Below are 57,671 nucleotides of genomic sequence, written 5' to 3'. Positions count from 1 at the left end.
TTTGTGTGCTGATGCCAATTTCAGCACCTAAACCAAATTGAGCACCGTCTGTAAACGAGGTAGCGGCGTTAACATATACCGCAGCTGCATCAACACGATTAAGGAACCCGGCTATGACAGCAGGTTCCTCGGCTACAATGGCCTCGCTATGTTTAGAGCTATGAATAGCGATGTGTTCAAGCGCCTGCTCAAAATCATCAACGGTCTTAATAGCCATCTTCATAGATAAAAACTCGGTGCCAAAGTGCTGCTTTCCGGCTTGATGCAGCAAATGGGCAGGGTAGTTATTTTGAAGCACCTGGTAGGATCGCTCATCTGCAAATATTTCAACCCCCGAACTTGCCAAAGGCCCGGTTAATTCAGGTAAATCAGGCAATCGGGCAGAATGAATGATAAAGCAATCTAACGCATTACAAACGCTTACCCTGCGGGTCTTTGAATTAAAAACGATATCCCGGCCAATCTTCAAATCGCCCGATTGGTCGAAATAGACATGTACAATTCCGGCACCGGTTTCAATCACCGGTACTTTACTATTTTGCCGTACGCTGTTGATCAGTCCCTGACTGCCGCGCGGAATAATTACATCAACATACCCAACCGCCTGCATCAGGGCTTCGGCAGCTTCACGCTCTTTGGGCAGGAGGGTGGCCACATTGACATTAATGCTATGGCGATTCAAAACCTTGTGAATTACATTAATAGCTGCCTGATTAGAAAACGCTGCATCGCTGCCACCTTTTAAAATGCATACGTTGCCTGTTTTGAAACAAAGGGTAAATACATCAAACGTTACATTTGGGCGAGCCTCATAAATTACCCCCACAACCCCTAACGGAACACTGACTTTAGAAATATGTAACCCATTGGGCATTGTTTTTTCTGACAAAATATTTCCCAATGGATTTTCTAACCCGGCCACATTCACAATGTCATTGGCGATATCCCGTATTCTTGCTGCGGTAAGCTGCAAACGGTCATAATTCGGATTATTCGGATCCATTCTATCCAGATCCTTTTGATTTTCGGTCAGTAAATAATCGGTTTGTGCCAGCGCTTCTGCCGCCAGATCATTCAAAATCTGATTAATGATATCTCCGGATACGACAAAATTTCTTGAGGCCAGTTGCGCATTTTCAAAATAGGTAGTATAACTCATTGCAATTAGCTTAAAAGATAAAGGTAATCATAATGCACAAGCGGCTTTTGATTTTTTTGGCCGATGCTTTCTTTGGCTTTGTCGGCCCCGTACTCGGCAATGCCCAGGGCTATTACATTCTCTTGTTCGTCGATCAATTTGATAATTTCACCTTTTTTAAAATCGGCCAGCACATCTACCATACCCACGGGCAGTAAACTTGTTGCCTTATTAGAGGCCAGGGCTACTTTTGCTCCATTGTTGATCTGTACAATTCCGGTAGCCGATTTCTCTGAATGCGCCAACCATTTCTTCTTACCAGACGCCGTTTTATCCGGGATAAAACGCGTGTGGGCAGCTTTGTTATTCAATACATCAATCAGGATATTCTCCCTGGTTCCGTTGGCTATATGTACAGCAATGCCCAGTTTAGCGGTCTTTTGCGCCATATGCGATTTAGTGATCATACCGCCACGGCCAAACTGCGATTTACCCGATGTTACGAATGACGCAAAGTTAACACCTGCACCGCCGACTTCTTCAATCAATTCTGAATCCTTATCATTAGGATTGCCGGTATAAATACCATCTACATTAGTCAGGATAATCATAGCTTGAGCGTTTAGCATTGAGGCTATTAGGCCAGCAAGTTCATCATTATCCGTAAACATCAACTCCGTAACCGATACCACGTCATTTTCGTTAACAATAGGGACGACCTGGTGCTGTAGTAATATCTCCAAACAGTTTTTCATATTCAGATAATGCTGGCGGCCTTTAAAATCCTCGGTAGTTACCAATACCTGCGAGCACAGAATGTTGTGTTTTTCAAACAACTGTGCATAGTTGTTTATTAGTTTAACCTGACCGATGGAAGCAAGAAGCTGGCGCGCGGCAATAGCATCATATTTATCTGATACAGTGATCAAACTGCGGCCTGCGGCAACGGCGCCTGAGGAAACTAAAATCACTTCAATGCCTTGCTTTTTTATATCAACAATTTGCTCGACTAATTGGGCAATACGGTGCTGATCGGGCAGGCCGTTAGGCTGCGTTAAAACATTCGACCCAATTTTTACGACTATGCGTCTGTATTTAAAAGACATTATTATTTGATGAATTTAAGTGCAAATATTGTGTTTTTACTTCGTTTTCGATTGATTTAGATAGAAAATAAAGAAAAATGACAAATGTGGTACTGTTATCGCCTGATTAAAATAGAATTCATTTGTCTTTCATCAACAAATAGGTGAAATTCTAATCAAAATGTGGAGAAATAGGCCTAAATCGAGTTTTTTTCTATTGTTAGAATACCTGACGCCTGTTCAGGGGCGCCCTCAAAAAAACTTTTTAAAAAAATATTTGACACCTAATTTATTTTAATACATTTGTCTACTTAATCTATAGATTTTATGTTATTTATAAATTCAACTCATCGAAACTCTTTACTGTATGCTATTAACCGCTGCTATTGTTACTGTTGAAGGCATAGCAACATATCTCTTTTTATGCGAACAAATATTAATATACAGTAAGTAAACATCTATCATTTAACAGCAGTAAACTTATATCATTCATGAAAAAAATTCTATTCTTAATTCTTTTAATTTATTCGTCAACGGCGTTTGCTCAAAATACGATAAACGGCCTCGTTAAAGACAGTAAAGGTGCACCGGTACCACATGCATCTGTAACAATCAGAGGCACTAATACAGGCGTAAATGCCGATGAAAACGGACAGTTTACACTTAAGGCTACAATTGATGCCCCATTTTATATCAGGATCAGTTCGGTTGGTTTCAAACCGCAAGACTTTCAGATCATTAGTATTCAAAATGCACCTGCCGAGTTTGTATTGGTAGGTAGCGATCAGTTACAAGAGATTGTCGTGGTATCAAGAAGACGTCACGAGCTTTTACAGGATGTGCCTATTCCTATTTCGGTGATTGGTGGAGTCCAGATTGACAAGACTGGCGCATTTAATGTTAACAGGGTTAAAGAGCTGGTGCCTTCTTTACAGCTTTATACTTCAAACCCCCGCAATACCGGTATTAACATTCGCGGTATAGGTTCGCCATTTGGATTAACCAATGACGGGCTTGATCCGGGAGTGGGTTTTTATGTAGACGGTATTTATTATGCACGGCCGGCTGCTGCGACGCTTGATTTCATTGATATTGATAATATTGAGGTATTACGCGGCCCTCAAGGTACACTATTTGGTAAAAACACCGCTGCCGGGGCTATCAACATTACAACCCGTAAAGCAAGCTTCACACCAGGAGTATCATTAGAAAGCAGTTTTGGTAACTACGGATACATTCAAACCAAAGCTTCAGTTACCGGTCCCCTTAGCAAACAATTAGCCGCTCGTCTGTCATTTTCAGGAACACAACGTAATGGTGTGATCCAAAACGTAGCCAGGCAAGAAGCTGTCAATGATATTAATAATATTGGCGCACGTGGTCAATTACTTTACAAACCTTCAAACAACACTACTATTACATTATCAGGCGATGTGTCTGATCAAAAACCAAATGGTTATGTTCAGGTAATTGCAGGTGTTGCACCTACATTGCGTGCCCCATATCGCCAGTTTAATAATATCATTGCCGACTTAGGTTATAAATTGCCGTCCACCAATCCATTTGCACGTATTATTGATCAGGATACACCGGCTAAATCGGGCAACCAACTAGGTGGAGTTTCACTAAACGCCGATTTCAAAATAGGCCCGGGTACGCTGACATCTACCACTGCGTGGCGTTATTGGAACTGGGATCCGTCAACCGACCGAGATTTCACAGGTTTACCGGTATTGACAAAATCGCAAAATCCTTCTAAACAACATCAGGAATCAGAAGAAATACGTTATGCAGGCGATTTCTCTGAGAAAGTAAGCGGGGTGGTTGGTTTATTTTTTTTAGATCAGAAAGTAACAACGACCGGTAGGGAGGAGGCCGGCTCGGCTGAGTGGCGCTTCGCACAAAACACAACTAATACTGCTCTGTGGAAAACACCGGGTTTATTTGAAGGATACGGCATATCTACCAATTCATCCATCAAATCGCAAACTGCCGCGGCATTTGCTAACGTTGATTGGAAATTAGGAGATGCATTTCATCTTAGCCCGGGTGTACGTTTCAACTACGATAAAAAAGATGTCTATTACAATAGAGCAGCAAATGGCGGCATACAAATGACAGACCCCGCGTTAATTGCACTCAGAAACGGTGTATACAGCAGTCAATTTTACACCACCAATTTTGATGAAAAAAACTTCACATATCAAATCACTGCATCATACAGACCAAATAAACGCCTTAACGCATTTGCTACATATTCAACAAGCTACAAACCATCGGGGGTAAATGTTGCGGGCTTGCCAACTATTAACAATGCCCCGGCACTTGACCTGGCTGTCATTAAACCAGAAAAAACGCAGCATATTGAGTTTGGTGCTAAAACAAACCCCACAGATAACCTTACTTTAAATGTGATGTTTCACAACTCAGATATTAAAGATTATCAAACTAACGTTCAATCGCCCGAACCTGGTGTAAACCGTGGTTATCTGGCTACTGCTCAAAAAGTGAATGTAAAGGGTGTTGAGTTAGACGCAAACTTTCAGGCTACTAAAAACTTTTCGTTTTATGCCTCAGGCGTTTATACCGACGCTAAATATGTTAAATTCACCAATGCTCCGCTTCCGCTTGAGCAAACTGGCTTAACGGCAAATGGTCAAAGTGTTTATTTTGAAGATATCTCAGGCTCGCAACTTCCGGGTGTTTCAAAATGGACCACGTCGGCCGGCGGAGAGTTTTCTACTGACGCAAAATTCGTGAGCGAAAATACCAGATTCTTTGTTGGAATAGATGATTACTTCCGTTCACGCTTTTCATCAAGTCCAACCCCTTCAAAATACTTAAACATAGCTGGTTATTCACTGGTTAACGCCAGATTAGGTTACAGAGCCACGCGTGGTTTCTCCGCTTACATATGGAGCCGTAATTTATTTAATCAAAATTACTTTGAACAGTTATTACCCGCTTCGGGCAACGCCGGCCAATATGCAGGCGTACTTGGCGATCAAAGAACTTTCGGTATAACCTTACGTTACGTTTTATAGCAGAACTTTTCTTTTCAAATAGGTTTATAATGAAAGCGGGTACGGATTAATTCCGGCTCGCTTTTCTTGTTGGTTAAGAGAAGTGTTGGTTATCCTTTATTATCAGTTCTCGCTATTGCTCGACAATACTTGTTTTCTTGTTGCAATCGCCCTATAATATAACACGTCTACCAATTTAGCTAAGCCTAATATGCAAATTATTTCGGCAGTAAAAAAGCTTATCTTATAAGATATCTTTATTGTTGGGAAAAACCAACTTTTAGCATCCATAAGTATCCAAGAATACTTTAAAGCTGATGATATGATAAAAGCAATAGCGGATGCAAGAAATAACTCTCCACTATTCTGCACATCAGTATGAAGCTTTTTATATTTAGTAGAATCTAAAAGTTTATAATATGAAAAGCAAATAGATGCCAACGCAATGAGCATGCCAAATCCAATGTTACTAAGATCAATGCTCTTTTTATCAGTCCCGCTAAAATATTTAAATAACTCCCAGCCTGGGCGGACCGTAAAAAGCAAGAACGTGAAAAACATCAGGTACCAAGCGATAGTTTGAAATGCGTTTCTATTCGGATTTGCGTCGGGGTGAGTATACTTATTTAAATCTCTCATTTCAATATTAAAAGTTTCAAGGTAAAAAATATCGAGTAACTAAAACAAATATAAATGCAATTATAATTTAGGGAGAGTTGACTCATAAATCTGAACGCTTGACTTAGCAGTAAAAATTTATATCATATATAGCTATATTTAGATATGCAAATCAATAGTTTCATTCCATTTGACGCAACTGTTTGGAGAACGGTATCTGATTGGGCAATGGTTATTGTCATCTTGGAACCTCTGCATTACTGCTATTAACTCTTCGGTCGCAAAGAAAAGTTCAAAGAATGCAGCAATCAATAACTGATATAGCAGAAGCAGAGTATAGGATTGAAAATTTTCCAGTTTTTGAAATAACTCCAATAAAAGTTGACAATACGCGAATAGAAAAAGGAATATCAACTTTACATTTTAAATTAAAGCTAGATAAAAAGGAGGCTAGGATGTTGGCGTAAAGGGAGCAGGAATTGGAGTTATTGACCATATTTCTATCAGTAAAAATCATATTGGATTCAAATTTGCCAATTCCTGTTGTTCACCCTGGCGATGAATTGGATTTGTACTTTAGCGTATCGCCCTTAATGTTTTGTTTCAAAATGAAGGTTGCTATTTTTTCTTTTCTCTAAACTTTAAAGACTCAATGGGCGTTAATGAATATACCAAAGAATTTTCCGTGATTTTTAAAGATACTTTAAGTTTGACTTCAAATAATGTCCAGCTTGTGGCTATATAAAAAAAGCCCGGAAAAATTGCCGGGCTTGAATAGAAATATATATTTGGTTGGTTAGTCTGCTACATTTCGCAGCATTACAGCGCCTACAGTAACGTTTGTGCGGCTGTCGATGATGATTGCACCGCCGTTAGCTTTATTTTGCTCATAGGCATCGAAAGCCAAAGGATCGGCGGTTTTGATGATAACACGACCGATATCATTCAGTTTAAACTCTTCGCCTTGCTCTTGCTCCAAAGTATTAATATTTACCTTGTACAATGTTTCCTGAATTTTGCAGCGTGTAACCTTGCTGTTATGCTGAATAAAATAAGTGTGGCTGATATCCAAAGCGCGGGTATCCATCCAGCAGAGATCAGCTTCTATCAATTGTGATACCTGTGGCTGGTAATTGGTATTAACCAGTATATCGCCTCTACTAATATCAATATCATCCTTTAAATGCATAGTGACTGACATACCTGCAGTAGCTTCTTCCGGTTCTTTATCAAATACTTCGATTTTGCTGACAGTAGAGGTAAAGCCTGAGGGAAGCACAGTGATCTTATCATTCACCTTAAATGAGCCGCTTGAAACACGACCGGCGTATCCGCGGTAGTCATGCAGTTCGTCGGTTTGAGGCCGGATAACCCACTGAACAGGTAAGCGTGCGTGTTCTGTGCTGTTATCGACATTCAGCTCTACTGTTTCCAGGAAATCCAGTAAGCTTCCGCCATTGAACCATTGCATGTTAGTTGAGCTGTTTACGATGTTATCGCCTTTAAGCGCGCTTACAGGGATATAGTGAACGTTTTTTAAGCCCACTTTTTCGGCAAGTGCTTTATAGTCGGACACAATGTTGTTGTAAACCTCCTCGCTATAGTCAACCATATCCATTTTATTGATGGCTAGAACCACTTGTTGAATACCCAGCAATGATACCAGGAAGGAGTGACGTATAGTTTGCTCAATAACCCCTTTGCGAGAGTCGACCAGGATAATAGCCAAATTTGCGTTGGATGCACCGGTAACCATGTTGCGGGTATATTGAATATGGCCCGGCGTATCAGCAATAATAAATTTACGTTTATCTGTCTGGAAGTATTTATATGCCACGTCAATAGTAATACCTTGCTCGCGCTCGGCTTTAAGGCCATCAGTTAAAATGGCCAGGTCAATGCTGCCATCGTCGTTTTTACGATTTGACGCCTGCAATGCCTCCAGTTGATCAAGCAAAATAGAATCGCTATCATACAGTAAACGACCGATCAGCGTACTTTTGCCATCGTCAACACTACCTGCAGTTAAAAATTTTAGTATATCCATGAACTCTGTATCTCCTTAAACCAGGAGACTTTATTTATTATAATCAATTATTGTCTTAAAGCAATTTGCCATGTCCATCTTCCTCGTACCTCGGTCGAAGGATATGTCTTTTTATACTTCTACAGGCTTAAAAATATCCGCCTTTTTTTCTATCTTCCATTGCAGCTTCCGATACTTTGTCGTCCATTCGGGCGCCACGTTCACTTATTTTTGAAGTGCTTATTTCATTAATAATGTCGTCAATTAAAAATGCGTCAGACGCTACGGCTGCGGTGCAGGTCATGTCGCCTACAGTACGGAAACGTACAGTGCGGCGCTCAATCACATCATCCTCATCCATATTTAACACAGGGTTGGCTGCCATTAGCTGGCCGTTGCGAATGATGGTGTCACGCTCATGTGCAAAGTATATTGATGGTAATTCTATATTTTCTCTGCGGATGTAGTTCCAAACGTCCAGTTCGGTCCAGTTACTGATAGGGAATACACGAACGTTTTCGCCTTTGTGGATTTTACCATTGTAAATGTTCCAAAGTTCAGGTCGCTGACGTTTAGGGTCCCATTGGCCAAATTCGTCACGTACCGAGAAGATACGTTCTTTGGCACGTGCTTTTTCCTCGTCACGACGAGCACCGCCTATGCAAGCGTCAAACTTGTTTTCGGCAATAGTATCCAGCAATGTTACAGTTTGAAGCGGGTTGCGGCTAGCATTTTTGCCCTTTTGTTCAACTACTTTTCCCTGGTCAATTGAGTCCTGTACACTGCCTACAATCAATCTTTCGCCTAAGCGTTTGATCATAGCATCGCGGTACTCAATGGTTTCAACAAAATTGTGGCCGGTATCAATATGTACCAGAGGAAATGGAAACTTACCCGGGCGGAAGGCTTTCTCAGCCAAACGTACCAGTGTAATAGAATCTTTTCCTCCTGAAAATAAAAGCGCAGGGCGCTCAAACTGGCCGGCTACTTCGCGCAGAATATGGATAGCTTCTGCTTCAAGCTCATCTAAATAATCCAGTTGGTTGTGTTTACTCATGTGTTTTAGTTCTGAATTATTTGAATTGTCGAATTATTGATTTCTTTTCAATTCAATAATTCAGTAACTCAATAATTCAATAATTATTTATTGTCAATTATTAATTCATGCAGGCCGCATTCTTTTTTTGATTGGTCTTCCCACCACCAGCGTCCTGCTCTAAAATCTTCGCCTTCTCTTATCGCTCTTGTACATGGCTGGCACCCAATGCTCGGAAAACCACGATCATGTAAAGTATTATAAGGTATATTGTATTGTTTGATGTATGCTTTTACAGCGTCTAAAGTCCAGTCAAAAATAGGATGGAACTTCACCAGGTTATGCTGATCATCCCATTCCACATTGTGCATATCCTGACGGTTAACTGATTGCTCGGCACGGATACCGGTTATCCAGCATTTATTGCCGGCCAAAGCACGGTTTAAAGGCTCAACTTTACGAATGCCGCAGCATTCTTTACGATTCTCAACAGATTCATAAAAACTACTTGGGCCTTTTGCATTCACCATCCGCTCAAGTGCTTCATGCTGCGGGTAATAAGCAAATATAGTTTTACCATATATTTCCATGGTGCGGTTCCATACATAGTATGTTTCAGGGAATATGCGGCCTGTCTCTAAGGTAAAAACTTTAATAGGCAAATCATTGGCAAATATCATGTGCGTAATAACCTGATCCTCCCAGCCAAAACTACTTGAAAAGACAATTTGGTTAGGGAAATATTCGGCCAATTTGGTCAAAGCAGCAACCGGATCGAGTCCTGCTGTTAATTGCTTTATATCTTCTGCCTGGGTATTCATTATAATATTTTCATTGCAAAGTTAACAATGCTTCTCAAACTTGTAAACATAACTATTATAGCCACCGCAATCATGATGGTCTTTGTTGATATTTTGTTGGATATTTTAGCGGCAATGGGCGATGCCAATGCACTGCCGAATACTAAACCGGCTACAGCTTCCCAATGTTTGCCGTTTAACATGGTAATAAACGTAAGCGAGCTCATTAAGGCTATAAAAAATCGCGAAAGCTTAACGGTACCTAATGAAAAACGTGCATTACGACCGCCGGCTATTAAAGCTGATAAGACAATTGAGCCCCAGCCACCACCGCCAACGGCGTCTATAAAACCTCCGCCAAATCCTAAAAGCGAAATCTTTTTAATTTTTTTCTGACCTGCTTTACGCTTTAGTTTAATAGCCTTCAATAATATCACCACACCCAGAATAAGCGTATACAACGAAACAAAAGGTCGCGTGTACATACTGTAATGCTCAAGCGAGGATAATAAATAAGCGCCGGTTACCGCACCAATTATACCCGGTAACAGTAACGACTTAAATAACTTCCAGTTGATGTTACCCATACGGTAGTGCATCCAGCCGGCAATGCCATTACTCATAATCTCTGACAGGTGCACGCCCATGCTCGCCGAAGCAGGAGGGATGCCCATAGATATGGAGAATGTAGTTGAAGTAACACCATACGACATGCCAATAGCACCATCTATCATGGCAAATACGAAACCGGCCCCCAGGAAATAATAAAACGCGGGATTAATTTCCTCCACATATCCTTTAAACGCGGGTTCATTATACCAAAGTGTAGTTACAGTTACTATAAGCGCAAAGACAATAGAAAGCCAGATGAGCCATTTCAAGTTTTTGCGCTCATTTTTTTGCTCGACAAGTACCGAGGTGACTTTATTGAGCTTTTTAACCTTATCAGCAAAATCGCCGGATAAGGTTTCGCGTAGTTGGCTCATGTGTTGTAATGACTGATCCAGTTCGTGCGGGATATTTTCGTCTAATACTTCGCGAAGTCGTTTAGCTATAGTTGGAGATTTTCCGTTAGTAGAAATACCGATCTTCAGATCACCTTTTTGTACGATAGAACCAAGGTAAAAATCGCACAGATCTGGTTTATCTGCTACATTAATCAATAACCTGCGTTGATGCGCCGATTCACGGATATAGGTATTTAAGTCAGAATTATCTGTAGCTGCAATTACCAAATCTGCATCGTCCAGGTCCTCATCGCTGAAAGCTTTTTCGATAATTTTTACAGAAGGATAAGCTATCGATAAATCATAAACGCCCTGATTAACCGATTTAGCAATAACGGTAACTCGTGCTTCCTGGCTGTTATGTAATATAGCATTCAGTTTTTCTAAACCGACATTGCCTGCGCCAATCAGCACGGTATGCAATTCGTTCAGTTTCAAAAAAACGGGAAACAACTGATTGCCTCCGATTTTCTCATCCTGAATAGAAGTTAACTCATTATTTTCCGGCAACAAAGTCATTTAGTTTCTGTGTAATTGTACAAAGCACATTAACATTATGATTGCAGTATTGTTTCCCTTTTGGCTTTTACACCTTCCAGAAAATCAGCAGCCGAAGCCATGTACAAAGTTGCAAACTCTTCTGACGGCTCGTTTTGATTAATCTGAGTGATCAGGTCGTTAAAGCTACTGTTTAACGCAAACTCGCCGGCGCTAACATACTGTGCATCAAACTCTTTTATAATTCCAATCTGGGTACTGGCATTAACGCCTTTGTCTAATAACAGCGCTTTAGCTGCGTTTATAAACACGTTGTATGAATGATAAATGGCATCAGCCCACACGCCGGCAGCAAATGATTCGTTTGCCCATTCGAGCTTCTCATCACATTCATAAAGCAATGTGGCTACCAAATCTATAACCACGCCGGCACATTCGCCCACGCCGATTGCCTTCTCGTAGCTTTCTACATGGCCCCAATCTACAAAGTCCTCGTCGGTTAGTGTGGTGAGGTCGGCCAGTGGTTTTAACATCTGGTAAAAATAATCTTTACCTTGTCTGTCATAATAATTATTGAAGAGCTCGTTTTCAACAGAATTTGCCTGATAATCGTCCAGAATATCTCTTAATACCTGTGTAGCACGTTTTGCCGGTATCTTGATTACGCGCTCGCCGGCACGACCAATGCCATCGCCGACAATGCCGCCGCCCAGCATCACCTGCATTGAAGGCAATACCTTAGCGCCGGCTTTTAATGAGCTGCCATGAAACCCAATTGGCGCCATGCTATGCTGACCACATGAATTCATACAGCCGCTTATTTTTATCTTGATATCGCGGTTATAAATTAAATCTGCGTACTCATTGGCAATAAGATCTTCCAATACCCTTGCAAACGTCATACTATTTGATATACCCAGGTTGCAGGTATCGGTACCGGGGCAGGTGGTTACATCGGCCACACTGTCAAAGCCCGGCGAAGCCATGCCTAATTCGGCCAGGCCATTGTATAGGGTAGGGAATGCCTCCTTACGGATATATTTTAACAAAAGACCCTGATTTTGAGTAACACGTATCTCATCACCGGCTAAAGGTTCTAATAAGGCAATCATTTTCCGTGCCTTTTCAGTAGGTATATCACCGGTTTGCACTTTAATGTACACGCCATAATAACCTTTTTGCTTTTGCTCAAATACGTTGGTAGCTAACCATTGCTCATAGCCCAGCGGGTTACTAATGGTGATCTCGTCAAACTCGCGTTCGGCGGGTATGGCCGGAGCCGGGATAGTATCGGTATTTATTTTATATGATTTAACCTTATTGGCAGTTCTTTCAACTTTCATCAGGCGCAAAACCTCTTCCATGCCAAATTTTTGAACTACATATTTAAACCTGGCCTTGTTACGGTTAGTACGCTCGCCATAACGATCAAATACACGTATGGTTGATTCAATGTATGGAATAAGCTGATCTTCAGGTAAAAAATCTTCAACAACAGTACCTAATATAGGCTGAGCACCTAAGCCGCCACCCAGTGTTACTTTAAAGCCACGCTCGCCATTGGCGTTTATTTTAGGTATAAGACCCAGGTCATGTGCAAATGAGAATGCAGTATCCTCGTCGCTGGCAGAGAAACCAATCTTGAATTTACGCGGCATATCCTGGTTAACAGGATTGCGCAACAGGTATTCAAAAGCAGCCTGAGCATAGGGCGACACATCAAAAGGCTCTTTTGGATCAATGCCTGCTGTTGGAGAAGCCGTAATGTTACGAACAGTGTTTCCACATGCTTCGCGAATTGTTACATCATCCTTTTGCAGATCAGCCCAAAGCTGCGGTGTGCGATCTAAACTAACGTAATGTATTTGTATATCCTGGCGGGTAGTTAAGTGAAGGTTACGGCTTGCGTATTCGTCCGATACATCCGCAATGCGCAGCAACTGTTTAAAAGTTACCTTACCAAAAGGTAATTTAATACGCACCATCTGCACACCCGGCTGACGCTGACCATAAATACCTCTGGCTAAACGTAAGCTTCTAAATTTCTCATCATGAATTGTTCCATCACGAAACTCACGGATCTTTTTTTCAAGACTAATAATGTCCTTTTCAACAACAGGATTTTCGAGCTCTGTTCTAAAGCTTTGCATATGCGTAAAATGTAATTTTAAAATCTCTTATATCTGCACAGATATTACCCATCAAAGATATAGATAGTATATGGAATTGGTAGAATATAATTTAAAAAAGGTTAATTTTAACAATTAAATGATTGTTGAGTTTAGGTATTTATCAGTTTTGTTTCGCGGGCTATCACATCAGCAATGCTGGTTTCTGATAGAATTTTGAGGGTAGCATCGCGTACGTCAATAAAAACATCGCGAATACCGCAACTGGTTTCTGAGTGGCATTCATCGCATTTATGGTAAAAATTTAAACTGGCACAAGGCACCATGGCTAAAGGGCCATCGGTAATGCGCATTACACTTACCAGGTAAATGTCTTTAGGGTCCTTGTTTAATGCATATCCGCCGCCGGCGCCTTTTTTACTGTACAAAAACCCGGCGTTGCGCATATCCAGCAATATCTGTTCAAGAAACTTTTTAGGTATACGTTCTTCTTCTGCAATTTTTGAGATCTGCATCGGCGGTTTGTCTGCGTTTTTCCCAAGAATTACTAATGCTTTAATAGCATATTTAGTTTTTTTTGATAGCATTTTAAAGTTAATAACTAACAAATATAATTAATACAATTAATAATACCGACTTACTATACTTATTTTACAATAGCGTCAGAATGCCCTAAATTCTTATCCGGATTGACCTTATCCCGTACTGCTTGTTTCAATTCTTTGATATCCGGAAAACGACCCTGCTCTTTACGGTCGAATAGTTTTTCATCATTTAAACTGATGGTATAACGGCCGGCAATCTCGCTGGGGCGAAGGGTTATGCCGTAAAGATCGTCTTCAAATGTAGTAAGCAGTTCCTGAGCCATATAGGCTGCACGTAAAAGCCAATGGCATTTGGGGCAATACTCGATAGTTATGGTTGGTTTCATGGTATGTCAGACAATGAATCGTTCTTCAAAATGTTTGGTTAGCTGGCACATTTCATCGCCAACCGAAATGATACCCGTACCATTGTGTACAAGATTCTGGCCGAAGTATATCTTATTATTCTTGACACGATAAGACGCCAGCGTTTTAGTAGGTTCTTTAGCCGCAACGGCTGTGCTTTGGTCTATGGTAATAATATTGCAGCGGGCACATAATTTTACGCCGTTAAAGCTAATGTTATTGATAGTAAAATTATCCATCGTATCTTCCTGATACGGCACGCCGCCGGTAAACACTATATTGGGCCTGAAACGATTCACAGGTAATGGTTTATCCAGCCGCCGGTTCAGGTCGTCAAGCGAAGCCTGCCCGATCATCATGAAAGGGTAGGCGTCAGAAAACGAAGTTATCTGTCCGCCCCGCGTGTATTCACTATCGGTAAAACGCAGCGTTTGGTCAGGCATAAAAACCAGCCTTACATCAATATTTAAGTGTTTGCTAAACCAGTCATCGGCAGACTTTCCAACCAATTGCGCCTGGCAGATATCATCCCAAACGGCGACTGTTATAAGATCTTGATTTTCAATTTCTAAGGCAATGTCAATCGAAGTTCCGTCAGAGGCAGATACCCTTAGATATTCGCCGGTTATATGTGGAGTTAATAAAGCCATTGATGCGTGTTCACGCTGCGAAATAAAACGGTTATTGTTATCAATCAACATCCACCGGCGGTCATACCGAAAACCGCGGTCGGTAACCAAAGCTTTATCCACTTTAATACCGCCTAACGACTTTATAGGATAGATATACAATCCGCTAACTTTGAGCATCTGTCATAATGAATAATGCAAAGTTACCTGTTTTGGTGAAAACCGGTTGATTGCGGGGAAATTTATACACGTTTTCATCAATTATGCACGTTACAAAGCACTTAGAGATATTTCGCCAAAGAACTTCAGGTATGTTTAAATAGGCTCCGTCAACTTGTCGTAAACCTGAATATGCTTTAATTAATACCACAAATAATACCAGGTGCGTGATTATTGCCCGTTGCCTTATTAATAAGTTAATGCCGCATACTTTATTTGCGATAATTCGCAGGTCAATTAAAAGGAGGGATATGTATGTTAATTAAATTGCCTTTTGTTAATAACTATCAACAGGGGTAACAAAAGTAATTGTTAATTTCGACACAACTGTAGTTAACGTTGTTGTGATGATGTCTAAGCTGTATAAAGTATTTTTCTGACTTCTATGATATCATTTACTATACTCGTAGACAGTAAATAAAAAATATGTATACACAAAGATCAACCGCACAGCACGTTAAAGGCGCTCAGCCTGATGACGAATACTATTGGCGCGAAATTTTTGTAAAATACCTGAATTATTGGCCGGTATTTTTACTGTTTATCCTTATTGCAATGATTGGCGCCTATGCCTGTCATACGGTTACCAGGCCCGTATATGATATTAAGGCTACATTGCTGCTTCAGGACGATAGCCAAACCAATGATAACAGATCTTCATTGCAAAGTATGGGAATTGCCGGCAGCCCCAAGAGTTTTGGTAACGATGTCGAGGTATTAGAGTCAAGGCGATTGATTGCCGGTGTTGTTAGTGATCTGAAACTTTGGGTGTCCTATAAAGTAGTTGAAAACCATCTTCAAAAAGAGTTATATGGCGCTGAGTGCCCAATAACGTTTAACCTGGTGAGGCCAAGCGGTAAACGCGATCAAAATATCATTATTGTGATTAAAAATGCTTACTCATTTACCTTGAAAACTTCGGACGAACCCGATGAGGAAAGTACCGGATTTGGTTTCAATAGCGATGTAAATACTTCAGCGGGATTATGGCAGATCATACCAACAGCTAATCTGAACAAATATATAGGTTCTACTATCATTATTCAGTTAACCGATCCTCAAACAGTAGTTGCAGCAAGCCGGAACAGGCTGGTTGTGGCTTTAAAAGATCAGATGGAGTCCTCTGCCGTTGAGATTACCTATAAAGATCAAATACCGCGCAGGGGTAGGGACTTTGTAAATCATCTGATAAACCTGTTTAACAAGACCCAGGTTAACGACAAGAAAGTAAGAACCAAAACTAAGCTTGATTTTATTGACCGGCGTCTGGATTCATTATCCTCCCAACTCAATTACGCCCAAAAGCAAGTTGAGCCACCCAAAAGTTCGCACGCCGTTACTAATAGGCAGACGCAGGAAGCGCTTTATAACTTGCTGCTTCAAAAACGTGAAGAGGTTGAGCTTGATTATGCGTCGACTTTATCAAATGCACAGTTGATCGATGTGGCTTATGTTATACCCCTTAAGCCCGTAAAAGCACTTGTTCCGTTCGCGGCTGCGTTGTTATTAGGCCTTTTAATACCTGCCGGATTAATTTATTTAAAAGAGGCTATTAAAGATAAAATAACTAATCGTCGTAGTATTGAAAAAGCGCTGCTTATACCAATTTCGGGCGAATTGGAAGAAGCTAATCTAAGAACACCAATTGTTACAGACGACGAGAACGACAAAGTGGGTTTTATGTTGGTTGAGCAGTTTAGAAGCCTGCGGACTCAATTACATTATCTACATAATCATGAGAATAAGGGTAGAGTAACACTTATTGCTTCAAGTGTGCCGGGCGAAGGGAAAAGCTTCGTAACATCAAATCTGGGTGTTGCACTGGCTACTTCAGGCAAACGTACTATAATTTTAGAACTTAATCTTTACAAGCCGGTTATGGCCCGGATATTCAACTTACCCGAGTTGCGGCCCGGCATGAGCAATTACTTAAACTGGGAGTCCTTAAAAGAAGAAGTTATTCAAAATTCAGTAACCTACCGCAATCTGGATATTATAACGAGTGGCCAGTTTATTACTAATTTTTCAGAGCTACTGGATCGAAAACGGATAGAGATATTATTGGACTGGTTGCGCGAGCATTATGATCATATCCTGATAGATACCTCGCCGTTGCAGGTTATTGGCGATGCCAATATAGTTGCCCACCTGTGCGATATTACGCTATATGTCATCAGGAAAGATTTTACTCCTAAGAGTCAACTATCATTTATCAATAATCTGTGTATTGAAAAACAATTGCCGGGCATGAGCATTGTTCTTAATGGGATAGACAGTGTCACAGCGGCCTATAAAGATTACTTCAATACTAAGGGGTAGGGCCGCCACACAATTCCGCTATCCTGACCCCGATCAACCGCCAAATAAAATCATCATACTTAATTGGGAAATAATTCCACACTTTGGGAAATAGTCCTGTGGCTAAATCCCCCAAATTTTTAGCAATTCAAGTATTAGTCCCCGCCAATTAGTTGTGCATAAGCTATTTAAGCTATACTTTTTCATTTGGGAGCGGTATTTGCGGTAAAGCTATAATTAATCGCTATTATGGCACCGTTTGTATTAGAAGATCCTTTAAAATATATCACTAAAGAAGTTTTAGATTATGATGCCTTTAACCGCGACATAAACAAAATCAACTTCCATACAAAATGCCTGATAACGACGGTTAATCGATATTCATACATGATTGCCGAGAAGGATAAAGCTTATAAAAAAGCCTTGATTTCTTCTGATATATTATTACACGATAATATCAACATCAATGCAGCAGCAAAGCCGTTGGATGGTGAGACAGTAACAAAAGTTGGCGGTGCCGACATTCATCAGCACCTGCTGCAAAAGCTTAACCACGAGGGTGGAAGCTGTTTTTATCTTGGCGCTTCCGAACCTACGTTAGCGGCTATAAAAAAACGCCTGTCAAAAGAATATCCTAAAATTAAAGTTGGCAGTTATTCACCGCCATTTAAAGCCAATTTTAGTATTGAAGAGGATAACGCGATGATTGAAGCCGTTAACGCCTTTAAACCACAAGTATTATTTTTAGGTATGACCTCACCTAAACAAGAGAAATGGGCTTACAAATACAAAGATCAATTAGATGCTCACGTTATTTGTGCCATTGGCGCCATATTTTACTTCTATGCCGAGACAGTGAACCACCTGTCTGAACCTCGGATAAACTTGGGTTTAGGGCGGGCGATTCAGTTAGTCAAAGAGCCGGGGCACATTGCTAAGAAATATCTTTACTATGGCCCCTTGTTTGTCTGCGAGCTACTAAAAGGTAAGCTATTGGGCTTAGTTTCAACACTCAAATTCAAATTACGCCAGTCTGCAGTTAATTAAGTACAGGTTATTGAACGGCCTTTTAGATTATAAAGAACCGACTTAGTGTAGCTCACCGATAAGCCAGCCTCACTATTAAAATACCTCATAATTGAATGCTATAAAACAATGCCAAATCCCGGTGCACCCACCGCGTCAAAAAGCACTATAATCTTCTATTATCGCTGAAATATTTCAGGATACTTCCGGATAAAATACACCGGCGTGCAGCTCCAGGCATGGCAATAACTATTAACCGGGAAAAATCCGTAAGGCGATTTAAATTCATCCACCGGATCATAAACTTCCCAGAAAGTATCGGCTCCTTTTTTTATCATACCGCCCCAATAATCTATAACTGCTTGTTTGGCTTCTGCATTTAGTCCGCTGGCTATTAGCGCCGCAACGTAGTAGTGATACATGTAAGGCGCACCCGGATGTACGGCATCGGTAACGGCAGGCAATGTCTTCAGCGCACGCTGAGCCTCAGCCTTCGTCGCTACGCCACTTAATATCATCCAGGCCTGGCCACCGTAGGATATTTGCCTATCCTTTCCGCTTATAAACAAACCTGACTTTTTATCGTACAGGCTTTTATGTGCTGCATTTTTAAGTTTTCTGGCGAAGGCCGGTAAATCGGCCACCTCGTTTTCTTTACCCAGTATTTTAGCCAGCTCATAAGTCTGATTTAAGGTGTAAATAGTAATACCCTGCAGTGGAGCCTGCTTATCCAGTCCGTCTTTCCAATCAAAAAATACCCACCATTCTTTATTGGCTTTCTGATAATCCATCATGCCGTCGGGCAAGGCATATTTGCGGGCTATGTCCAATTGTTTTTTGGCAACGGGCCACAGATCTAAACCGGTTTGTTTATCGCCAGTGCCCGCTACATATTCTTTTAAGGCGACGTTATACAGGTAACAATAGTCCAGCAGGCGGGTGTTATGAGAATGCGGTTCCGGCTCTTCAAACACATCGGCGCTCAACATGCCATCCTCATTGGCCAAACCGGCAAGCAGGTAAAGGCAGCGCCTGGTTAAACTGTCATTATGAAATGAATATAAGTTAGCTAACGACTCGAGGTAAGTATCACCGATCCACAAGCGGCGGTCGCGTTTGGGGCCATCTTCATAAACCGTCTGCATGCACTCCTTAAGCGTGTTCAGGCCAACGCAGTCAATGTCTTTGATAATTTGCGAAGTACCCGCCGTAAGGGCAGGAGGGGTCATGCGAACCGATGTGCTCGCTTTGAAACTCAGATCGGCTATATTAAAGTCGAAATTTGGCGACGAACCCAGCAAATCTACCTTCAAATACCTGAAAGCAACACGCCGCGGAATAGTAATTGTCGCGGGCAGCACAGTAACCGTTATGATCTCATCCTGAAGCCAGGCGCGGCTCAGGCCGCCGGGATAGGGGTCAAACGGTGTGGCTATCTCCGCAGGCACTTCACCAAAAGTCAGCTTCAATCTCACCGGTGCATCCATGTCGCTTCGGCGCGTTTTAAGGGTAATAGTACAATAGCCTGTTAAGTGCTCGCCAAAATCAACCACTATGCTGCTGTTCCTTTTATTGATTGATGAGCTATACAATTGATCTGCACCACCTGCGTTAACCGCTTTCCAGCCTTGAAAAGCTGAGGCATCTTTTTCAATTCGTACTATGCCCACCGGCTTTTTAATGGTTGTTTTTAAAGCGGGCGTAAATTCCCGGGCCTTTTGTAGCCAGTCCTTGCGCCACGCGGCATATACATCCTGTGCAGCGGCTGTTTCGTTTAAAATCAGGAAACTAAAGCAAATTAAAAGAGACAGTCGGAAGGCAGATTTAAAAACTAACATAGGCGGTTCGCAATTGATGTCACAATATACAAATCAAATAGTAAAGGGGATATATTTTGAAAAAGCGATAAATCACCTATATTGTCGAATAAACCCATTATTTCTTCAAATAAACTATCTTATGTTAAGTAGACGCTCATTTGTAAAAACATCGGCTGTGCTTTCTGCAGCAGGTGTGATGTCAAACTATAAATTATTTGCTTACGATAAAAGGTACATTGGCCTGCAATTGTATACTGTACGCGATGCTATGGCGGCTAACCCTGCGGCTGCACTGGCAAAAGTGGCCAAAGTTGGTTATAACTCGGTTGAGGGAGCCACCTACACCGGCGATGAAAAGTTTTACGGAATGGGTGCCAAAACATTTAAAAATGTTTTAAAGCAAAATGGCCTGGTAATGATGAGCAGCCATTACCGCCTGGGCGAGGAGCAAACCAATGGCAAAGATACGATGGGCACCATGCTGCACGATTGGAACAAGGCTGTTGATGATGCCGCCGAAGTTGGCTTAAAGTATATGGTATGCGCTTATCTTTCAGATGTTGAGCGCGGCAGTCTTGATCACTATAAAAAACTGGCCGACGATTTTAATAAAGCCGCAGAGCGCTGTAAAAAAGCGGGCATACAATTCTGCTATCATAATCACGATTTTGAATTTAAACAGCAGGATGGTAAATATCCCTATGAAACGCTGCTGGCCAATACAGACAAAGATCTGGTAAAAATGGAAATGGACCTCTACTGGGTTACCAAAGCCAAGCAAGATCCTATCAAACTTATTAACGAAAATCCGGGCCGTTTCCCGCTGTTTCATGTTAAAGACATGGATAACACTCCGGCGGGCAATTTTACTGAAGTGGGTAATGGAATAATCGACTTTAAAAACATATTTAAACATGCTGATAAAGCCGGTTTGAAATATTTTTTTGTGGAACAGGATCAAACTCCCGGCGATCCGTTTAACAGCATCACACAGAGTTATAATTACATCAAGAAAAACCTGGTTTAAACCTTGCCAACTCCTCCCGGTGCGCCCTTGGATAAGCAACAGAAAGTCTCCGCGACCGCAGGAAATTTAGAGGGGTTTTGATTTGCCAAAATTTATATACTTTTAGGCAATCACATGGAAGAAAAAAACAACAAAAAAACCATCTGGGCGTGGTGTATGTTCGATTGGGCCAATCAGTCGTACAACATGGTTATCACGTCAACTATTTTCCCCGCTTATTATGTAGGGATCACGGCTAACTCCAAATATGGTAAAAATACGGTAAGCTTTTTTGGCCATAAGTTTTTAAATACCGTATTACAAAACTACATTCTAGCAGTTTCATACCTGCTTATTGTACTTGCGCTGCCTATATTAACTTCAATTGCCGATTACCGGGGTGCTAAAAAACTATACCTGCAATTATTTACCTGGATAGGGGCCTTAGCCTGTGCCGGGTTATTTTTTATGAAGGAGGGTGGGCCGATTGAACTTGGCATGATCTGTTTTGGGCTGGCTACCATAGGTTACTGTGGCGGCTTTGTTTTTTATAACTCATACCTGCCGCAAATAGCCACTTTAGATAAGCAGAACGACGTAAGCGCCAAAGGTTTTATATACGGATTTGCCGGCAGTATTGTAGTACAATTGGTTTGTTTGGTAGGGGTACTATTCCACGATTCATTTGGTATTACTGAAGATATGGGTGCACGTATCTCCTTTATCATTGTCTTTTTATGGTGGATAGGTTTCGCTATCATTCCTTTCAGAATATTGCCCAAAGGCCAGCCAAATGCCGGTTCTCATAAATTCAATGTGCTTACAGGCGGATTTAAAGAGCTGGCTAAAGTGTTTGGTAAGATCAGAAATATGCCTTTGGTAAAACGGTTTCTTCCCGCATTTTTCTTTTACTCGGTGGGCGTACAAACCATTATGTTGGTTGCTGCCGAATTTGCGGCAAAAGAACTACACATGAAAGACGATGATTTGATTACAATTATCCTCATTATACAAGTGGTAGCTATCATAGGTGCGTGGCTTACGTCTATAGCATCCAACAAATATGGTAATACAAAAGCGCTGATAGTTCTGGTAGCTTTTTGGACTTTAACCTGTTTGAGCGTTTATTATATCACCAATCAGAATCAATTTTATGTAGCTGCATTTGCAGTGGGTATTGTAATGGGTGGCGTACAATCTTTGTCGCGTTCGACATACGCCAAGCTGTTACCGGAAAACATCCCGGATACGGCATCTTACTTTAGTTTTTATGATGCCACCGAAAAGCTTTCTATTGTTGTGGGCCTCGCAGTTTTTGCTGTAGTAGAAGATTATACCCACGAAATGCGAGATTCGGCTCTAGCATTGGACGTTTTCTTTGTAATAGGACTGATATTGATGTTTGGGCTGTTATTTGCCGAAAAGAACGTTAAAAATGATACACTGGCTCCGCAGGCGGAGTTGGTGTAGTAGTTATGGCGGACAGACGAGTTTTGTCATTGATAGCTTATTGAGCATTTAAACATAATTGTTAGAAGTTTGCAAATCAATTCATTCACTAATCCACTCAAACACTCATTCACACATTGCTCACCAAGAACGACAAAAAAACCATCCGCGCCTGGGCTATGTTCGACTGGGCTAACTCGGCTTATAACCTGGTTATTACCTCGACGATATTCCCGGCTTATTATGTCGCCATTACGGCTAATAAAGCAACAGGGGACAGGGTAACCTTCTTTGGCAAAAGCTTTGTTAATACTGCGCTGTCTGATTATGCACTGGCCACAGCTTACCTCGTGGTAGCTGTTTTGTTGCCGATACTAACCTCGATAGCCGATTACCAGGGCAACAAAAAGATATTCATGAAATGCTTTACCTGGTTAGGAGCTTTGTCATGCAGTTGCCTGTTCTTTTTTAAGCTGAGTAATCTTGAATTTGGCATTATCAGCTTTGCGCTTGCTGCCATAGGCTATACGGGTGGATTCGTATTCTACAACTCATACCTTCCGGAGATCGCTACGGTAGATATGCAGGATAAAGTAAGCGCGAAGGGTTTTACCTATGGCTACATAGGCAGCGTGATATTGCAGATCATCTGCTTTGTGTTTGTATTGTTCCCCGAAGTATTTGGTTTAACGGCAGGCAGTTCGGCCCAGTTGTCATTTTTGCTGGTGGGGATCTGGTGGATCGGCTTTGCCTATATTCCATTCACTGTTTTACCAAAGGGAAGCCCCAATGCACAAACCCATCATCATAACCTTATTAAAGGCGGTTTTGTTGAATTAGCCAATGTTTGGCGACAGGTAAAGAACATGCCGCTGCTGAAACGTTATTTGCCGGCCTTCTTTTTTTACTCTATGGGTGTGCAAACCATTATGCTGGTGGCTGCCAGTTTTGGCGCCAAGATATTAAATCTGCCAACGGCAAACCTGATAACCGTGGTGTTGATCATTCAATTGGTAGCTATCGCAGGCGCTAACTTAATGTCGCGGCTCTCAGAAAAATATGGTAACGTATTGATATTGGCGGTAGTTGTTTTAGTTTGGATATTAGCTTGTGTAGGCGCCTATTTTACAACAACCGCGACGCAGTTTTATATGTTGGCCGGCGTAGTGGGTTTAATTATGGGCGGTATACAGTCACTCTCTCGCTCAACCTATTCCAAATACCTACCGCAGGACATATCTGATACCGCATCGTTCTTTAGTTTTTATGATGTTACCGAAAAACTCGCTATTGTAGGTGGTATGTTTAGCTTCGGATTTATTGAGGAACTAACGGGTAATATGCGCAATTCGGCCCTTATGCTGTGTATATTCTTTATTATCGGGCTAATTTTACTGATTACTTTATACAAAGAGGAGCGAAAAATTCAAAAAAAAGTGTGAGATTAGCAGCCCATGAAGACCGAGTTATTTATTCCTTGTTTTATAGATCAACTATTTCCTGAAACTGCATTTAATACCGTTAAAATATTAGAGAAGGCGGGGTGTGTGGTTGATTATAATCCGGAGCAAACCTGTTGCGGTCAGCCGGCTTTTAATGCAGGTTTCTGGGACGATGCCAAAACGGTGGGCCGCAAGTTCCTGAACAGTTTCTCTGAGGAAAGTGTGATCGTAGCACCGTCAGCGTCATGCACCGGCATGGTGAAGAATTATTACAATGACCTGTTTACCAATACTGTCGATCATAATAAATGCCGCACCGTGCAAGGCAATATTTATGAGCTTTCAGACTTCCTGGTCAATATCCTGCAATTTGACTATTTCGGTGCCGAATTAGAAGGTCGTGCTGTTTACCACGACAGCTGCGCTGCCTTGCGCGAATGCCATATTAAAAAAGAACCGCGCCAGTTACTTTCAAAAGTATTGGGTTTAGAGCTGGTTGACCTGCCGCAAGGCGATACCTGCTGCGGATTTGGTGGTACGTTCTCGGTTAAATTTGATGCCATTTCAAGCGCAATGGCGCAACAAAAAGTTGATAATGCTATTTCTGTTGGGGCCGAATATATAATTTCAACAGATGCCTCCTGTTTATTGCACCTACAAGGTTATATCGAAAAAAATAACGTGCCTGTAAAATGTATGCACCTGGCCGATGTGCTGGCGCATGGTTGGGGTAACGTATAACTATCCTGGATAGCACAATGGTTAACTTACCTTAAAATAGAGTGTTTCATCCGGGTGTTTCACTCCATTTTCAAAAAGACGAAAAAAAGACCTTAAATAGTTATATATCAATTATTTAAGGCCTTTTACCTAAAGCTTTACTACTGTTTCAAAGTGTTTCATCCGTATTATCTATATTCCTTATTTACAGATATTTACGATAAAAAAGTGTTTCAAGTGTTTCACTTTTTTCAGTGAAACACTTGCACTCAATATTTTACATTTTAGTATCACTCAGGATGGATAAACCAGCATCGATATACTGGCCACCCTGCGTTTGTTTACAGTGAATAGCTATCACATTTTTGCCATTTGCTTTAATAGCCGCTTTCCCTTCGGCGCTCATAGGTACTACCGTATAAGCTGATGTATAACCCCTCACCTCAGCAGCTTTTACGCCATTGATATATACTTCGCAATCTTCATCATGGTGCATATACAGCACCAGCTTATCACGCCCCGCAGCAGACAGGTTATTCAAATTAAAGTCCTGGCGCATCCAGATGTTATTGGTATTCCAGATGGTTTTAATATTACCACCAGGCGTGCCCCGGGTACCAAAACCCGCTTGTCCGGACTTCCATGATGCATCGTTAAAAGAGGTTTTAAACCAGTCGCCCTGAGGTTGATCTGTAGTATACTTCCAGTTTCTCGCTTCTTTTTGGGATGAAGGCAGTACTTCCTTAATATACAGGTTGTCGTGGATAGCTTTATAATTAGATGCATAGATCTTGTCTACATCACCTTTGATCACCTCACGGTCGTAGGTCATTAAACCGTTCAGTTCCACCTCTACATCGTTGATTTCTGTATAAACGGCTGCGCTCAGGCCCATATTGGTTTTATACAGGGTAAGATCGTTGGTGAACTTGTCGTATAGGTTCAGGTAGTCCTTTTTGTTATTGATCATGATATAGGTATCGCCAACTTTCCAGGTATGATTCGGAATGATGTAACCAATACCGCCATACTCACCGCAAGCCAATACCTGCGTTTTGCTGAATGGCACACCTGGAGGCGGGTAGCTGTGGATATCCAGATAATCTCCAACACCAAAATGATTACCACCGCTGGCCTGGTTAATCAAGCGCGACGGGTCAAGCTTGCGTACAAGGTTTACATAGCCGGCTGTATTATGCTGCGCCTGAGCCTCGTTGAAAATTACCCAGGTAACAATAGATGGCGAGTTCCAGTGGGTCTTGATCAAACTGGTTAGTTCTGATCTGAATTCGGCTGTGTCAACTGGTGGCACGTGTTCAGTATAAGAGTTTGGCGACGGCATATCCTGCCATACCAGGATACCTAATTTATCAGCCCAGTAATACCAGCGATAAGGCTCGTATTTAATGTGCTTGCGTACCATGTTGAAACCAAACTTCTTGATCATTTCCAGATCGTATTTCAGGGCTGCATCGGTAGGGGCGGTGTAACCGCCATCGGGCCAAAAACCTTGGTCAAGCGGACCTAACTGAAATAAGAATTTATTGTTAAGGTATAGTTTCTTGAAGCCACCGTCTTCCTGTACAGAAATCTTGCGCATACCAAAATAGCTTGATAAGGCATCGGTAACAGCGCCGTTTTTATTCAGCGTGATATCCAATCCATAAAGAAACGGGCTGTCCGGCGACCATAGTTTTGGATGAGCTACTGCAATGCTGGTTTCCACATTGGGTTTGATAGAAACCGTTTTAACCACATTATTACCATCCTTAACCTTTATCGATATGGTTGCTCCGGCGATATTGTCCAGGGTGCTGACAGTCAGTTTCACAGCCGATTTATCCAGATCAGGAACGATCTTAATATCGCTGATGCTGGTAGCAGCAACCGGCTCCAGCCAAACTGTTTGCCAAATGCCGGTAACTGAGGTATACATAATTCCCTGCGGATGCAAAGTCTGTTTACCCCGGGGATAACCACCCAAATCAGTTGGGTCATAAACCCTTACAGTCAGCTCTTGTGGGCCTGATTTGGTTAATGCGCTGGTTATATTATATGAGAATGGATCATAGCCACCTTTGTGAATACCCAGGCTCTTGCCATTCACAAACACTTCCGACTCAAAATCAACCGCACCAAAGTGGAGGATCACCTGTTTACCTCTCCAATTAGCAGGCACAGTAAAAGTGCGGCGATACCATAAACGATCATGATGCTCTCTGACACCCGATAAAGCAGACTCGACAGGAAAAGGTACCAGAATAGTTTTGTCTAATTTTCCGTTTGGCAAAGCATCGCCTGCCGCGCCGGGTTGGTATTGCCAAAGGCCATTTAGGTTCAGCCATTCTTTGCGCACCATTTGCGGGCGCGGGTATTCAGGTAATACATGATCAGGGTCGACATCCTTAGCAAATTTGCTCATCAGCGGTGCTTGTTTGGGCGACCAGCTTTGTGCAAACGTTGCTAATGAAACTCCCGTACACAGAAACAGGATAAACAGTTTTCTTAAATTCATATTAAAAAAGATTGATCAACATTGGATTTGAGCCGCTAAAGTACCAAAGTTTTTAAGAATGGATATTTAGGGAGCAATTAATTGGCAAATATTTTGCTCGATGTTAAATATGCAAAATTACAACTCAGATGGCCATGATGCCGGCGTTATTGCCTATGAGATAGGAAAGGACAACATCAGCATTAAATTCAGGGATGGGTCAACCTATTTATATACCAACAAAAGCGCGGGCCCCGCGGCTATTGCCGAAATGAAAGCACTTGCTCAAAGGGGCGGGGGCCTAACCACTTACATCAATCAGCACGTAAAAGAACATTATCAAATAAAGTTCAAATAGTCGGGCGATAGGTGATAAGTGATCCACGCGCGAATGTGTATCAATTTGGATCAGTTTTTAAAACTGACTAATTATAGTTTAGCTCGCGGCATAAGGCCTCAAGCGTATCAAAACCTACTCCTCTAACCTTACTGTTTTAATAAGGAGAGATTAGTCATGCTGATGTCCAGTTGCCCGATTGGTTTTCATATTTGTATGGTTTAGTTATTAACTCAATTTATTTAAGCGATAATTAGTTTATGCATTACATAAAATAGATAAATTCTAAATGATAGTATCCCGCGTCAATGGCATGCTCATGCAGTGAAACCCGCCGCGTGCTCTGGATAGTTCTCCTGACGGCATAAGTATCAGGGTATCTTTCAGGCTTTGCGGATCTACTTCATCATTCTCAAATTTCCTGAGTAGGTCCTTAACTTTTATTAGGTGGAACCCTTGTTGTTTAAAAGCCTCGATCGTTTTATCATTACGATCATATCCTAAAACCACACCTTCTTTAACGGCGAGCAGATTACAAGAGTCAGTCCACTGTTCACGAGCGTCATAAGGAAAGGTATCGTTACCTGAATATATGAACTGAGTAGGTGCGGTACTCTTAAAGTCATTTTGACTAATATCATTTAACAACTCCTCGATACTGTTAAAACACCGCGGTTTCTTTTTTCTTTTTTCAAATTGTATGATTTCCGTACGATCTTTCTCCTTGACTTTTTTATCAGCAAACCAGGCTATAGGTTCACTGTCTTCGGCAGGTATTTGTGTAGTTGCTATCGAACGCAACAGTACCCACATATTGCGTTTTACCTGGGTAAACACAGTATCAATATGCATATAATCGCGGCGGCGCGGGATTTTTATTATGGTGATCTTCTTTACAACATCATTATCAAATAATAATTTTATAGCTTCGTTAGCGCCGCTGGCCGATGTACGTTCGCTGCACCCGATAATCAAATGGTCAGGACTGATCGTCATCACATCACCACCCTCTAAAGTTGTTTTCTCGTCCTGGTCTTCACCGGGGCGTAAAAAGTGCTGAACTGTTTCAGGTATTTCCAGTATGTTGCCTTGATAAGCAGCGAACAGCGGATGGTTGAAGAAAATATAGCGGGCAAGTAAAGTCTCCCGTGAGCGGGCTTTTTTTGCCGACTTGTTCAGTAATATGTAGTTATTTATGGCGATGCCGATATCCCGGGAAAATATCAGATTTGGGATAGGTGCAAATATCATCTCATTATTATTCAATGAACCTGATATAAATATCTTGGCCAGTTCGGTTGGGGCGGTGTCCGTAAGTTTTTGTTGCAGGCGATAGTTACAACTTTCAATTGCACATACCGAAGCCGTAAGTTTACTGCGAACATCCTCATATTCAAGAATATCAGCCAGCAAAGTTTGTATCTCGATAACCTTATCTGAGGCGTAAAAATCTTTATTGTCCGGCTTAAAGAAGTTACGGTTGTTTTCGCGGGCGTCGATTTCTTTTAAACGACCTCTTATTTTATGCGGATCTAAAAAATAAAGCAGCAGCTTAACATAGTAATCATACTCGTTTTTGCGCATGCTCTCCAGGTGTACAATGTCTTCAAATAGCCAATCCTGGGCTTTTGAGGGTACTACGCGGCCCAAGCCGTTATCCGGACTATGAATCAAAACGGCGCGCAGATCGCCAATTTCTGAACTTACATTTAACTTAAAATTTTTATCAGGTAGTATCATAAACGTGTTTGCAACACAAAGCTATTCAGAATAATTATTATTTCGATTGACGTTGGATGGATTTAAAATATTTACCAGTGTATCTATTGGCAACGCATTAATCTTTAGATCAAACTTCCCGACTAAAATGTTAATTTTGCCGCATGAATTTTATTACTGATGCCGCCGTTAAAGCCGTAAAAACACTATATCAAACAGACATCAATCCGTTTGACGTGAGCTTGCAGGAAACGCGCAAAGAGTTTGAGGGGCAGGTTACCATAGTTACTTTTCCATTTACCCGGTTCTCAAAAAAATCGCCGGAGCAAACCGGCGCTGAAATTGGCGAATATCTGAAAAATGAATTGAGCGAGGTCTCTACATTCAATGTAATAAAAGGATTCCTGAATATTTCTATCTCCAATAGTTATTGGATTGATCAGTTAAATAACGTGATTGCGTCCAATGATTTTGCCGTTTCAAAACCAAACGGCAAAAAGGTAATGGTTGAATACTCATCACCAAATACCAATAAGCCATTGCACCTGGGCCACGTGCGTAATAACCTGTTAGGTTATTCGGTAACGCAAATCTTAGAAGCTGCAGGCTATGAAGTCATCAAGGCTAATTTGGTTAATGATCGCGGTATCCACATCTGTAAATCGATGCTGGCCTGGCAAAAGTTTGGTAATGGGGAAACCCCCGAATCGACGGGAGAGAAGGGAGATCATCTGGTAGGAAAATACTACGTGATTTTCGACAAAGAATATAAAAAACAAATAGATGAGCTAAAACTTGCCGGTCAAAGCGAAGAAGATGCGAAAAAAAATGCGCCATTGATCAAAGAAGCTCAGGAAATGTTGTTGAAGTGGGAGGCAGGGGATGATAAAGTGATTGATCTGTGGCAAACCATGAACGGCTGGGTTTATGGAGGCTTTGCCGAAACTTATGAAAAGATGGGTGTCGCCTTCGATCAATATTATTACGAAAGCAATACTTACCTGTTAGGTAAAGATATTGTTGAAGAAGGACTGGCCAGTGGTGTCTTCTTTAAAAAGGATGATGGCTCGGTTTGGATTGATCTTACAAACGAAGGGCTTGATCAAAAATTAGTATTGCGCGCCGATGGCACTTCGGTTTATATCACCCAGGACATGGGTACTGCTCAGTTAAAGTATGATGATTACCATATGGATGAGTCTATTTATGTAGTAGGTAATGAACAGGACTATCACTTTAAGGTATTATTTCTGATACTGCAAAAATTAGGAAAAAGCTGGGCTAAGGGTTTATATCACCTGTCTTATGGAATGGTAGATCTACCATCGGGGAAGATGAAATCGCGCGAGGGTACTGTAGTTGACGCGGATGATCTGATAGCCGAAATGGAAGCTACAGCTAAAGAGCAAACCGAGGCTCTGGGTAAAACAAATGATTTTAGCGAAGAAGAAAAGGAGGAGTTATATCACATAATAGGCATGGGTGCACTGAAATATTTCCTGCTAAAGGTCGATCCAAAAAAACGCTTATTATTTGACCCGAATGAGTCGGTAGATTTCCAGGGACATACCGGGCCGTTTATACAATATACACATGCCCGTATCAAATCAGTACTAAACAGGGCTACAATAACCGGCATTGATGCCGAGCCTTCCGATTTGGCGTCCGAGGAACGTGATTTGATCTTATTATTGACCCAGTTTCCGGATATAATCAAGCAGGCCGCCACAGCTTATAACCCCGGCTTAGTTGCCAATTATGCTTATGAGTTGGCTAAAAATTACAATAAGTTTTATCACGAGCATTCTATTTTGCAAGCCGAAGATGAGTTGATTAAACAGTTCAGGCTACAACTTTCTGCGGCATCGGCTAAGGTAATTAGTAGAGCGATGGGCCTGTTAGGTATTTTAGTACCTGAGCGCATGTAAGATTATACTTCATGTAGTACCAAAATATTTGACTTTTTACGTTTATAAAATTAAAACCGCCATGTGCGGTTTTTTTGTTTTGCCAAAACATTATCTACAGGGCTGGGGTTTTAAAGGCAGGAGGTAATTATATGGCTGAGGAAACTAAAAGACCTGAAAAACAAAATAGACAACCGGGTATTGAGGCTGAAATGTCGCCACGACCGGAATATATAAAATCGACGTACAAACCTGCCGGTAAACTTGCAGACAAGGTGGCATTGATAACCGGCGGTGATAGCGGCATAGCCAGGGCTGTTAGTGTGCACTATGCCAGCGAAGGGGCAGATATAGCTATTGTGTATCTGGATGAGGATGTAGACGCAATAGAAACACAGCATATCGTACAATCCTACGGACGTAAATGTTTATTGATTAAAGGCGATGTTAAAGACAGCTCATTTTGTAAGAAGACTATACAGCAGGTTGTTAATGAATTAGGCGGGCTAAATATTCTGGTAAATAATGCCGGAATGCAGATACCGCAGAAAGATCCTAAGTCAATAGATGAGGATCAGCTTGTTGCTACTTTTCGTACCAATATTTTTGCTTATTTCTATTTTGCCAACGAGGCATTAAATTATATGCATGAAGGCGACGTTATTATCAATACAACCTCGGTAACGGCCTATAGATCATCGCCAAATCTTATTGATTATTCATCGACAAAAGGGGCTATCACCTCATTCACACGCTCATTGGCTACCAATTTAGTCGACCGAAAGATCAGGGTAAACGCAGTTGCACCCGGCCCGGTTTGGACCCCTCTTATTGTGGCCACATTTGATGAGGAGAAAATAAAGAAATTCGGTTCAGAAACGGCCATGAAGCGTGCGGGCCAGCCGTCAGAGTTAGGGCCGGCTTACGTCTTTTTGGCCTCAGACGATAGCTCGTTTATTACAGGCCAGGTAATACATGTTAATGGCGGCGAGGTAGTTAACGGATAGCTTTGAATAAAGTTTATCGGCGTCTTACATTTACTTAATTCGTTGTAACCGAAGGAGAAATTGCCGAGCTAGCCGCTTCACCAATTATGCGCGACAAACCGTAGTCAAAATGATAAGTTGTTTCATTTACAAATAGTTACAGTCAAAAACTATTTATGTATTTTAAAGTGTTTCATATTCTTGTGAAGCACTTACCTTCCTAATACTTTATTTTCAGTTTCAATGTGGAGTACTTTGAATGTGTTGAAAAATAGGGATGATTTTGACTGTTTTAATAGCCATTTTGTTTGCAAAAAACGTCTGATAAATCAACCAAATTCTTAACTTCGCAGGTCGACTTATTTAATAGATCGATTATAAATCAAACTATCTACAAATAATAAAAAATGGCTGAAGGAACAGAGAACGATCCGAACAAAGAAGACAAGATAATTTCGATAAATATTGATGAAGAAATGCGATCGGCCTATATCGACTATTCGATGTCGGTTATCGTATCGCGTGCATTGCCTGACGTTCGGGACGGTTTGAAACCAGTTCACAGGCGTGTGTTATTTGGCATGCTCGACCTGGGTTTGAATAACAATAAGCCCTATAAAAAATCGGCTCGTATTGTGGGCGAGGTAATGGGTAAATATCACCCGCACGGTGACTCGTCGGTATATGATACCATGGTGCGTATGGCGCAGGAGTGGAGCTTACGTTATCCGCTGGTTGAAGGTCAGGGTAACTACGGCTCAATAGATGGCGATAACCCTGCGGCAATGCGTTATACCGAGGCAAGACTCGAAAAGATTGCCGAGGAGATGTTGGCCGACATCAACAAAGACACCATCGATTACCAGCTAAACTTTGACGACTCGCTGCAAGAGCCGACCGTTCTGCCTTCAAAATTCCCTAACTTATTGGTTAATGGCGCTTCAGGTATCGCGGTGGGTATGGCTACCAACATGGCGCCGCATAACCTGTCAGAAGTAGTTGACGCTACTATGGCATACATAGATGACCGCAGCCTTGAGGTGAGCGAGCTAATGAAGTACGTAAAAGGGCCGGATTTTCCTACTGGTGGTATCATTTACGGTTACGAGGGCCCGCGCGAGGCTTTGGAAACCGGCCGTGGCCGCGTGGTATTGCGTGCCCGTGCCGAAATTGAGACTTACGGCAGCGATCGTGAGCGTATCATAGTTACTGAAATACCATACCAGGTAAACAAAGGCCTGATGATCGAGCGTACCGCAGATCTGGTTAACGATAAAAAGCTGGAAGGTATCTCTGCCATTCGCGATGAATCGAACCGCGAAGGCATTCGCATAGTTTATGAGATAAAACGCGAGGCCAATGCTTCTATCGTACTGAATAACCTGTTTAAATACACCGCATTACAAACCTCATTTAGTGTAAATAATATTGCGTTAGTGCATGGCCGCCCAATGATGCTGAACCTGAGGGATCTGATCCACCATTTCGTTGAACATAGGCATGAGGTAGTGGTGCGTCGTACTAAATTTGAATTAGCCGAAGCCGAGAAACGTGCACATGTATTAGAAGGTTTACTCATTGCGCTGGATCATTTAGATGCGGTAATCAAATTGATCCGTGAGTCGGGTACTCCGGATGAAGCCCGTGAAGGCTTAATCGCCAACTTTGGCTTGAGCGACATTCAGGCACGCGCTATTTTAGATATGACCCTGCGCAGGTTAACCGGACTGGAGCGCGATAAGATCAAAGAAGAATACACAGCTTTGATGAAAACTATCGAATACTTGAAATCTATCTTGGATAACGAAGGTTTGAGAATGCAGATCATCAAAGACGAACTCGCTGAGATAAAAGACAAATACGGCGATGAGCGCAAAACAGAGATGGTTCACTCATCTGCCGAAATGCAAACCGAAGATTTTATTGAGGATGAGGATGTAGTTATCACTATATCTCGTGAGGGATATATTAAACGTACCCCACTAACCGAATATCGCAGACAGGGCAGGGGCGGTAAAGGTTCTATCGGCAGCAATAGCCGTGATGAGGACTTTATTGAGCACTTATTAGTGGCATCAAACCATAACTATATGCTGTTCTTTACTGAATCTGGTCAGTGTTTCTGGTTACGGGTATTTGAAATTCCGGAAGGATCGCGTACGTCAAAAGGTCGCGCAATACAAAACATCATCAATATCCCGAAAGAAGAGAATATCAAGGCCTATATTAAAGTTGTGAACCTCAAAGACCGCGAGTATCTGGAGAATAACTTTATCATTATGTGTACCAAAAAGGGTGTGATTAAGAAAACTTCGTTAGAGGCTTATTCTCGTCCGCGTGCTAATGGTATCAATGCAATCAACGTTAATGACGGCGACTCCTTATTAGAAGCCACATTGACCACCGGCAGCAGCGAAATTGTAATGGCACTTAAATCAGGTCGTGCTATCCGCTTCAACGAGTCGACTGTAAGACCAATGGGACGCACTGCAACTGGCGTTCGTGGTATCAGCATGGACAGCGATAATGACGAAGTTGTGGGTATGATCAGTATTGACAATCCGGAGACAACTATACTGGTGGTGTCAGAAAAAGGCTATGGTAAACGTACTGATATTGATGATTACCGCGTTACTAACAGAGGCGGTAAAGGTGTTAAAACCCTAAACATAACTGAAAAAACCGGAAACCTTGTTGCCATAAAAGGTGTTACTGATAGTGAAGACCTGATGATTATCAATAAATCGGGTGTTATTATCCGCATTGCTGTAAGCGAATTAAGAGTAATGGGGCGCGCAACGCAAGGAGTGAGGCTGATTACTTTAAAAGGTAATGATGAGATCGCATCGGTTGCCAAAGTAGAGCATGACGAGGATGAGGAAATTACACCAACTGAGGGCGATGAAACCGCAACCCCTGATGCTGATGATAGTGCTGAGCCAACCTCAGGTGATATAACTGAATAATAAAACTATGAAATACGGCCGTAAAATAATTTTATCGGTTTTATTAGTACTATTTACTACGCCCTTAGCCTTCTGCCAGTCAGAATTGCTTAAGGGTGTAGTAAATAATTTGGCGTACTATAAGCAACGTAAAGAACTTAAGTTCTTAACAAACGCAAAAAAGTCAATTGACAGCCTTTTAAAAATCGCTACCGATACGAGCGATTTGGAGAAAAACGTATACAGGGCAGTTATTTACTCAGCTATAGTATATGTTGATTCAACCAACAAGAGCGGACAGCCCGAGAACTTTTTTAGACAGACCGTAAGGCAGGTTGATGTTTTGAATACGCGCAAAAAAATATTCAAATACCAGCCAGAGATGGATTTTGCAAGGGAGTGTCTGGCCAATGTTTATATTCGTAAAGGCTTTGCTTATATGCGTGTTTCTGATTACACCAACGCGGGCGATATGTTTATAAAGGCTCACCGGTATGTTCCGGCTTTTAAGCCGTTGAACGCATACATAGCTTACACCAATAATAAGTTGGGTAACGTCACTACTGCCGAAAAATATTATGATAGTGTTGTTAAAACCGATAGTACTCGAATTGATTATATCGAAGCGGCATCAAGTGTGTATAAAGCCGTAGGCGATACTGCCAAAGCACTTGAAATGATTAAAAGGGGGTTAAAGCTTAATCCAAATGATAAATTTTTATTATTGGATGAAGCGCAAATCTACAACAACAATAAAGATTATAAGTCATTAGCGCCATTGTTACCCGCCTTACTTGATTATAATATAAATAACCCCGATATTGTATTCGTAGCAGCAAACTGTTATGATCATTTGAAACAATATGATAAGGCAGAAAACCTGTATTTACGGGTAATTGACCTAAATAGCGCTGCTTTTGATCCTATATTTAATCTGGGATTATTATATTTAAAGAAAAGCGTATTGGCAAAAGGGGATGAGGCTAATAAAAATTTGGCTTATGCCCAGCAATGGATAGAAAAGGCCAATGAAATATCCCCAAATGATACAAATTGTCTGGAGGTGTTAAAAATGGTATATGCTAAAACCGGAAATACCGACCAAACAGAGAAAATAAATAACAAACTAAAACAGTTAACTAATCAGTAAATAATCATGAAACTTAAATTTTTGTTAGCAGGCTTATTGAGTGTTGCGTCAACAGCAACCTTTGCTCAAAAGTGGCGGGTAAACAGTGCTAAGGAAAAATACGACGACTACCTCAAGTTAAATACTAACAAGGCTACTTATGCTGAAGCCGATAAAACCCTGTTAGACGCCAAGACTTTAGTAGATCAGTCGTTAACAAATAAAACAAGTGTTGCCATGCCACTAACTTATGCAGTAAGAGCGGCTATTTATGCAACGCTTTCCATGCGTGACACCGTTAAAGCAAAAACGCTTCCATTGTTCAATACCGCCGATTCAGCCCTTGTAAAGGCTAAGGAGATGGATCCTAATGGCGAAAATAAAACTTTGATAGAAGATGCTGCTAAAAACCTTTCTCAATACCGTTTGAATGAAGGTGTAGCCGAATTTGCTGCTAAAAACTATGGAGCTGCATATAAAGATTTTAATTATTACCAGACATTATTTCCTAAAGACAGTACGGCACTGTTTTACACAGGCCTTGCAGCAGCCGCAAACAATGATTATGCTAATGCATTAAGCTCTTATCAAAAGCTATTGCCAATGCAATTTTCCAGGAATCCAATAGTTTATTTGAGTATGTCTGACATCTATTTGAAACAAAAGGATACCGTTAATTCATTGAAAATAGCGTCAGATGGAGTGGCAAGATACCCCAACAATCCTGATTTAAGAAAAAGAGAAATCGAAATTAGTTTAGTAACCGGTAAAGCAGAAGAAATATTAGGCAAGGTTGAAGCAGCCATAGCTGCCGATCCAAAAAATAAGCAGCTGTATTACTATGCTGGATTAACCTATTCGTCATCAGGTTCGGCTGTTCGGGACGATTTGGAAAAAGCAAAAAAAGACAAAAAAGATGCAGCGACTATTGCAGCTCTGCAAGCCAAGAAAGATGGGTTTTATGCCAAAGCTGTCGACATGTATAAAAAAGCACTCGAAATAGATCCAAATTATTTTGAAGCTACATTAAATCTGGGAACAGTATTATTGTCGCCGGCCATTGACATGCACAACGATGCCGGCCAATTGCCTCCGAGCAAACAAAAGGAATATACGGCACTTCAGGCTAAGGCAGCCACTCAGTTTGAATTGGCCAAACCGTATGTATTAAAGGCTGTTGAACTTAGTCCTAATAACAAAGATGCTCTTGGAAACCTGAGAAATTATTACGTAGGAGCCGGTGACATGGCTAAGGCTACTGAAACAACACAAAAAATAAACGCATTAAAGTAAATTAATTAAAAGCTCATCTGAATAGGTGAGCTTTTAAAAGAAAGTATTACTTAACATAATGTTTATTATGTGATTTATTTTATAAGTACAAATGATATAAAAAGCAACTGATTAGTTGAGTTTTATATCGCTGGCTGAAATACTAATTCAGCTTGGCAGTGTCTTCAAGTGTTTTAGCAGGAGTAGCAGTATCTTTTTGCATTTTCTTTCGCAATGCTTTTGCCTTGTGGGCGCTATCCATTCCAGCGGTGTCTACAGCAGTTGAGTCTGAGCCGCCAGCTTTTTTTTCAGAACTACAGCCGGCTGTGACCGAACCAATCATCATCGCAGCAAATGCGAAGCTTAAAATTTGATTTTTCATAAATTTTGTGTTTAATTAACGTCTACCATTTAATATAAATAACCCCGCTTAAATAACATTGTTTAGATTATTATTGGTGATAACGTGGCTAACAACGCTCTACATGCCATAACTTAAATTTGACTTCAGATTTGTTGTTTGTGGTTTTAATTACAGATATTTAAGCGCTATGGTGGTATCAGAAAGAATATCTAAATGGGGCATGCGCTTCTACCCTCCTCTTTTTTTTCAACGTATCTGGGTAGTTAAAATTAATAAGGGATTCCGTGGCATCACAGTTAACATCAACAGAAGCATTTTTAACAGAAACTATAATAATTCCATATTCGGCGGTACGATATTTTCCGCGGCCGATCCGTTTTACCCCTTACTATTTCATCAGATATTTGTGCACAAGGGCTATAACGTAATAGCCTGGTCAAAATCTGCTGAAATTTTATTTTTAAAACCCGGGCTAACTAAATTGCATTTTAAGATCAATATTAGCGACGAAGAGGTTGCCGAAGCTGAGCACGTGCTAAATACCGGCGGCAAGTACATTAAAACTCATCCTATTGATATTTATAATACTAATGGTGAGGTATGCGTTACCATAACTAACGAGGTATATTTGCGAAACCTGAACTTTTTGGAGGCTGTACTATGAGAGTTTTAATGAATGATCAGACATTCCTGGATAAAGGATTTTCAATATCAACAGACAAGGGTTTACTTGACTTTGATGTCATCTACAATTATCTTAACCAGCAATCATACTGGGCAAAAGGCATAGCTGTTGATAAGTTAAAAACTGCCATAGAACACTCAATATGCTTTGGCGTTTATCATCAAAACGTCCAGGTTGGTTTTGCCAGGGCAATAACAGATCAGGCCACTTTTGCTTATATTGCTGATGTGTTTATTCTGCCCGGTTTCAGGAAACAAGGCTTATCTAAATGGCTTATACAAACCATCCGCACTTGCCCTCTTTTTCAAGAAGGTATCAGACGTTGGGTTTTGGCTACGGCAGATGCGCACGGCCTATATAGCCAGTTTGGGTTTGCCACGATTGCTAATCCGGATAGATGGATGGAAATATTTACGCCTTACCAGGTGCTTAAGAACGAAAACGATGAACCTAAAAAAGCAGATATTTGAGGGCGAAAGTGTAACATTAGACTTTAAGAAAACCATTACCAGCTGCGAGAAAATAGCCCGCACAATGGTTTCTTTTGCCAACAATAAAGGCGGGCGTCTGCTTATTGGTGTAGCTGATGACGGTACTATAAAGGGGGTAAAAAGCGAAGATGAAGAGCGCTATATGATTACTAAAGCGGCTACTTTATATGCCCGCCCGGCACTTGAGCCGAAATTTGAAGAAGTATATGTAGACGACAAATTGGTACTGATAGTAGACACGCCTGAAAGCGACTTGAAACCCCACTATGCACTTGCTGAAGATGGAAAATGGTGGGTTTATGTACGTGTAAAAGATAAGAGCGTACTGGCAAGTAAAATTGTAGTAGATGTACTTAAAAGATCGTCCGGAGAAACCGGTGTATTAATTGAATATTCGACAAACGAGAAATCATTGATGGAACATTTGGAGAAATCATCGCGCATTACCGTAAAAGAGTATTCTGAGCTGATCAAGGTTAGCCGTCGTGCCGCCCAGCGTATTCTGGTTAATATGATCCTTTCAGGTGTTATCCGGGTGCATACTACCGAGAAAGAAGAATATTATACCGCCGCTTGACACAAATATTTCATGTCTTCCTTCTACCAAAAATATAAATCGCATTATCGCGATAACCTGAAGCTGGCCATTCCGGTAGTGATATCGCAATTAGGGCACACGCTTGTGCAAACGTCTGATACTATCATAGTTGGACACTTTGCCGGAACAATTAGTTTAGCTGCCGTCTCGCTCGCAACCAGCATATTTACGATAGCCTTGATCATTGGTATAGGCATCTCTTATGGCTCCACTCCGCTCATCGCGCAGCACAACGGGCGTAATGAGTCGGCCGAATGCGGACAACTGCTATCCAACAGTTTATTTATCAATGTTATTACCGGCATCATCCTTTTTGGCCTGGTATGTTTAGGCTCTGTTTATTTTCTGGATGATCTTCATCAGTCGGCTGATGTTTTAGTAAAAGCCAAGCCGTTTTTAATGTTGCTTGGTTTGTCGGTAATCCCCATGCTAGTGTTTAATACCTTTAAGCAGTTTGCCGAGGGTCTGGGTTTTACCAGGCAAGCCATGATGATATCAATTTGGGGCAACATTTTGAATATTTGCCTGGGTATAACTTTTGTAAAGGGCCTGTTTGGTATCCACCCGATGGGGATTATGGGTGCTGGCTATAGTACCCTGATAGACCGCTGTATAATGTCCGCCGTGATGGGCTTGTATGTTTTCAGGTCTGAAAATTTTAAGCGATACTTAAAAGATTTTTCTTTGAGAAATATCAGTCGGGCACGTAGCTTAAGTATATTGAAGATTGGCGCGCCCGTTGCGCTGCAATATACTTTCGAGATCAGCGCGTTTAGCGCTGCTGCGGTTTTAGTTGGCACTATCGGTGTACTACAACAGGCTGCCCATCAGGTTGCCATTAACCTGGCCTCAATAACTTATATGATGTCAAGCGGCGTATCGGCCGCAGCTGCCATCAAATCAGGTAACTATTTCGGTATGAAAAACCATGATAGTCTGCAATTATCAGCCAATGCAAGTTACCACACCGTACTCGTTTTTATGGCTTTCACTGCATTGGTATTCACCTTTGGTAATACTCTTTTACCGTGGATTTATACTTCAGATAACAACGTTATATCCATTGCATCACAGCTACTTATACTTGCAGCTGTTTTTCAATTATTTGATGGCGCCCAAGTTGTTGGTCTGGGTATTTTGCGAGGTATGGGTGATGTAAATATACCAACGGGCATCACCTTTTTTGCTTATTGGGTAGTGGGTCTTCCTGTAGGTTATTATTGGGGTATACATCTTAACTGGGGTATTAACGGCATTTGGTGTGGCTTGGTATTGGGTCTGATGGTTTCGGCAATATTATTGTATATCCGGTTTAAAGTCATTAGCAAATATCACCGTCTACCTCAAAATATCATTATTGCTAAAGATTAAAAATACATCTGGGTAGCCAATCGGTAAGTGTTACAGTGAGCTTCGATGATGTCTTTAATATCTGGTGAATAACCACCGCCCATACTCACTTGTACAGGAATATCACCGGCAATGCATTGTTCAAAAACAAAGCGATCTCGTTCCTTGCAGCCTTGTTTGGTAAGCGCCAGTTTACCCCATTTGTCAGTTTGCAATATATCTACTCCTGAAAGGTAAAATATGAACTCCGGCTTTTGCTGCGCGATGAGTTTAGGTATAGTGTCTTTTAGAATGGAGAGATATTCGTTATCTGACGTCCCATCCGCTAAAGCTATATCCATATCAGATATCTCTTTCCGGTAAGGGAAATTGTTGGCACCATGCATAGAAAATGTGAATACCCGGAGTTCGTTTTCAAATATCTGCGCAGTGCCGTTGCCTTGATGAACATCTAAATCAATAATTAAGATAGATGATGCTAAATTATTATTTAACAAATAGTTAGCTGCAATTGACTGATCATTCAGCAAACAGAAGCCTTCCCCCCAATTAGTGCCGGCATGGTGGGTGCCTCCGGCAACATTGAAGGCTATGCCATACTCAAATGCATATTTGCAACCGTCAATTGTGCCTTGCGCAATTCGCTGTTCTCTTTCTATCAGACGTTCGGATAACTCAAATCCAATCCGGCGCTGTTCCTTCGCCGGCAAATTGAGACTATGTAACTGATGCCAGTAGTCTTTGTCGTGAGTAGCGAGAATACTCTCCTCACTTACTACATCTGGCCTGAAAAGATTTTCTGTTGTAATTAGTCCTTCATGAAGCAATTGCCCTGGTATCAATTCGTACTTTGACATCGGAAACCGGTGATTGGGCGGAACGGGCAATATATAAACCGGATCAAAAGCTATTTTAAGCATTTAAATATTGATATAAGCAATTTAACATGCAAAAACATATACTCATATATTTCGGTGACGAATTGTTGCGCTACGGGCTATTTATTGGGTTTACTAACATATGTGTCGCCTTTAACGTAAAAGCGATATGGCAATAAGGCGTCTTCTTTAGCATAAGCGACGCCAATTCGTGGCACGGCGGCAATCTGGCCATCGGGAATAGTCAAACCACGATCCTCGATCCAGAGTGTGTCACTTTGTAAACTGATAGCGTTGATCTCGCGCGATATCCCCAGGGCCTGTGCCACCGAGCCAGGGCCCGAAGTAATAGTTCGCTTTACTTCGATCATCTTTCGACGATACAACATAACTTCAATCCCGTCAGTTGGATGAACTGCCCGAATTAAAATGGCATGCGGCTGTCCCTCAACCGAAGTTACCACATTAAACATTTCATGAATGCCATAACACAAGTACACATAAGCTACGCCTCCATGTCCGTACATCACACTGGTGCGTGGCGTCATTCGGTTGCCAAAGGCATGTGAAGCGCGATCTATAATTCCGTTATATGACTCTGTTTCAACTATATACCCACCTGTAACTTCACCATTAATAGAGGTAAAAATATACTTGCCCAATAGTTCTCGGCTGATGGTAACTACATCATTTCGCTGGTAAAACGACGGGGGTAGCTTCATTTCTTTCTTAGTATACCTTTTAATATTTTATTGATCTGTTTGGCCTTATCAAAAACCATAATATGAGTACCGCCTTTAACTACAATAGCATTACTGATCTTTTTATAATCAAACAATAAGTCTTTATCGCCAATCAGGTGATAAACATTTGGCAATATAACATCATTATCAAATTTCAAAGCAGCATCAAAAGCCCATTTTAAAAATTTGGGTGACGATTTCTGCACCATGTCGTTAAAAAGCCAGACCTCTTGTTCGTTCATGTCGCCAAAAATAGGCCTCAAAAAAAATCCTAATCTGCCTAACATGCGGCCGGTAAAAAGCTTATGTATTGGTATAGTACGTAAGAACTTAAAAAATAAGGGCTCTTCTTTAACCGTCTTGATCGTTGAAATCAATATTATCTTATTAAGTTTCAATTGTTTGGCCATTTCAATAGCAAGCATCCCTCCTAATGAGACACCAATAACAATTGAATTATTAGTTATAAAATATTGATGTATAAGCTTTTGCGCATAGGTATATAAAGTATCAGTTTCGTTAGGTTCAATCCAGTCAATTGGAGTTATATCATGGTTTTCACCCAAATCGATGTTGTTATAAAGACGTGTATCTGCCCCTAAACCTGCTATTAGAAATATCTTATTCATTAAAGTTAATCAGCCTAACAACCTGTTCCAGGTATTGGGCATCAGTTTTGTCAAATTGCGCTAAATGTTCACTATCTACATCTAACACACCAACCACTTCATTGTTGTGAAATAACGGTAATACAATTTCAGACTGAGATGCGGAGCTACAGGCAATATGTCCCGGAAAAGCATTCACATCTGGCACTAACAGCGTTTTAGCCTGCGCCCAGGCACTGCCGCAAACACCTTTACCTTTGGCAATTCGTGTGCAGGCAACCGGCCCTTGAAAAGGTCCTAATACCAATTCATTGTTCTTAACTAAATAAAAACCTACCCAAAGCCATTTAAATTGCTCTTTCAAAGCGGCGCAGATATTAGCCATATTGGCTACCAGGTCAGGTTCTCCCTGCAATAGCGCTTCAATTTGTGGAATCAATGAAGTATACTGTTCTTTTTTATCGGTTGATGTTGTGATTGTTAGATCTTCTGTCATAAAGCAAAAGTAAGTACATGACCATTAAATTAAATAAGGCAAATCTCATATTTAATCTTTTATTTAGTAGCCGGATGATAGTGAGCATTACCATAGTGCGTTATAGAAAACTATTTATACCATTTGCTTTACTGGCGATGGCTATACACCGGCTGTTTATGCGGATGCAAAAGGGCTGCACCTTCTGGAAGTTGTTGGGCAGCGGGCAAAACGGAACTTTTGATCTTCAACCTGATTGGCAACAATGGGGTTTGCTTGCCGTATGGGAAACCCGTGAGGGTTTTGAGTATTTCGATAAGCGGTCGTCAGTATCCTGTTGGTGGACCTTCTTTGGCGTCGAACGATGGACGATCCTCCTGTCGCCTTTACAAAGTCACGGCAAATGGGACGGCCAGGAGCCTTTTCTTGTTATAGACGACCCAAACTACGCCGGACCTATTGCGGTGCTCACACGGGCCACTATTCGCCTTCACAGGCTTAAAAACTTCTGGAGCAATGTAGATGGCGTCGCCGCATTGATGTTGACAGCCAAGGGTTATATTACCTCATTGGGAATTGGTGAAGCGCCATTTTATCGCCAGGCGACGTTTTCAGTATGGGAAAGTCTGGACGATGTTAAAGCGTTTGCCTACAGATCAAGAGAGCATAGTGAGGTTATCCATAAAACACGCGCAGAGAATTGGTACAAGGAAGAGTTATTCGCCCGCTTTAAACCTTTAGCTACCCTTGGTACCATCAAGGGGCAAAACCCCTTAAAAGATTATTTAAATTTATTTAATTAATGAGAGTAATAGCAGAATTGCCACACCCCGACTTTAAGATCACCATATTCAGCATGAACCAAAAATTCATTGTTAAAATGGAACGTGGCGTATTGGAGCAAACTTATAAGATCGCTGAAATGGACTTAACCGATGGCGTGAATAGTGTTTTTGAAATATTGGATGAGGAATTTTTAAAGTCCGTAGCCGCCCGTTTCGTGGAAATGGGGACAGAATTCAAAGCTGCCTATAATCGGTATAACTATTAAAGTACTACTTTAGGTTAGTGAGTTAATATTTTCATTAACAGTAATTTATGTTATTTACTTTAAGTGATAAAATTTATAACAAAATTTTATTTGGTCGCCATTTAAGGGATATTTATATGCAATGAAATCAACTGACTTTCACCGACAACGATTGCGTAGAAATATTCGGAACACTAAGATTATGTTGGACATAAATTGTAAAATTGCGTCCATAACCGATTGTTCAAATTATATTATGAAGACATCCTTATCTATAAAACCAGTTGCCTTAGGTGCTTTAGCCATCGCATCAATTTTGGCAGTAGCTACCACACTTCCGTCTTTTACCAAAAACAGCGACCTGGCTGCGATAACTATCAACTCTATCAAAGTTACTGACGGGATAAAAGCTCCGACTGCGCTGGTATTCCCTGCACCTAACAAAGCCTGGGTTACCGAGCAAACTGGTGCTATACGCCTGATAAAAAATGGCAAGCTGACCGATGTAGTTGTACTGGATGTAAAAGACAAATTGGTAAGGGTTAACAGCGGTTACGAAGAACGCGGATTATTAAATATTACCTTACACCCCAAATTTGCCAGTAATGGTAAATTTTACATTTTTTACAGCAGACCATACAAAAATGAACAGGGCAAGCCACGCTTTAATCATACTGACGTGGTAGCTGAATATAAGATGTTACCTAACTCAGATCAAGCCGACCCCAACAGTGAGCGTATTATTCTGACACAGGACAAACCTGACGGAAACCATAATGGCAGTGGGATAGTTTTTGGTGCCGATGGCTATCTGTATGTTACTTTTGGCGACGGCGGCGGCCAGCATGACCAGCATGGTACTATTGGCAACGGTCAAAATATGAATACCTGGTTAGGCAAGGTTTTAAGAATCAATGTTGATATTGAGGGTACTTATTCAGTTCCGAAAGATAATCCGTTTGTAGGCAAACCTGATGTTAAACCCGAAATATGGGCCTATGGTTTCCGCAACCCATATCGTATAACGTTAGACAAAACGTCAAAACAGCTTTTTATCGGCGAGGTTGGTCAGGATACCTGGGAAGAAGTTGATATATTACAAAAAGGCGCCAACTATGGCTGGCGTTTGGTAGAAGGTAATCATTGCCACAACCCGGCTACAGGCTGCGATTTTAATGGGCTGACCCCACCTATTACCGAATATCATCATAGCGAAGGTGTATCAGTTATCGGTGGTTACGTTTATAACGGCAAGCAGCTACCGTCCATAAAAGGTAAATATATATTTGGCGACTGGACAGGCCCGGTTTGGTACCTGCAAAAATCTGGTGATAAATGGCTGCGTGGCAAGGTAACTATCAATAACTTTCCCGCTAACGCAAAAATTACAGGTTGGGGCGAAGATCAATCCGGAGAATTGTATTATCTTACCAACTCAGAAACCGGTCCGGGTGGCCCCGGTGTAACCACCGGTAGTCTTTATAAGATCGTCAAAAACCAATAAATGAGAAAATACTTAAACAGCCGTTTATTAACTGTTTTGTTTGGGGGAGTTAGCATTGTGCTGCTCCCCTCTTACATTTTAAAGAAAACTGATCCCGGCGAATTACCGCGTCCGACGCTAAGCTTCAACGCGCATCAGGTAATTGACGGACTGCAAGCACCGCTTGATATGGCTTTTATTGACAATGATGATATTTTGGTGGCTGAACAGGGCGGGAAAATCCGGGAGTTAAAAAATGGCAAGCTTTTAAAAACTCCGCTGCTTGATATCAGTAGTAAATTAGTAAAACTAATGCCGGTTGACGTGCGCGGCTTATTAGGCTTTGCCATTCATCCAAAGTTTAAAAGCAATCATAAAATTTATGTGTTCTACAGCGCCCCTGCCACTACAGATAAAACAGATCACAAGGATGTAGTGGCTGAATATACGCTTTCAACAAATACGACCCCTGATCCAAACAGCGGCCGTATTTTATTTACTGCGGATGAGCCCGGACAAGGTGATAACGGCGGTTGTTTAAAGTTTGGCCGGGACGGTTATTTGTATATTGCTATGGGCGATGGCGGTGGCGGTGGTGATAAACACGGCCCTATAGGTAACGGACAAAACATGAATACCCTATTGGGTAAAATATTGCGGATAGATATAAACAGCAATACAACCTACAATATTCCTAAAGACAACCCATTTATAGGCAAAGCCGATATGCGGCCGGAAATATGGGCTTATGGCTTGCGCAATACCTGGCGGTTCTCATTCAATAGCAAAACCGGCCAGTTGTTTACCAGTGATGTCGGCGAAGGTACCTGGGAAGAGGTTGATATAATAGAAAAAGGCGGCAATTATGGCTGGCGAATGGTTGAAGGTGATCACTGTTTTAACCCGAAAGAAGATTGCGATTTTACCGGCACCATTAAACCCATTGCCGAATACGACCATAAACACGGCGTTTCCGTTATAGGCGGATATGTTTATAACGGCAAGCAGCTATCAGGGCAAAAAGGCAAATATTTTTTTGCCGACTGGACAGGTCCAATCTATTATATTGAAAGAAAAGGAAATGAATGGCAGCAAGGACAGATACAGCTCCAAAATTACCCCTCAAACCTTAAAATAACCAGCTGGGGCGAAGATCCTTCTGGCGAGTTGTACGTCATCACTAACGGCGGTAATTTATTAAGCGAAACTAAAGGGGCTATTTATAAGATAACCAAATAAATCATGCCTGCATCAGTTCGTTTACTAATTCAGGGACGCCAATGCTGGCCTGCTCCTCTATCCTGATAATATTTTTTATCCGGCCGATGTCGGGTATGTTTGGATCGACAATGTATTTGGGAACATTGTAATGCACGTAATTAATCAAACCCGCCGCCGGGTACACCGCCAGCGATGTTCCTATTAACATAAAAATATCCGCCTGTTGGCAAATCTTAGCTGCCGGGATGATCATAGGCACATCCTCACCAAACCAAACTACGTGAGCCCGCAGTTGCGATCCCAATTCACACGTATCGCCCATTTTTATTTCCCAGTCATCAATCGGATAAGTTAGAGCCGGATCAATACTTGATTGAGAACGTGTAATAATGCCATGCAGGTGCATTACGTTGCTTGAGCCTGCTCTTTCATGCAAATCGTCAATGTTTTGGGTGATGATAGTGACGTCATATTGCTTTTCAAGTTCAGCCAGAGCGTAGTGTGCAGCGTTTGGTCGAGCAGCTAACACATCTTTACGGCGCATATTATAAAAATCCTGCACCAGTTGGGGGTCGCGCTGCCAGGCCTCTGGCGTTGCAACATGGCGCACATCATAACCCTCCCAAAGTCCGTCGCTGTCTCTGAAAGTTTTTAATCCGCTTTCTGCGCTAATGCCTGCGCCTGTTAATACAACAATCCTCTTCATAAATATAATCCATAAAAAAAGCGGCCTGGTCGGGCCGCTTTAAATATCTGTTTGTTTAATTAAAGAGCAAGCTCGCGTTGTGTGCGTAACACGGTGTATTTGCGCTTGGCTAACTCAAAGCTGCCAAATAATAAGGCGCCGAAAACAATATCGCCCAAAAGCATATTTTTTTCAAACGGAACAGCTGCGCTAAGTGCTGCCAGATAACCACCTGTTGTTTTCGGGAAAAGTCCGCCCGCATCGTTGATCCAGGGCATATCCATGATCAACCAGTGCACTAACACCGGTGCAAATAATATCACCAGGCCTGTACCCCAATTTATTTTTCTGATCAGGCTACCAATAAAGATCACTAAAGCAAAGCATACGCAATTCCAAAAAGTATCGCCGCTCAACAAATTCAGTTTTGATGTGTACAAGTAATTAATTAACACATCACTACAAAATAAAGTTAATAGTACTACTACATAAGCTTTCCACTTGTCTGTAAAATATACGCCACCAAAAACGGCGATTGCTCCTACCGGTGTAAAATTGCTAAACACTCCGGGGAATTTATAGCTTACAAAACGCATGGCTGTGGCTGCTACAATCATCAGGATCAGCACTGCGTTTCGGGTATTAGTTTTTTGTAATGACATATTTAATTTATACTTATTCGACCAAAATTACTAAACTATTATTTGTTAACCAATACAATTTTACCGGGATCAATTCCGGCAGTTATGCTGTATTCTTTCTTACCGGTTTTATCAAACGCTACGACACTTCCGTCTGATGAATAATCTTTGGCATCACCAATAAATATTTCGCCGGTAAGCGGGTCGCCTGATACGCTGTAAGGTGTAGTGATAACCGTACCATCAGTTATAAAATTAGCTGATGCCAATGTTTGAGTTTTAGTGTTGTAAACTGCTATCTGATAGGTTATGTTATCGGTAGTAGTGGGATAATAAACATAATCTCCCTGGGCATAAATAGGCACGTTATAACCCAGGCTCACTGTAGGTTTTGATCTAATTTGGTCTGTTTTAGCATTAACCACGGTCATTCCGGCCGGGACTGTATTAAAGTCGCCTAAAGACAGAACGTATATATTGTCATAACTATCGGCAGCTAATGCAATCGGGTTTACTTGTACAGTTATTTTTTTGATCTCGGTCAGCGTGTTAAGGTCAATCACTGACAACGTATTGGTTGGCGGGGCAGGATACAGTAAACCACCCGAGTTTGCCACATATAATTTGCCATTTGCTATCGCCATTTGCTCAGGGTCTGCACCTACCGGTATTGTCTTAGTAATGGTCAGTGTTGCCGTATCGATCACCGACACCGTACCATCATAAGAGGTTATAAATGCATAATTTTTATTAAAAACAATACTGCGTGGCTGGTTCAGTGTAATCTTTTTGATCTGCTTAGCAGTTTTTGCATTGGTAACATAAATAGCTGCAGAGTTATTGACCACCACGTACATTTTTGAGCCGTATATGCCAAGGTCATTTCCAACATCGCCCAGCGTGGAGGAGTTGGCTGCCGTAAACTGATCGGCTACCAGGCTTTTAGTGGTATAATCATAGTAGGTTAGTGTACTATTATTGTGTCCGGCACCTCCCTGATTCAGTATATAAATGCCAGCTCTCTGTGCAGTAGGCTTATCTGGTGCAGGTGCTACTTTATCTTTATGGCATGATACCAGTACCGTTATACTTGCTAACGTGATAAAGAATGAATGCAGTTTAAATTGTTTCATGGTTGTTTGTTGTATGTTAAATTGATATTTGAAATGAAAACCGATATGACCGCCCCGGCATTGGATAGCTCTGCACTACTACATAATTCTTGTCAAAGAGGTTATTTACCTCGGCCGATATGATAACCGGAAAAGTTAAAACTAAGGTTCGATAGATCACAGAACCGTCGCTCACCGAGTAAGGCGGCATATAGTCGGCCAGTTTGTTGTTATTGTTGTAATATCTGGACGATATAGCTATCAGATTATAATAAACGCCTATAGGTCCCTTATTTATACCCGCATTTAGGGCCAAAGTATGTTTAGGAATATATGGCAGTTGATTAAGATAATTATCGTCGGTCACAGGCCCGGTTACATTAAGTGCTTGCTGATAAGAATAATTCGCACCGATATCAAGTCTATATCCTGCCGCTCGTGTTACGGCTGTTTTTATACCAATGTCCAGCCCTTTAATGTCTACCTTACCGAAGTTTTGGGTCGATCCGTTATATAGTGTGGGTATAAACACAATTTTATCAGCTACATGATTAAAATAGGCATCGGCATTAATAGTTATAAAATCAATCAGGCCATTAACTCCCTTTCGATAGGAGAAACCTATATCATACTGTTGAGCATATTCAGGCTTTAAATCTTTGTTAGGTGAAAATCCATAATACAAGTCGTTGAATGTAGGGTTGCGAAAAGTTGATTTATAATAGGCCCGCAATTGCAGATTTTGATCATTCCAGGGCTTAAGTGTAGCCATAATCGTTGGCGATAGCAGATGCTTGTCGGGATACGCGGTGCGCCTTTTTACCTTCTCAAAGGTTTTTGTATACAATAAACTTCCTTGCAGTGTTAAGCGGCCAAGCGATAGGTTTGAGGCCAATGCGTTAAGTGATGATACCCGTGTTGGATTTGGGAAATTAGGCATATCAGCATCCATACTATTTACAGATATGTCTGTAGCTAACGATGCCTCCCAGTTACTCAAAATAGTATAAGCCAACGCCGCCGACTGATAATATTCGCGCTGCACAAAGTGCTGATCAAGAACTTGTGTGGTATTGATAAAGTGGGGATCGAGGTAGTGTAATTTACTGTTGCTGAATTTTGAATTAAGTAACAAATGAAATCCGTAGGCCCACTTTTGTTCGTATCCTCCCTGAATGAATAGATCACGATTCTGGATGCGTTGCCCATAAGCAGGCGGTATGCTATCTATTACAGCTCCCGGCAGTCCTCTGTCCGAATTATAGTAACTAACATGTAAATTAAAACTGGCACTATCCTTTACCCAATAAAGCGCGCCATCTGCCTGCCGGGCACTTATTTGAGTATTGGTACGCGTACCTGCTTCTAAAACACCGTTAGCGTTATGAGGATAGCTGTAACGTCCATTAGCATCTATCAAGTAACTATTAATAACAAAAGCCCAGGTTTTGCTTAAGCGTTGTTGCCACTGCAAATAAGGTTGAAACAGACCAAAGCTACCCGTTTTAATCCCGGCTATAATGGCATAAGGTTTAGCTGCTGTAAGCGCGGGCTTTATTGTTTTGATAGAAAGTACGCTTGACGAAGCGAAAGCCTTGGCTGTTTGGCAAATATTTGGCGGCTGGCCGTTATATAAGGTTATTTCCTCGATGTCACTAAGATTTAATTTACCCAGATCTATTTGTCCGTTCTCTGCATCAGTCATCTGTATGCCGTCAAATAACACTGCTGTGTGATTGGCCCCTAATCCTCGTATTGAAATAGTTTTTAATCCGCCTATTCCACCGTAATCTTTAATAGTTACACCTGAAAGATCGCGAATAGCATCGGCAACATTAAAAGCGCTGTAATGAATAAACTCATGTGCTGAAACCGTCTGTGAAGGGCCGACAGCCGGTATTGTTGGTATGAGGCTTGTATTTACGTTTACCTGTTTAAGTTTTTTGGTGGTATCGCTTTGCGAAAAAACAGAAGCAGGCAATAGAAAGCAAAATATTACCGCAATAAGTTCGGTCTTAAATGACGGGTATCTAAAAATAAACGGTAAACTTTTCTTCATGCCTGTGCAAATCAAATACAACAAACAGGAAAAATATTGGAACGGAAACACGCCGGTTACACAGGTGAGTATCTCAAATCCAAGCTTCAATCCCCGAAAGCTGTGAATAGTATATCGTGCTCTGGCAGGTCTTCTGACTTACTCCCCTTTGTCTGGTCTTCCCATTAATAAATAGTGACCAATTGAATAGACGGCGGTTATGGAGCTTACAGCTGCGGGACAGTTACAGACTTACACTGTATTCCCTTTTAATTCTCTATCGAAATGATTACCGACAAGAAACCTAAAGCCCTGCAAAAGTAGAATAACAAACCTTAACCGCAAAGCGTCGAGGCATTTAATTTATTAAAACCAAAACTAGAGGCTTGCTATACTGTTAATTAACAATAACATAAAATATTAAATTATGGCAAGAAACACCTTATATCCGGCTAAACTGCATCCTACAGGTACCGAACCGGCAGATATAAATTTGAACTGGCCCGAGCGCTATATTTCCATCGCAGCAGGGGTTAAACTTACTTTCTCGGGTTTGGGTAACTTATTTTCAAGTCCGTTAACCAGTATATTAAAATTAGGTACAGGTGGTTACTTGTTGAATCGTGGTATCAGCGGACATTGTGCTATTTATTCAAAGATTGGTAAGAATACCCAGGAGCCGGTAAACATCAATATTCGCTCAGCATTTACAATTAACAAGCCGCGACAGGCAGTTTATAGTTTCTGGCGACAGTTGGATAATTTGCCGCTCTTCATGAATCACCTGGAAAGCGTTGAACTGATTGATGAAATCCGCTCACATTGGATAATGAAACTGCCTACCGGTGTCGGCACCGTTAGTTGGGACGCGGAAATTGTTGCCGATAAACCCGGCGAAATGATTGGCTGGAGCTCATTGCCAGATTCCATCATCGATAACGCAGGCAAAGTATTTTTCCGGGACGCATTGGATGGTAAGGGCACTCTGGTTGATGTGCTGATAACCTATCAGCCACCAGCAGGCGGAGTTGGCGCAAGTATCGCCAGTTTGCTGAATCCATATTTTAAAAATATAGTAGACAATGACGTGCGTAATTTTAAACAATACATGGATCTGGAGAATTCTTTAAAACCTATCGCCAAAAATGGCCATACACATAAATCGACATCAAAAGTGCATGTAACCGAAAAAACCAAACAGGTTTAACTAAAAAGGCCTCATCCGGATGTTCAGATGAGGCCTTTGTTTTTAGTGAGATACCCTTTACTCGGTTTTTAATCCATACTTGTCGGCAAACTTTTTGTAAAGTTGTTTGTGCAGGTTATCAAGATTGATGTTTCGGCCTTGAATAAAAGCCTGCTCGACATTTAGGGTGAGCATATCCAAAGCGTCCCCACCCGAAATAAATAAGTTGGCATCTTTACCTGTCTCTAATGTACCGGTTGTTCTATCAATACCTAATATTTTAGCGTTGTTAATGGTAATCATGCTTAATGCCTGTTCTTTGGTTAAACCATAACCTACCGCCTCGCCTGCTTCAAATGGCAAATTGCGCTGACGCCAGAAACCGATCCCGGTTAATCCATATTCGACACCGGCATCCTGCAATATTTTAGGTAATTTATAGGGTAAATAAACGTCGTCCTCGTCTCTGGCAGGAAGTGTTTGAGTTTCTCTGATGATAACAGGTACATTATTTTGTTTTAATAAATTAGTCACCAGGTAAGACTCTTTACCTCCAACTATCACTGCTTTGATGCCCAATTTACCGGCAAATGATACCGCTTCAATAATCTCTTTAGCACCATCAACGTTGATAAACAACTTTTTACTGCCGTTAAACAGGCCTTTTAAAGCTTCAAACTTTAGATTTGTAACTTCAGGTTTCGTCTCAGCATAAGCTTTAGCTGCAGTAAACAGATTATTTATCTCATCCAATTGTTTTAACCTTTCTTCGTCCGGCGACTCACCACCTGCTGCCGCTGCTACAGGCGCCCGCCTGCGTCCTGCCCTGACCACCGGCCAGTTTAAATGTACGGCAATATCAGTTTTATAAGCAGCATCTTCCCAGTTCCAGGCATCCAATTGTACAACAGAAGACTGGCCTGACAACATTCCGCCATTTGGTGTAGGCTGCGCCAATAAAATACCGTTTGAACGTACGGTTGGAATAACCTTCGAATCGGTATTATATGCAACGATCGAGCGGACGTTAGGATTCAGCTCGCCAGTTTCCTCGTCATCAACGGTACCCTTCGCTCCTTCTTCAATTTCAACCAAGCCTAAGGTAGTTACCGGGCAAATAAACCCCGGATATACCTGTTTACCTGCGGCATTAATAATATCAGCGCCATTAACGTTTGGCGCTGTGCCCTCGCCTACTGCTGTTATTTTCCCTTTATTAAAAGCAATATAGCCGTTATTGATCACCTGGCCATTACCTATATGAATAGTGGCGGCGGTGATGACAATTGGTCTTAACTGCGGTTTGGCCGGTGAGATAGTGGCCTGGGCATAGGTAAGGACAGTGCTCAGCAACAATCCTCCAAAAATTAATATCTTTTTCATGTTGTTGTGTCCTTATTTTGATTTAGCCATTCCATTATAATCGTCAGCAACCACATAAGCGCTATCCTCAATGGTATCGCAAGTATAATTCGGGCGACGACGGCCACCTCCACCTACAGGCTGCGTAGCAGCGCCTTTGTTTTTAGCCTCTATCATTTTCTGGATAATACGGCCTTCATCGGCTCTCAGCTCTTTTTGCTTGGCCGCGTCTTTATCATAATCCCAGTATGGAACACCATCGACATAAGTTTTTTCAGCAACCGCATAAATTGATAACGGGTCTGTCGACCAGACAACCAGATCAGCATCTTTGCCTGCTTTCAAACTGCCAATCTTATTATCAACGTGCAGCATCTTGGCCGGATTTAAAGTAACCAGTTTCAACGCTTCTTCTTCGCTCATGTGGCCATAGGTAACTGCCTTGCCGGCCTCCTGATTAAGGCGGCGTGCCATTTCTTCATCGTCTGAGTTAAATGCGGTGAGTACGCCTTCATCATGCATGATCTTTCCATTGTATGGAATGGCCTCTTTAACTTCATTTTTGTAAGCCCACCAGTCAGAAAATGTCGAACCGGCTATACCATGCGCTTTCATCTTGTCGGCTACTTTGTAACCCTCCAGGATGTGCGTGAAAGTATTTATTTTGAAACCCATAGAATCAGCAACGTGAATCAGCATATTGATTTCGGACTGTACGTATGAGTGGCAAGTAATATGACGTGTATCGTCTAATATTTCAACCAGAGCGTCCAGTTCCAGATCGCGGCGAACATGATTGCCTTTTACAGCGTGTGCCGCTTTATATTCCTTAGCACGGGTAAAAGCGTCTACATAAACCTGCTCAACACCCATACGGCTTTGTGGGAAACGGGTGTTTGGTCCGCCAGGTAAATTGAAATTGCTTTGCTTAACGTTCTCGCCCAACGCAAATTTGATAAAGCCCGGAGCACCCTGCATTTTTAATTGTTCAGGCAACATACCCCAACGATGTTTGATCAGCATGGTTTGACCACCGATAGGATTTGCCGAACCATGTAGGATATGTGAGGTAGTAACCCCTCCTGCTAACTGGCGATACAGGTTAATATCTTCCGAATCCAAAACGTCACCTACCCTTACCTCTGAAGTAACAGCTTGTGTACCTTCGTTAATACCGCCCGTTGCCGCAATATGCGAGTGTTCATCGACAATACCTGCGGTAATGTGTTTGCCGGTAGCGTCAATAACTTTAGCATTACCTGCCGGCAGATTTTTGCCTACAGCTTTTATTTTTCCATTTTCTATCAGTACATCAGCATTTTTCAGGATGCCTTCTTTTTCATTTGTCCAAACGGTAGCATTTTTAAATAGTACATTTTCTGCCTTTGGTATTTCGATATTGCCATAAGCAGCAAATGGATAAACAACCGGTCCGTAAGTCAGGTCAGATTTCGGCGGCTCCCGACGCTCGGTGGCGGGTACAGTACCTGAATAAACAGCCGACCAACTAGTCGAGGTACCATCAGGTAATATGGCGCCTCCGGTTAAGGTTAGTGGCGAGGTAGATGCAATATAACCATTTAAGCGGATTGTGCCCGCCGGATTATTTTTCAGATCGAAGTATAAGGTCACCATATCACCTGTGCGGATAAAGGTCCCACGGGTGCGACTGCTATCAGTTCCCCCGGTACGTTGAACATTCAATTCATAAGATCCGGGGTTTCCGGTTACTCGCAGATTGAGACCCGCCAATCCATCGCCACTCAACTTGTAAGTACCCGCCAGGTTAATAGCGCTTACGCGGCTTACCACGTACTGTCTGCCTTCAACCCAGTTTTCGTAAATTACATTCCCTCTTTTAAAAAGATCGTCGGATGTAATCAGGAAGTTAGCCATTTTGCCTTTGGCAAGTGTACCTACTTTATCGCTTACGCCCAGCATTTCGGCAGGTATCTCTGTTAACGACCTTAGTGCCTGCGCTTCGCTTAGCCCGTGATCTATGGCCGTGCGCAGATTTGTCCAAAAATCGCGCGGATTACCTAAGCCGTAGGATGTGATCGCAAAGCGGATGCCTGCTTTTTCCATAAGCGCCGGGTTATTAGGTGCTAATTCCCAGTCTTTCAACTGCTCGTAGGAGATCTTTCTGGCCTGTAATGGGTCTTCAACATCGAATGCGTCCGGAAAAGTTAGCGGAATAATGAAACTGCTGCCGGTTGCTTTCATGGCGTCCAGACGGCGATATTCATCCCCATCAGTTTTATAGATATATTTTTTATTGAATTCTTTGGCAATTTTGTCGGCACGTAATACCATTAATGGATCGCTTACTTCAAATATTTGAGGCAAGTTTTGCTGGCGATTAAACTCAGCCAATGAAATATTGTACTCCTCTTTTTGCAAGCCATACCATTGCGCGTCTAAATAAGTTTGTCTTACCAGCGCAATACTACCCATTAATGATGATGGATAGTTGGTGGCTGCCGTTCCTTTTGAAAATGAATAGTTTGCCGCAGCCTCATCGTTCAGGACAACCAGGTTATCACGCTCATCGCCTAAGGTTGCCACCACTGATGTGCCGCGTGCTATACCATCATGAATAAGCGACTGTACGGCACCAAAACCATTTTTTTTAAAAGCTTCAGCGTTGGCTCCGTTGGCATGGAAAATTGATTTCACATTCATTTCGGGGCGGATTGCCTCATTCCAGCCATAAGCACCTGGTTTGGTAGATATTGGTGTCACAGTACGTCCGCCACCGCTGCCGAAAGCAAACGCCTGTCTCGGTGCTTCCGGCTGGCCATAAGTGGTGTAAGCGTCTATCAGGCTGGGATAGATGTATTTCCCTTTCAAATCAACCACCACGTAGCCTTTCGGAACTGAGGTCCCTGTTCCCACCGATTCAATTACACGGTCTTTAACCAATAAAGTACCGTTCGGAATTGTTTGCTGCGAACTTACGACGATTGTCGCGTTGGTAAATGCATACAATCCGGGACGAATGTCCTGCACGCCA

General features: G+C 41.7%; 48 protein-coding genes and 1 riboswitch (2 of these 49 running past the window's edge). Of the genes, 23 read left to right on the top strand and 25 right to left on the bottom strand.

Features of this window, described 5'->3' with window-relative positions; all coding sequences use genetic code 11:
* Together ABD772_RS04965 and proB are read right to left on the bottom strand one after the other, a co-directional pair.
* Positions 1-1,159 carry the 5' portion of a glutamate-5-semialdehyde dehydrogenase gene (locus ABD772_RS04965; RefSeq protein ID WP_345101343.1) on the bottom strand. It extends 86 nt beyond the left edge of the window, so the window shows 1,159 of its 1,245 coding nt (coding positions 1-1,159); its start codon is at positions 1,157-1,159; its stop codon lies off the left edge, out of view.
* Between the two features lie 5 nt (positions 1,160-1,164).
* A complete protein-coding gene (gene proB / locus ABD772_RS04960; RefSeq protein ID WP_345101341.1) occupies positions 1,165-2,244 on the bottom strand; it encodes a glutamate 5-kinase in 1,080 nt (359 codons plus the stop codon).
* Positions 2,245-2,714: 470 nt separating this feature from the next.
* On the opposite strand from proB, the gene ABD772_RS04955 reads away from it, so the two are divergent.
* Positions 2,715-5,267 (top strand): TonB-dependent receptor, encoded by a 2,553-nt coding sequence (locus tag ABD772_RS04955; RefSeq protein ID WP_345101339.1) that lies wholly within the window; start codon positions 2,715-2,717, stop codon positions 5,265-5,267.
* 102 nt (positions 5,268-5,369) lie between these two features.
* On the opposite strand, the gene ABD772_RS04950 is transcribed toward ABD772_RS04955, so the two are convergent.
* Positions 5,370-5,885: a hypothetical protein gene (locus ABD772_RS04950; RefSeq protein ID WP_345101337.1), complete on the bottom strand. Its 516-nt coding sequence runs from the start codon at positions 5,883-5,885 to the stop codon at positions 5,370-5,372.
* Positions 5,886-6,163: 278 nt separating this feature from the next.
* On the opposite strand from ABD772_RS04950, the gene ABD772_RS04945 reads away from it, so the two are divergent.
* A complete protein-coding gene (locus ABD772_RS04945) occupies positions 6,164-6,331 on the top strand; it encodes a hypothetical protein (RefSeq protein WP_345101335.1) in 168 nt (55 codons plus the stop codon).
* Positions 6,332-6,660: 329 nt separating this feature from the next.
* Here the strand turns inward: ABD772_RS04945 and ABD772_RS04940 are convergent, their stop codons facing one another.
* The 8 genes from ABD772_RS04940 to ABD772_RS04905 form a co-directional block, all read right to left on the bottom strand.
* The gene (locus ABD772_RS04940; protein WP_345101333.1) at positions 6,661-7,911 is read right to left on the bottom strand and encodes a sulfate adenylyltransferase subunit 1; all 1,251 of its coding nucleotides are present in this window, start codon (positions 7,909-7,911) and stop codon (positions 6,661-6,663) included.
* Between the two features lie 127 nt (positions 7,912-8,038).
* Positions 8,039-8,947, bottom strand: a complete 909-nt coding sequence (gene cysD, locus ABD772_RS04935) for a sulfate adenylyltransferase subunit CysD (protein ID WP_345101332.1) — start codon at positions 8,945-8,947, stop codon at positions 8,039-8,041.
* An 83-nt stretch (positions 8,948-9,030) separates the two neighbouring features.
* Positions 9,031-9,747: a phosphoadenylyl-sulfate reductase gene (locus ABD772_RS04930; RefSeq protein WP_345101331.1), complete on the bottom strand. Its 717-nt coding sequence runs from the start codon at positions 9,745-9,747 to the stop codon at positions 9,031-9,033.
* Positions 9,747-11,252 (bottom strand): TSUP family transporter, encoded by a 1,506-nt coding sequence (locus tag ABD772_RS04925; protein WP_345101330.1) that lies wholly within the window; start codon positions 11,250-11,252, stop codon positions 9,747-9,749. The genes ABD772_RS04930 and ABD772_RS04925 overlap by 1 nt, the downstream gene beginning before the upstream one ends.
* A gap of 35 nt (positions 11,253-11,287) precedes the next feature.
* Positions 11,288-13,381 (bottom strand): nitrite reductase, encoded by a 2,094-nt coding sequence (locus ABD772_RS04920; RefSeq protein WP_345101329.1) that lies wholly within the window; start codon positions 13,379-13,381, stop codon positions 11,288-11,290.
* Positions 13,382-13,512: 131 nt separating this feature from the next.
* The gene (locus ABD772_RS04915; protein ID WP_345101328.1) at positions 13,513-13,947 is read right to left on the bottom strand and encodes an RrF2 family transcriptional regulator; all 435 of its coding nucleotides are present in this window, start codon (positions 13,945-13,947) and stop codon (positions 13,513-13,515) included.
* A gap of 59 nt (positions 13,948-14,006) precedes the next feature.
* Positions 14,007-14,291, bottom strand: coding sequence for an Rdx family protein (locus ABD772_RS04910; protein WP_345101327.1), 285 nt, complete (start codon positions 14,289-14,291; stop codon positions 14,007-14,009).
* 6 nt (positions 14,292-14,297) lie between these two features.
* On the bottom strand, positions 14,298-15,119 hold the full coding sequence (locus tag ABD772_RS04905) for an MOSC domain-containing protein (protein WP_345101326.1): 822 nt from the start codon (positions 15,117-15,119) through the stop codon (positions 14,298-14,300).
* 465 nt (positions 15,120-15,584) lie between these two features.
* On the opposite strand from ABD772_RS04905, the gene ABD772_RS04900 reads away from it, so the two are divergent.
* Both ABD772_RS04900 and ABD772_RS04895 read left to right on the top strand, forming a co-directional pair.
* The gene (locus tag ABD772_RS04900; protein ID WP_345101325.1) at positions 15,585-17,477 is read left to right on the top strand and encodes a tyrosine-protein kinase family protein; all 1,893 of its coding nucleotides are present in this window, start codon (positions 15,585-15,587) and stop codon (positions 17,475-17,477) included.
* Positions 17,478-17,705: 228 nt separating this feature from the next.
* Positions 17,706-18,503 (top strand): WecB/TagA/CpsF family glycosyltransferase, encoded by a 798-nt coding sequence (locus tag ABD772_RS04895; protein ID WP_345101324.1) that lies wholly within the window; start codon positions 17,706-17,708, stop codon positions 18,501-18,503.
* 158 nt (positions 18,504-18,661) lie between these two features.
* Here ABD772_RS04895 and ABD772_RS04890 read toward each other — a convergent pair whose 3' ends face one another.
* Positions 18,662-20,320 carry an alpha-L-rhamnosidase-related protein gene (locus ABD772_RS04890; RefSeq protein ID WP_345101323.1) on the bottom strand — a complete coding sequence of 553 codons (1,659 nt, stop codon included), beginning with the start codon at positions 20,318-20,320 and terminating at the stop codon, positions 18,662-18,664.
* A gap of 121 nt (positions 20,321-20,441) precedes the next feature.
* Here ABD772_RS04890 and ABD772_RS04885 point away from each other — a divergent pair, with 121 nt between their 5' ends.
* The 4 genes from ABD772_RS04885 (at position 20,442) to ABD772_RS04870 (ending at position 24,940) form a co-directional block, all read left to right on the top strand.
* Positions 20,442-21,329 carry a TIM barrel protein gene (locus ABD772_RS04885; RefSeq protein ID WP_345101322.1) on the top strand — a complete coding sequence of 296 codons (888 nt, stop codon included), beginning with the start codon at positions 20,442-20,444 and terminating at the stop codon, positions 21,327-21,329.
* 114 nt (positions 21,330-21,443) lie between these two features.
* Positions 21,444-22,778, top strand: coding sequence for an MFS transporter (locus ABD772_RS04880; RefSeq protein WP_345101321.1), 1,335 nt, complete (start codon positions 21,444-21,446; stop codon positions 22,776-22,778).
* Positions 22,779-22,894: 116 nt separating this feature from the next.
* On the top strand, positions 22,895-24,199 hold the full coding sequence (locus ABD772_RS04875) for an MFS transporter (protein ID WP_345101320.1): 1,305 nt from the start codon (positions 22,895-22,897) through the stop codon (positions 24,197-24,199).
* 12 nt (positions 24,200-24,211) lie between these two features.
* Positions 24,212-24,940 (top strand): (Fe-S)-binding protein, encoded by a 729-nt coding sequence (locus tag ABD772_RS04870; protein WP_345101319.1) that lies wholly within the window; start codon positions 24,212-24,214, stop codon positions 24,938-24,940.
* A 256-nt stretch (positions 24,941-25,196) separates the two neighbouring features.
* On the opposite strand, the gene ABD772_RS04865 is transcribed toward ABD772_RS04870, so the two are convergent.
* Positions 25,197-27,434 (bottom strand): glycoside hydrolase family 2 protein, encoded by a 2,238-nt coding sequence (locus tag ABD772_RS04865; protein ID WP_345101318.1) that lies wholly within the window; start codon positions 27,432-27,434, stop codon positions 25,197-25,199.
* 109 nt (positions 27,435-27,543) lie between these two features.
* On the opposite strand from ABD772_RS04865, the gene ABD772_RS04860 reads away from it, so the two are divergent.
* Complete coding sequence (locus ABD772_RS04860) at positions 27,544-27,771, top strand: hypothetical protein (protein WP_345101317.1); 228 nt, start codon at positions 27,544-27,546, stop codon at positions 27,769-27,771.
* A gap of 264 nt (positions 27,772-28,035) precedes the next feature.
* Here ABD772_RS04860 and ABD772_RS04855 read toward each other — a convergent pair whose 3' ends face one another.
* Entirely contained in the window at positions 28,036-29,490 is a 1,455-nt protein-coding gene (locus ABD772_RS04855) for an arginine deiminase family protein (RefSeq protein ID WP_345101316.1), read from the bottom strand.
* A 143-nt stretch (positions 29,491-29,633) separates the two neighbouring features.
* On the opposite strand from ABD772_RS04855, the gene argS reads away from it, so the two are divergent.
* From argS to ABD772_RS04830, 5 genes are all read left to right on the top strand, one after another.
* Positions 29,634-31,397: an arginine--tRNA ligase gene (argS, locus tag ABD772_RS04850; RefSeq protein ID WP_345101315.1), complete on the top strand. Its 1,764-nt coding sequence runs from the start codon at positions 29,634-29,636 to the stop codon at positions 31,395-31,397.
* 131 nt (positions 31,398-31,528) lie between these two features.
* Positions 31,529-32,383, top strand: coding sequence for an SDR family oxidoreductase (locus ABD772_RS04845; protein WP_345101314.1), 855 nt, complete (start codon positions 31,529-31,531; stop codon positions 32,381-32,383).
* A gap of 386 nt (positions 32,384-32,769) precedes the next feature.
* Positions 32,770-35,328 carry a DNA gyrase subunit A gene (gene gyrA, locus ABD772_RS04840; RefSeq protein WP_345101313.1) on the top strand — a complete coding sequence of 853 codons (2,559 nt, stop codon included), beginning with the start codon at positions 32,770-32,772 and terminating at the stop codon, positions 35,326-35,328.
* Between the two features lie 7 nt (positions 35,329-35,335).
* Positions 35,336-36,457 carry a tetratricopeptide repeat protein gene (locus tag ABD772_RS04835; RefSeq protein ID WP_345101312.1) on the top strand — a complete coding sequence of 374 codons (1,122 nt, stop codon included), beginning with the start codon at positions 35,336-35,338 and terminating at the stop codon, positions 36,455-36,457.
* Positions 36,458-36,463: 6 nt separating this feature from the next.
* Positions 36,464-37,729, top strand: a complete 1,266-nt coding sequence (locus ABD772_RS04830; RefSeq protein ID WP_345101311.1) for a tetratricopeptide repeat protein — start codon at positions 36,464-36,466, stop codon at positions 37,727-37,729.
* Positions 37,730-37,871: 142 nt separating this feature from the next.
* Here ABD772_RS04830 and ABD772_RS04825 read toward each other — a convergent pair whose 3' ends face one another.
* Entirely contained in the window at positions 37,872-38,090 is a 219-nt protein-coding gene (locus ABD772_RS04825; protein WP_345101310.1) for a hypothetical protein, read from the bottom strand.
* Positions 38,091-38,259: 169 nt separating this feature from the next.
* Here ABD772_RS04825 and ABD772_RS04820 point away from each other — a divergent pair, with 169 nt between their 5' ends.
* The 4 genes from ABD772_RS04820 to ABD772_RS04805 are packed head-to-tail and all read left to right on the top strand — an operon-like array spanning position 38,260 to position 41,217.
* The gene (locus ABD772_RS04820; protein WP_345101309.1) at positions 38,260-38,736 is read left to right on the top strand and encodes a DUF4442 domain-containing protein; all 477 of its coding nucleotides are present in this window, start codon (positions 38,260-38,262) and stop codon (positions 38,734-38,736) included.
* Positions 38,733-39,227 carry a GNAT family N-acetyltransferase gene (locus ABD772_RS04815; RefSeq protein WP_345101308.1) on the top strand — a complete coding sequence of 165 codons (495 nt, stop codon included), beginning with the start codon at positions 38,733-38,735 and terminating at the stop codon, positions 39,225-39,227. Before ABD772_RS04820 ends, ABD772_RS04815 begins: the two co-directional genes overlap by 4 nt.
* Complete coding sequence (locus ABD772_RS04810) at positions 39,202-39,825, top strand: AlbA family DNA-binding domain-containing protein (protein ID WP_345101307.1); 624 nt, start codon at positions 39,202-39,204, stop codon at positions 39,823-39,825. The genes ABD772_RS04815 and ABD772_RS04810 overlap by 26 nt, the downstream gene beginning before the upstream one ends.
* A gap of 12 nt (positions 39,826-39,837) precedes the next feature.
* Positions 39,838-41,217: an MATE family efflux transporter gene (locus ABD772_RS04805; protein ID WP_345101306.1), complete on the top strand. Its 1,380-nt coding sequence runs from the start codon at positions 39,838-39,840 to the stop codon at positions 41,215-41,217.
* Here ABD772_RS04805 and ABD772_RS04800 read toward each other — a convergent pair.
* From ABD772_RS04800 to ABD772_RS04785, 4 genes are all read right to left on the bottom strand, one after another.
* Complete coding sequence (locus ABD772_RS04800; RefSeq protein ID WP_345101305.1) at positions 41,214-42,116, bottom strand: histone deacetylase family protein; 903 nt, start codon at positions 42,114-42,116, stop codon at positions 41,214-41,216. The two genes, ABD772_RS04805 and ABD772_RS04800, sit on opposite strands and share 4 nt — an antisense overlap.
* Positions 42,117-42,193: 77 nt before the next feature.
* The gene (locus tag ABD772_RS04795) at positions 42,194-42,796 is read right to left on the bottom strand and encodes a DNA-3-methyladenine glycosylase (protein WP_345101304.1); all 603 of its coding nucleotides are present in this window, start codon (positions 42,794-42,796) and stop codon (positions 42,194-42,196) included.
* On the bottom strand, positions 42,793-43,446 hold the full coding sequence (locus ABD772_RS04790) for an alpha/beta hydrolase (protein ID WP_345101303.1): 654 nt from the start codon (positions 43,444-43,446) through the stop codon (positions 42,793-42,795). Before ABD772_RS04790 ends, ABD772_RS04795 begins: the two co-directional genes overlap by 4 nt.
* On the bottom strand, positions 43,439-43,921 hold the full coding sequence (locus tag ABD772_RS04785; RefSeq protein WP_345101302.1) for a GAF domain-containing protein: 483 nt from the start codon (positions 43,919-43,921) through the stop codon (positions 43,439-43,441). Before ABD772_RS04785 ends, ABD772_RS04790 begins: the two co-directional genes overlap by 8 nt.
* A gap of 17 nt (positions 43,922-43,938) precedes the next feature.
* Between ABD772_RS04785 and ABD772_RS04780 the strand changes: the two genes are divergently transcribed.
* From ABD772_RS04780 to ABD772_RS04765, 4 genes are all read left to right on the top strand, one after another.
* Positions 43,939-44,703, top strand: coding sequence for a DUF3291 domain-containing protein (locus ABD772_RS04780; protein WP_345101301.1), 765 nt, complete (start codon positions 43,939-43,941; stop codon positions 44,701-44,703).
* On the top strand, positions 44,703-44,951 hold the full coding sequence (locus tag ABD772_RS04775; RefSeq protein ID WP_345101300.1) for a hypothetical protein: 249 nt from the start codon (positions 44,703-44,705) through the stop codon (positions 44,949-44,951). The genes ABD772_RS04780 and ABD772_RS04775 overlap by 1 nt, the downstream gene beginning before the upstream one ends.
* 235 nt (positions 44,952-45,186) lie before the next feature.
* Positions 45,187-46,434: a PQQ-dependent sugar dehydrogenase gene (locus ABD772_RS04770; protein WP_345101299.1), complete on the top strand. Its 1,248-nt coding sequence runs from the start codon at positions 45,187-45,189 to the stop codon at positions 46,432-46,434.
* Complete coding sequence (locus ABD772_RS04765) at positions 46,435-47,652, top strand: PQQ-dependent sugar dehydrogenase (RefSeq protein WP_345101298.1); 1,218 nt, start codon at positions 46,435-46,437, stop codon at positions 47,650-47,652.
* A gap of 1 nt (position 47,653) precedes the next feature.
* Here ABD772_RS04765 and ABD772_RS04760 read toward each other — a convergent pair whose 3' ends face one another.
* From ABD772_RS04760 to ABD772_RS04745, 4 genes are read right to left on the bottom strand one after another with little or no spacing between them, the layout of a single operon-like run.
* Entirely contained in the window at positions 47,654-48,340 is a 687-nt protein-coding gene (locus ABD772_RS04760) for an SIR2 family NAD-dependent protein deacylase (RefSeq protein WP_345101297.1), read from the bottom strand.
* Between the two features lie 59 nt (positions 48,341-48,399).
* Positions 48,400-48,981, bottom strand: coding sequence for a DUF6580 family putative transport protein (locus tag ABD772_RS04755; RefSeq protein WP_345101296.1), 582 nt, complete (start codon positions 48,979-48,981; stop codon positions 48,400-48,402).
* Positions 48,982-49,019: 38 nt separating this feature from the next.
* Positions 49,020-50,093, bottom strand: coding sequence for a YncE family protein (locus ABD772_RS04750; protein ID WP_345101295.1), 1,074 nt, complete (start codon positions 50,091-50,093; stop codon positions 49,020-49,022).
* A 16-nt stretch (positions 50,094-50,109) separates the two neighbouring features.
* Entirely contained in the window at positions 50,110-52,131 is a 2,022-nt protein-coding gene (locus tag ABD772_RS04745) for a TonB-dependent receptor plug domain-containing protein (protein WP_345101294.1), read from the bottom strand.
* A 106-nt stretch (positions 52,132-52,237) separates the two neighbouring features.
* Positions 52,238-52,434, bottom strand: a riboswitch (cobalamin riboswitch).
* 103 nt (positions 52,435-52,537) lie between these two features.
* Between ABD772_RS04745 and ABD772_RS04740 the strand changes: the two genes are divergently transcribed.
* Positions 52,538-53,317, top strand: a complete 780-nt coding sequence (locus ABD772_RS04740; RefSeq protein WP_345101293.1) for an SRPBCC family protein — start codon at positions 52,538-52,540, stop codon at positions 53,315-53,317.
* Between the two features lie 57 nt (positions 53,318-53,374).
* Here the strand turns inward: ABD772_RS04740 and ABD772_RS04735 are convergent, their stop codons facing one another.
* Both ABD772_RS04735 and ABD772_RS04730 read right to left on the bottom strand, forming a co-directional pair.
* Positions 53,375-54,679, bottom strand: coding sequence for an amidohydrolase family protein (locus ABD772_RS04735; RefSeq protein WP_345101292.1), 1,305 nt, complete (start codon positions 54,677-54,679; stop codon positions 53,375-53,377).
* Between the two features lie 12 nt (positions 54,680-54,691).
* Positions 54,692-57,671: the 3' portion of an amidohydrolase family protein gene (locus tag ABD772_RS04730; protein WP_345101291.1), read on the bottom strand. 77 nt of this gene lie beyond the right edge of the window; only the last 2,980 of its 3,057 coding nucleotides appear in the window; its start codon lies beyond the right edge, outside the window; the stop codon is at positions 54,692-54,694.

The organism is Mucilaginibacter panaciglaebae, from assembly GCF_039539265.1.
GTDB classification, from domain to species: domain Bacteria; phylum Bacteroidota; class Bacteroidia; order Sphingobacteriales; family Sphingobacteriaceae; genus Mucilaginibacter; species Mucilaginibacter panaciglaebae.
The sequence above is the reverse complement of the archived record's forward strand: the minus strand, read 5'-3'. Positions and strand labels throughout refer to the sequence as shown.

Excerpts from the sequence above, each read along its gene's own strand:
- ABD772_RS04810 (WP_345101307.1), top strand. The coding sequence starts at position 39,202 with ATGAACCTAAAAAAGCAGATATTTGAGGGCGAAAGTGTAACATTAGAC.
- ABD772_RS04755 (WP_345101296.1), bottom strand. The coding sequence starts at position 48,981 with ATGTCATTACAAAAAACTAATACCCGAAACGCAGTGCTGATCCTGATG.
- ABD772_RS04905 (WP_345101326.1), bottom strand. The coding sequence starts at position 15,119 with ATGCTCAAAGTTAGCGGATTGTATATCTATCCTATAAAGTCGTTAGGC.
- ABD772_RS04785 (WP_345101302.1), bottom strand. The coding sequence starts at position 43,921 with ATGACAGAAGATCTAACAATCACAACATCAACCGATAAAAAAGAACAG.
- ABD772_RS04920 (WP_345101329.1), bottom strand. The coding sequence starts at position 13,381 with ATGCAAAGCTTTAGAACAGAGCTCGAAAATCCTGTTGTTGAAAAGGAC.
- ABD772_RS04915 (WP_345101328.1), bottom strand. The coding sequence starts at position 13,947 with ATGCTATCAAAAAAAACTAAATATGCTATTAAAGCATTAGTAATTCTT.
- ABD772_RS04870 (WP_345101319.1), top strand. The coding sequence starts at position 24,212 with ATGAAGACCGAGTTATTTATTCCTTGTTTTATAGATCAACTATTTCCT.
- ABD772_RS04895 (WP_345101324.1), top strand. The coding sequence starts at position 17,706 with ATGGCACCGTTTGTATTAGAAGATCCTTTAAAATATATCACTAAAGAA.
- ABD772_RS04945 (WP_345101335.1), top strand. The coding sequence starts at position 6,164 with ATGCAGCAATCAATAACTGATATAGCAGAAGCAGAGTATAGGATTGAA.
- ABD772_RS04950 (WP_345101337.1), bottom strand. The coding sequence starts at position 5,885 with ATGAGAGATTTAAATAAGTATACTCACCCCGACGCAAATCCGAATAGA.
- ABD772_RS04830 (WP_345101311.1), top strand. The coding sequence starts at position 36,464 with ATGAAACTTAAATTTTTGTTAGCAGGCTTATTGAGTGTTGCGTCAACA.
- ABD772_RS04825 (WP_345101310.1), bottom strand. The coding sequence starts at position 38,090 with ATGAAAAATCAAATTTTAAGCTTCGCATTTGCTGCGATGATGATTGGT.
- ABD772_RS04955 (WP_345101339.1), top strand. The coding sequence starts at position 2,715 with ATGAAAAAAATTCTATTCTTAATTCTTTTAATTTATTCGTCAACGGCG.
- ABD772_RS04815 (WP_345101308.1), top strand. The coding sequence starts at position 38,733 with ATGAGAGTTTTAATGAATGATCAGACATTCCTGGATAAAGGATTTTCA.
- ABD772_RS04745 (WP_345101294.1), bottom strand. The coding sequence starts at position 52,131 with ATGAAGAAAAGTTTACCGTTTATTTTTAGATACCCGTCATTTAAGACC.
- ABD772_RS04820 (WP_345101309.1), top strand. The coding sequence starts at position 38,260 with ATGGTGGTATCAGAAAGAATATCTAAATGGGGCATGCGCTTCTACCCT.
- ABD772_RS04885 (WP_345101322.1), top strand. The coding sequence starts at position 20,442 with ATGTTAAGTAGACGCTCATTTGTAAAAACATCGGCTGTGCTTTCTGCA.
- ABD772_RS04900 (WP_345101325.1), top strand. The coding sequence starts at position 15,585 with ATGTATACACAAAGATCAACCGCACAGCACGTTAAAGGCGCTCAGCCT.
- ABD772_RS04760 (WP_345101297.1), bottom strand. The coding sequence starts at position 48,340 with ATGAAGAGGATTGTTGTATTAACAGGCGCAGGCATTAGCGCAGAAAGC.
- ABD772_RS04790 (WP_345101303.1), bottom strand. The coding sequence starts at position 43,446 with ATGAATAAGATATTTCTAATAGCAGGTTTAGGGGCAGATACACGTCTT.
- ABD772_RS04940 (WP_345101333.1), bottom strand. The coding sequence starts at position 7,911 with ATGGATATACTAAAATTTTTAACTGCAGGTAGTGTTGACGATGGCAAA.
- ABD772_RS04800 (WP_345101305.1), bottom strand. The coding sequence starts at position 42,116 with ATGCTTAAAATAGCTTTTGATCCGGTTTATATATTGCCCGTTCCGCCC.
- ABD772_RS04795 (WP_345101304.1), bottom strand. The coding sequence starts at position 42,796 with ATGAAGCTACCCCCGTCGTTTTACCAGCGAAATGATGTAGTTACCATC.
- proB (WP_345101341.1), bottom strand. The coding sequence starts at position 2,244 with ATGTCTTTTAAATACAGACGCATAGTCGTAAAAATTGGGTCGAATGTT.
- ABD772_RS04770 (WP_345101299.1), top strand. The coding sequence starts at position 45,187 with ATGAAGACATCCTTATCTATAAAACCAGTTGCCTTAGGTGCTTTAGCC.
- ABD772_RS04925 (WP_345101330.1), bottom strand. The coding sequence starts at position 11,252 with ATGACTTTGTTGCCGGAAAATAATGAGTTAACTTCTATTCAGGATGAG.
- ABD772_RS04775 (WP_345101300.1), top strand. The coding sequence starts at position 44,703 with ATGAGAGTAATAGCAGAATTGCCACACCCCGACTTTAAGATCACCATA.
- ABD772_RS04890 (WP_345101323.1), bottom strand. The coding sequence starts at position 20,320 with ATGTTAGTTTTTAAATCTGCCTTCCGACTGTCTCTTTTAATTTGCTTT.
- cysD (WP_345101332.1), bottom strand. The coding sequence starts at position 8,947 with ATGAGTAAACACAACCAACTGGATTATTTAGATGAGCTTGAAGCAGAA.
- ABD772_RS04845 (WP_345101314.1), top strand. The coding sequence starts at position 31,529 with ATGGCTGAGGAAACTAAAAGACCTGAAAAACAAAATAGACAACCGGGT.
- ABD772_RS04780 (WP_345101301.1), top strand. The coding sequence starts at position 43,939 with ATGACCATTAAATTAAATAAGGCAAATCTCATATTTAATCTTTTATTT.
- ABD772_RS04750 (WP_345101295.1), bottom strand. The coding sequence starts at position 50,093 with ATGAAACAATTTAAACTGCATTCATTCTTTATCACGTTAGCAAGTATA.
- ABD772_RS04865 (WP_345101318.1), bottom strand. The coding sequence starts at position 27,434 with ATGAATTTAAGAAAACTGTTTATCCTGTTTCTGTGTACGGGAGTTTCA.
- ABD772_RS04805 (WP_345101306.1), top strand. The coding sequence starts at position 39,838 with ATGTCTTCCTTCTACCAAAAATATAAATCGCATTATCGCGATAACCTG.
- argS (WP_345101315.1), top strand. The coding sequence starts at position 29,634 with ATGAATTTTATTACTGATGCCGCCGTTAAAGCCGTAAAAACACTATAT.
- ABD772_RS04930 (WP_345101331.1), bottom strand. The coding sequence starts at position 9,747 with ATGAATACCCAGGCAGAAGATATAAAGCAATTAACAGCAGGACTCGAT.
- ABD772_RS04860 (WP_345101317.1), top strand. The coding sequence starts at position 27,544 with ATGCAAAATTACAACTCAGATGGCCATGATGCCGGCGTTATTGCCTAT.
- ABD772_RS04855 (WP_345101316.1), bottom strand. The coding sequence starts at position 29,490 with ATGATACTACCTGATAAAAATTTTAAGTTAAATGTAAGTTCAGAAATT.
- ABD772_RS04765 (WP_345101298.1), top strand. The coding sequence starts at position 46,435 with ATGAGAAAATACTTAAACAGCCGTTTATTAACTGTTTTGTTTGGGGGA.
- ABD772_RS04910 (WP_345101327.1), bottom strand. The coding sequence starts at position 14,291 with ATGAAACCAACCATAACTATCGAGTATTGCCCCAAATGCCATTGGCTT.
- ABD772_RS04880 (WP_345101321.1), top strand. The coding sequence starts at position 21,444 with ATGGAAGAAAAAAACAACAAAAAAACCATCTGGGCGTGGTGTATGTTC.
- ABD772_RS04735 (WP_345101292.1), bottom strand. The coding sequence starts at position 54,679 with ATGAAAAAGATATTAATTTTTGGAGGATTGTTGCTGAGCACTGTCCTT.
- ABD772_RS04740 (WP_345101293.1), top strand. The coding sequence starts at position 52,538 with ATGGCAAGAAACACCTTATATCCGGCTAAACTGCATCCTACAGGTACC.
- gyrA (WP_345101313.1), top strand. The coding sequence starts at position 32,770 with ATGGCTGAAGGAACAGAGAACGATCCGAACAAAGAAGACAAGATAATT.
- ABD772_RS04835 (WP_345101312.1), top strand. The coding sequence starts at position 35,336 with ATGAAATACGGCCGTAAAATAATTTTATCGGTTTTATTAGTACTATTT.